Annotated in this window: 49 protein-coding genes (1 of these 49 cut by a window edge); 22 read left to right on the top strand and 27 right to left on the bottom strand. The window is 43.4% G+C overall.

Annotated features, from left to right (window positions below):
- The first annotated feature begins 444 nt into the window (after positions 1-444).
- Positions 445-1,182 carry an EAL domain-containing protein gene (locus ITG09_17565; GenBank protein UPR54761.1) on the top strand — a complete coding sequence of 246 codons (738 nt, stop codon included), beginning with the start codon at positions 445-447 and terminating at the stop codon, positions 1,180-1,182.
- A 144-nt stretch (positions 1,183-1,326) separates the two neighbouring features.
- Here ITG09_17565 and ITG09_17560 read toward each other — a convergent pair whose 3' ends face one another.
- The 3 genes from ITG09_17560 to ITG09_17550 are packed head-to-tail and all read right to left on the bottom strand — an operon-like array spanning position 1,327 to position 6,526.
- Positions 1,327-4,386: an efflux RND transporter permease subunit gene (locus tag ITG09_17560; GenBank protein UPR54760.1), complete on the bottom strand. Its 3,060-nt coding sequence runs from the start codon at positions 4,384-4,386 to the stop codon at positions 1,327-1,329.
- Positions 4,383-5,438 (bottom strand): efflux RND transporter periplasmic adaptor subunit, encoded by a 1,056-nt coding sequence (locus ITG09_17555; protein UPR54759.1) that lies wholly within the window; start codon positions 5,436-5,438, stop codon positions 4,383-4,385. Before ITG09_17555 ends, ITG09_17560 begins: the two co-directional genes overlap by 4 nt.
- Complete coding sequence (locus ITG09_17550; GenBank protein UPR54758.1) at positions 5,438-6,526, bottom strand: efflux RND transporter periplasmic adaptor subunit; 1,089 nt, start codon at positions 6,524-6,526, stop codon at positions 5,438-5,440. Before ITG09_17550 ends, ITG09_17555 begins: the two co-directional genes overlap by 1 nt.
- A 150-nt stretch (positions 6,527-6,676) precedes the next feature.
- On the opposite strand from ITG09_17550, the gene ITG09_17545 reads away from it, so the two are divergent.
- Positions 6,677-7,420 (top strand): TetR/AcrR family transcriptional regulator, encoded by a 744-nt coding sequence (locus tag ITG09_17545; protein ID UPR54757.1) that lies wholly within the window; start codon positions 6,677-6,679, stop codon positions 7,418-7,420.
- Between the two features lie 114 nt (positions 7,421-7,534).
- Here ITG09_17545 and ITG09_17540 read toward each other — a convergent pair whose 3' ends face one another.
- Both ITG09_17540 and ITG09_17535 read right to left on the bottom strand, forming a co-directional pair.
- Positions 7,535-8,806 (bottom strand): DEAD/DEAH box helicase, encoded by a 1,272-nt coding sequence (locus ITG09_17540; GenBank protein UPR54756.1) that lies wholly within the window; start codon positions 8,804-8,806, stop codon positions 7,535-7,537.
- Between the two features lie 57 nt (positions 8,807-8,863).
- Complete coding sequence (locus ITG09_17535; protein ID UPR54755.1) at positions 8,864-9,475, bottom strand: DUF479 domain-containing protein; 612 nt, start codon at positions 9,473-9,475, stop codon at positions 8,864-8,866.
- A gap of 780 nt (positions 9,476-10,255) precedes the next feature.
- Between ITG09_17535 and ITG09_17530 the strand changes: the two genes are divergently transcribed.
- Together ITG09_17530 and ITG09_17525 are read left to right on the top strand one after the other, a co-directional pair.
- On the top strand, positions 10,256-11,479 hold the full coding sequence (locus ITG09_17530) for an amino acid permease (GenBank protein ID UPR54754.1): 1,224 nt from the start codon (positions 10,256-10,258) through the stop codon (positions 11,477-11,479).
- Between the two features lie 148 nt (positions 11,480-11,627).
- Complete coding sequence (locus ITG09_17525; protein ID UPR54753.1) at positions 11,628-13,052, top strand: methyl-accepting chemotaxis protein; 1,425 nt, start codon at positions 11,628-11,630, stop codon at positions 13,050-13,052.
- Between the two features lie 402 nt (positions 13,053-13,454).
- On the opposite strand, the gene ITG09_17520 is transcribed toward ITG09_17525, so the two are convergent.
- The 3 genes from ITG09_17520 to ITG09_17510 form a co-directional block, all read right to left on the bottom strand.
- Positions 13,455-14,180, bottom strand: a complete 726-nt coding sequence (locus tag ITG09_17520; protein ID UPR54752.1) for an HAD-IA family hydrolase — start codon at positions 14,178-14,180, stop codon at positions 13,455-13,457.
- 303 nt (positions 14,181-14,483) lie between these two features.
- The gene (locus tag ITG09_17515) at positions 14,484-16,292 is read right to left on the bottom strand and encodes an HD domain-containing protein (GenBank protein UPR54751.1); all 1,809 of its coding nucleotides are present in this window, start codon (positions 16,290-16,292) and stop codon (positions 14,484-14,486) included.
- Between the two features lie 60 nt (positions 16,293-16,352).
- Entirely contained in the window at positions 16,353-16,847 is a 495-nt protein-coding gene (locus ITG09_17510) for a hypothetical protein (protein ID UPR54750.1), read from the bottom strand.
- A 248-nt stretch (positions 16,848-17,095) separates the two neighbouring features.
- Here ITG09_17510 and ITG09_17505 point away from each other — a divergent pair, with 248 nt between their 5' ends.
- The 4 genes from ITG09_17505 (at position 17,096) to ITG09_17490 (ending at position 23,175) form a co-directional block, all read left to right on the top strand.
- Positions 17,096-17,572, top strand: coding sequence for a CreA family protein (locus ITG09_17505; GenBank protein UPR54749.1), 477 nt, complete (start codon positions 17,096-17,098; stop codon positions 17,570-17,572).
- Positions 17,573-17,700: 128 nt separating this feature from the next.
- The gene (locus ITG09_17500) at positions 17,701-19,005 is read left to right on the top strand and encodes an inosine/guanosine kinase (GenBank protein UPR54748.1); all 1,305 of its coding nucleotides are present in this window, start codon (positions 17,701-17,703) and stop codon (positions 19,003-19,005) included.
- Between the two features lie 294 nt (positions 19,006-19,299).
- A complete protein-coding gene (locus ITG09_17495; protein UPR54747.1) occupies positions 19,300-21,048 on the top strand; it encodes a formate--tetrahydrofolate ligase in 1,749 nt (582 codons plus the stop codon).
- A 222-nt stretch (positions 21,049-21,270) separates the two neighbouring features.
- Positions 21,271-23,175 (top strand): diguanylate cyclase, encoded by a 1,905-nt coding sequence (locus ITG09_17490; GenBank protein ID UPR54746.1) that lies wholly within the window; start codon positions 21,271-21,273, stop codon positions 23,173-23,175.
- A gap of 60 nt (positions 23,176-23,235) precedes the next feature.
- Here ITG09_17490 and ITG09_17485 read toward each other — a convergent pair whose 3' ends face one another.
- Positions 23,236-23,841 (bottom strand): beta-phosphoglucomutase family hydrolase, encoded by a 606-nt coding sequence (locus ITG09_17485; protein ID UPR55200.1) that lies wholly within the window; start codon positions 23,839-23,841, stop codon positions 23,236-23,238.
- A gap of 87 nt (positions 23,842-23,928) precedes the next feature.
- On the opposite strand from ITG09_17485, the gene arfB reads away from it, so the two are divergent.
- Positions 23,929-24,339: an aminoacyl-tRNA hydrolase gene (gene arfB / locus ITG09_17480; GenBank protein ID UPR54745.1), complete on the top strand. Its 411-nt coding sequence runs from the start codon at positions 23,929-23,931 to the stop codon at positions 24,337-24,339.
- A gap of 92 nt (positions 24,340-24,431) precedes the next feature.
- On the opposite strand, the gene ITG09_17475 is transcribed toward arfB, so the two are convergent.
- A complete protein-coding gene (locus tag ITG09_17475; protein ID UPR54744.1) occupies positions 24,432-24,749 on the bottom strand; it encodes a helix-turn-helix transcriptional regulator in 318 nt (105 codons plus the stop codon).
- A 201-nt stretch (positions 24,750-24,950) separates the two neighbouring features.
- Between ITG09_17475 and ITG09_17470 the strand changes: the two genes are divergently transcribed.
- The gene (locus tag ITG09_17470) at positions 24,951-25,277 is read left to right on the top strand and encodes a hypothetical protein (protein UPR54743.1); all 327 of its coding nucleotides are present in this window, start codon (positions 24,951-24,953) and stop codon (positions 25,275-25,277) included.
- 118 nt (positions 25,278-25,395) lie between these two features.
- Here ITG09_17470 and ITG09_17465 read toward each other — a convergent pair whose 3' ends face one another.
- The 3 genes from ITG09_17465 to ITG09_17455 all read right to left on the bottom strand — a co-directional run bounded on the left by ITG09_17465 (position 25,396) and on the right by ITG09_17455 (position 28,904).
- On the bottom strand, positions 25,396-26,448 hold the full coding sequence (locus tag ITG09_17465; protein UPR54742.1) for a trypsin-like serine protease: 1,053 nt from the start codon (positions 26,446-26,448) through the stop codon (positions 25,396-25,398).
- Positions 26,449-26,699: 251 nt separating this feature from the next.
- A complete protein-coding gene (gcvT, locus tag ITG09_17460; GenBank protein ID UPR54741.1) occupies positions 26,700-27,833 on the bottom strand; it encodes a glycine cleavage system aminomethyltransferase GcvT in 1,134 nt (377 codons plus the stop codon).
- 447 nt (positions 27,834-28,280) lie between these two features.
- Positions 28,281-28,904 carry a helix-turn-helix transcriptional regulator gene (locus tag ITG09_17455; protein UPR54740.1) on the bottom strand — a complete coding sequence of 208 codons (624 nt, stop codon included), beginning with the start codon at positions 28,902-28,904 and terminating at the stop codon, positions 28,281-28,283.
- Between the two features lie 440 nt (positions 28,905-29,344).
- Between ITG09_17455 and ITG09_17450 the strand changes: the two genes are divergently transcribed.
- From ITG09_17450 to gcvP, 3 genes are all read left to right on the top strand, one after another.
- Positions 29,345-30,637 (top strand): serine hydroxymethyltransferase, encoded by a 1,293-nt coding sequence (locus ITG09_17450; GenBank protein UPR54739.1) that lies wholly within the window; start codon positions 29,345-29,347, stop codon positions 30,635-30,637.
- Positions 30,638-30,688: 51 nt separating this feature from the next.
- Positions 30,689-31,069 carry a glycine cleavage system protein GcvH gene (gene gcvH, locus ITG09_17445; GenBank protein UPR54738.1) on the top strand — a complete coding sequence of 127 codons (381 nt, stop codon included), beginning with the start codon at positions 30,689-30,691 and terminating at the stop codon, positions 31,067-31,069.
- A gap of 89 nt (positions 31,070-31,158) precedes the next feature.
- The gene (gcvP, locus tag ITG09_17440; GenBank protein ID UPR54737.1) at positions 31,159-34,038 is read left to right on the top strand and encodes an aminomethyl-transferring glycine dehydrogenase; all 2,880 of its coding nucleotides are present in this window, start codon (positions 31,159-31,161) and stop codon (positions 34,036-34,038) included.
- Positions 34,039-34,432: 394 nt separating this feature from the next.
- Here the strand turns inward: gcvP and ITG09_17435 are convergent, their stop codons facing one another.
- Positions 34,433-34,711 carry a hypothetical protein gene (locus ITG09_17435; GenBank protein ID UPR54736.1) on the bottom strand — a complete coding sequence of 93 codons (279 nt, stop codon included), beginning with the start codon at positions 34,709-34,711 and terminating at the stop codon, positions 34,433-34,435.
- A gap of 140 nt (positions 34,712-34,851) precedes the next feature.
- Positions 34,852-35,646 carry a hypothetical protein gene (locus ITG09_17430; GenBank protein UPR55199.1) on the bottom strand — a complete coding sequence of 265 codons (795 nt, stop codon included), beginning with the start codon at positions 35,644-35,646 and terminating at the stop codon, positions 34,852-34,854.
- 367 nt (positions 35,647-36,013) lie between these two features.
- Between ITG09_17430 and ITG09_17425 the strand changes: the two genes are divergently transcribed.
- Positions 36,014-37,396 (top strand): MATE family efflux transporter, encoded by a 1,383-nt coding sequence (locus ITG09_17425; protein UPR54735.1) that lies wholly within the window; start codon positions 36,014-36,016, stop codon positions 37,394-37,396.
- Positions 37,397-37,492: 96 nt separating this feature from the next.
- Here the strand turns inward: ITG09_17425 and ITG09_17420 are convergent, their stop codons facing one another.
- Both ITG09_17420 and ITG09_17415 read right to left on the bottom strand, forming a co-directional pair.
- Entirely contained in the window at positions 37,493-38,038 is a 546-nt protein-coding gene (locus ITG09_17420) for an MSHA biogenesis protein MshA (protein UPR54734.1), read from the bottom strand.
- A 320-nt stretch (positions 38,039-38,358) separates the two neighbouring features.
- The gene (locus tag ITG09_17415; protein ID UPR54733.1) at positions 38,359-39,243 is read right to left on the bottom strand and encodes a LysR family transcriptional regulator; all 885 of its coding nucleotides are present in this window, start codon (positions 39,241-39,243) and stop codon (positions 38,359-38,361) included.
- A gap of 153 nt (positions 39,244-39,396) precedes the next feature.
- Here ITG09_17415 and ITG09_17410 point away from each other — a divergent pair, with 153 nt between their 5' ends.
- On the top strand, positions 39,397-40,002 hold the full coding sequence (locus ITG09_17410) for a short chain dehydrogenase (protein ID UPR54732.1): 606 nt from the start codon (positions 39,397-39,399) through the stop codon (positions 40,000-40,002).
- Positions 40,003-40,077: 75 nt separating this feature from the next.
- On the opposite strand, the gene ITG09_17405 is transcribed toward ITG09_17410, so the two are convergent.
- The 7 genes from ITG09_17405 to ITG09_17375 all read right to left on the bottom strand — a co-directional run bounded on the left by ITG09_17405 (position 40,078) and on the right by ITG09_17375 (position 46,258).
- On the bottom strand, positions 40,078-40,704 hold the full coding sequence (locus tag ITG09_17405; protein UPR54731.1) for a LysE family translocator: 627 nt from the start codon (positions 40,702-40,704) through the stop codon (positions 40,078-40,080).
- 281 nt (positions 40,705-40,985) lie between these two features.
- On the bottom strand, positions 40,986-41,846 hold the full coding sequence (locus ITG09_17400; GenBank protein UPR54730.1) for a hypothetical protein: 861 nt from the start codon (positions 41,844-41,846) through the stop codon (positions 40,986-40,988).
- 359 nt (positions 41,847-42,205) lie between these two features.
- Positions 42,206-42,577 (bottom strand): hypothetical protein, encoded by a 372-nt coding sequence (locus ITG09_17395; GenBank protein ID UPR54729.1) that lies wholly within the window; start codon positions 42,575-42,577, stop codon positions 42,206-42,208.
- Between the two features lie 245 nt (positions 42,578-42,822).
- Positions 42,823-43,200: a VOC family protein gene (locus ITG09_17390; GenBank protein ID UPR55198.1), complete on the bottom strand. Its 378-nt coding sequence runs from the start codon at positions 43,198-43,200 to the stop codon at positions 42,823-42,825.
- A 124-nt stretch (positions 43,201-43,324) separates the two neighbouring features.
- Positions 43,325-43,693: a hypothetical protein gene (locus ITG09_17385; protein ID UPR54728.1), complete on the bottom strand. Its 369-nt coding sequence runs from the start codon at positions 43,691-43,693 to the stop codon at positions 43,325-43,327.
- Positions 43,694-43,956: 263 nt separating this feature from the next.
- A complete protein-coding gene (locus tag ITG09_17380; GenBank protein UPR54727.1) occupies positions 43,957-44,766 on the bottom strand; it encodes a hypothetical protein in 810 nt (269 codons plus the stop codon).
- Positions 44,767-44,926: 160 nt separating this feature from the next.
- Entirely contained in the window at positions 44,927-46,258 is a 1,332-nt protein-coding gene (locus ITG09_17375; GenBank protein ID UPR54726.1) for a D-serine ammonia-lyase, read from the bottom strand.
- 133 nt (positions 46,259-46,391) lie between these two features.
- On the opposite strand from ITG09_17375, the gene ITG09_17370 reads away from it, so the two are divergent.
- Positions 46,392-47,585 carry an MFS transporter gene (locus tag ITG09_17370; GenBank protein ID UPR54725.1) on the top strand — a complete coding sequence of 398 codons (1,194 nt, stop codon included), beginning with the start codon at positions 46,392-46,394 and terminating at the stop codon, positions 47,583-47,585.
- A 30-nt stretch (positions 47,586-47,615) separates the two neighbouring features.
- On the opposite strand, the gene ITG09_17365 is transcribed toward ITG09_17370, so the two are convergent.
- A complete protein-coding gene (locus ITG09_17365; GenBank protein UPR54724.1) occupies positions 47,616-48,413 on the bottom strand; it encodes a helix-turn-helix transcriptional regulator in 798 nt (265 codons plus the stop codon).
- Between the two features lie 23 nt (positions 48,414-48,436).
- The gene (locus tag ITG09_17360; GenBank protein ID UPR54723.1) at positions 48,437-48,970 is read right to left on the bottom strand and encodes a YbhB/YbcL family Raf kinase inhibitor-like protein; all 534 of its coding nucleotides are present in this window, start codon (positions 48,968-48,970) and stop codon (positions 48,437-48,439) included.
- 243 nt (positions 48,971-49,213) lie between these two features.
- Here ITG09_17360 and ITG09_17355 point away from each other — a divergent pair, with 243 nt between their 5' ends.
- From ITG09_17355 to ITG09_17335, 5 genes are all read left to right on the top strand, one after another.
- Entirely contained in the window at positions 49,214-50,623 is a 1,410-nt protein-coding gene (locus ITG09_17355; GenBank protein UPR54722.1) for a DUF3404 domain-containing protein, read from the top strand.
- Entirely contained in the window at positions 50,601-51,251 is a 651-nt protein-coding gene (locus ITG09_17350; protein UPR54721.1) for a response regulator transcription factor, read from the top strand. The genes ITG09_17355 and ITG09_17350 overlap by 23 nt, the downstream gene beginning before the upstream one ends.
- Positions 51,248-52,060: a DUF2861 family protein gene (locus ITG09_17345; GenBank protein ID UPR54720.1), complete on the top strand. Its 813-nt coding sequence runs from the start codon at positions 51,248-51,250 to the stop codon at positions 52,058-52,060. Before ITG09_17350 ends, ITG09_17345 begins: the two co-directional genes overlap by 4 nt.
- Positions 52,061-52,163: 103 nt before the next feature.
- Positions 52,164-54,539 carry a glycoside hydrolase gene (locus ITG09_17340; protein UPR54719.1) on the top strand — a complete coding sequence of 792 codons (2,376 nt, stop codon included), beginning with the start codon at positions 52,164-52,166 and terminating at the stop codon, positions 54,537-54,539.
- 325 nt (positions 54,540-54,864) lie between these two features.
- Positions 54,865-55,722, top strand: coding sequence for a polysaccharide lyase family 7 protein (locus ITG09_17335; GenBank protein UPR54718.1), 858 nt, complete (start codon positions 54,865-54,867; stop codon positions 55,720-55,722).
- A 161-nt stretch (positions 55,723-55,883) separates the two neighbouring features.
- On the opposite strand, the gene ITG09_17330 is transcribed toward ITG09_17335, so the two are convergent.
- Positions 55,884-56,795: a LysR family transcriptional regulator gene (locus ITG09_17330; protein UPR54717.1), complete on the bottom strand. Its 912-nt coding sequence runs from the start codon at positions 56,793-56,795 to the stop codon at positions 55,884-55,886.
- A gap of 128 nt (positions 56,796-56,923) precedes the next feature.
- Here ITG09_17330 and ITG09_17325 point away from each other — a divergent pair, with 128 nt between their 5' ends.
- Positions 56,924-57,671, top strand: partial view of an HlyD family secretion protein gene (locus tag ITG09_17325; GenBank protein UPR54716.1) — the 5' portion only. Its footprint extends 317 nt past the window's final position; only the first 748 of its 1,065 coding nucleotides appear in the window; it begins with the start codon at positions 56,924-56,926; its stop codon lies off the right edge, out of view.

The following is a 57,671-nucleotide window of genomic DNA, read 5'->3' as shown; positions in this document are numbered from 1 at the left end:
TCAATTCACTGTCTCGATTTTGAGAGATAGATATCACTTCTATGTAACCAGTTAAGTATCTTTATTTTCTAACTTTGACATTCACCCATAATCTAAGCCTTTAACCCTACTTTTCGCTGGTGTATCGCCGTTCTAGCTTTATATTGATTGGGAATGATATGTAAAACGTTACTCAGTCATTAAATTCACTGCAACTATCAAACTCAGTGAATGGTAAGTTAAATTAATAATTAATATCGTTTATCATGCTGATTTTTCGTTAATTATATTTATTTAAATATCTACCCTGCAAATGAGTTTTTATTAATTGACAATTTACTAACACCTGTCAATATTGTGACAGCCATGACGTATATTTTCGTCATCAAATAAACACCTTTATTAGCGACTATGATTTTATCTGACAGAAGTGAATTTATTAGCTGTATATCTGTGGATGCCGATATGCAGTTTATTGCGAAATACCAAGACCTAACACTTAGAAGCGTCTATCAACCTATATTTGACAGTTCAATGACTCAGATAGGCGTTGAGGCTTTGGTGCGTCTTTCGAATAGTAAAGGGGATATTGTTCGTCCTGATCACTTCTTCCATTCCGACACCACGTTGTGTAACGATAAGATCAATGTTGAGAGGCTAAGTCGCGCTATCCATATCCGTAACTTCGCACAATCGAACATTCGCCATTTACACCTTTTCCTAAACGTTCTTCCCAATGTTGGTGAGTTGTTTGCTGCAGAAAAAGTCAGCGACAGCTTGTTGGCTAAACGCCTTCATGAACTTAACCTTTCATGTGAACAAATCGTCATGGAGCTGGTAGAACTGAATGCAGAAAGTGAAGAACGCTTGAAAGATGCCGCGCACTCTCTTGCAGAGAACGGCTTTCAAATTGCTGTTGATGACTTTGGAACACAAGCGTCAACAGAACAACGCGTTCGTCATATCAATCCACATATCATCAAGATAGATCGCTCCGTGATGTTGGATTTTGAACAAGGCGACACAAGTGAAATGGAGTTGGTTCTCGACCTTGCCAATCAAATTGGTGCTAAGACCGTAATCGAAGGTATCGAAACCGAACAACAACTCGCAGCTATGCAAAGCTTAGGCTTCGATATGTATCAAGGGTATCACCTAGCGATGCCAGAACCGATTGAGTTAGATCTCCGCCTCGCAATCTAGAACTGTTCCCTATTCTTCCTGAAGCCGCTGACCTTTGGTTAGCGGATTTTTTTAGCGGCAATCTTGTAGATCAAATCACACCCATAAAAAAGCCCAGTCAAAATTGACTGGGCTGGCTTAAAAGAATCTGTTTTGTATCATTCCTTAATAACCCGCAGTGGACGGTTTGATTCTATATAGTATAGCGAACATCACTGGTACTACTATTAGCGTTAGTACTGTAGCAAAGCCTAAGCCTGCCATGATGGTTATCGCCATCGAGCCAAAAAATGCATCGAATACCAAAGGGATCATACCCAAGATAGTCGTTAGTGCTGCCATAGATACCGGTCGCACGCGACTGATCGCGCTGTCGACAACGGCTAAATATGGGTCTTTACCTGTTTGTAGCTCACTGTTTATCTGGTCAAGCAGTACGATACCGTTCTTCAAAATCATGCCACTTAAACTTAATAAGCCCAGGAACGCAGTGAAGCTGAATGGCATATTAGTACCTAGCAGACCAATCGACACACCAATGATAGAAAGTGGCACCGTAAACCAAATCACAAGTGGCTTACGAACCGAGTTAAACAGAAGCATAGTGATGATAAACATCAGTAAGTAACCCATTGGCAATGAACCAAATAGGGATTCTTGAGCATCTTTGGAACTCTCGTACTCACCGCCCCAACTAATGTTGTAACCTGCTGGTAAATCGAGTGCTTCAATCTTTGGTTTTACGCGAGCAAATAAGCTAGCTGGTGTTTCGTCACCTAATACATCGTGATCAGCCAGAACCGTTAACGTACGCTTTCTGTCACGACGTTGAATCAGCGGCTCAGACCATTGAAGCTCAACCCCATCGATCACTTGTTCAACGGGAATATAGGTTTGCAGTGATGGACTCCAGATTTTCACGTTGTTCAGTGATTCAAAATCAAAACGTTCGGCTTCGGGTAAACGCGCAACGATAGGTAACATATGAGTACCATCACGGAGTAACCCAATGTTGTAGCCACCAAATGCCATCTGAAGTGTTTCAGACAGATCCGTCTTTGAAATGCCAAGGCGACGAGCCTTTGATTCGTTAAACAGCGGCACTAGCTCTTTAGTGCGTTCACGCCAGTCGTGACGCACATTTCGAGAGCCAGGATCCGCCAACAAGATATCTTCTACCTCTACAGCAATGCTGCGAAGGATCTGCGGGTCTGCACCACTAATACGCGCTTCGATTTTTGAAGCTGGCGACGGACCAAACTCAATCAGTTTAAATTGGAATGTAGGTTGTTCAAATTTATTGGCCAAGTCCTTGTCTAGCCCTTCGAGGACGTTAAACATAGCGTCTCGGTCAGTGGTTCGTACCTGCAGTTGACTGTACGCTTCGTAGCTTTTTTCTGGTTGGTATGTCAGAGCGAAACGTTGCATGCCCTGCCCAACCGTTGTGGTTACAAACTCTACGTCGTCTTGCTGGCGAATGTAGTTTTCCACTTTTTCGGTTTGCTTGATCGTTTCACGCACATCGGTGCCTTCCGGCATCCACATATCTACGTAAAACATTGGCGTATTTGATGGCGGGAAGAATTGCTGCTTCACCATACCAAAACCGACCACAGAAACAGCTAATAGCGCAACCATACTTACAACAGTAAGCCATCTAAATCGAAGGGCTACTTTCAGGCACGCACCGAACACAACAAACAAAATACCTTTGTATGGGTCTTCGTTTTCATCAACCTTGTCTTCTTCTTTAAGCAACATCTCGGCAAGGAATGGCGTTAGTGTTAGTGCTGTTACCCAGCTCAAAAACAGTGAGAAACACAATACCCAGAACAGTGAGCCCATGAACTCGCCTGTTGCGTCTTTCGACAAGCCGATCGGCGCAAAGGCTGTGATAGCGATAATAGTCGCACCTAACAGTGGCCATTGTGTTTGCTTCACGATGTCTTTCGCTGCTTGAAGCTTGGTTTTGCCTTTCTTCAAGCCAACCAAAATACCTTCAACGACAACAATCGCGTTATCAACAAGCATACCCAGCGCGATGATCAATGCACCCAGCGAGATACGGTGCAGTTCAACATTGTTGTAGTCCATAAGAATGAACGTACCGAACACCGTCAGTAGTAGTACTAAACCGATGATCAAACCACTGCGTAAGCCCATCGCGAACAGAAGTACGACGATAACAATTGCCACCGCTTCAACTAGGCTGATCAAGAAATCAGCAACGGACTTGTCCACTTCTTGCGCTTGGTTGTAAAAGTAATTTAACTCAACACCAGCCGGCTTAATGCTTTCTAATCGATCAAGTTCCGCATCAAGCGCGTTACCGATTTCAACCACGTTTACGCCCGAAGTGAACGCAATGCCTAAGTTGATTGCTGGTTTGCCATTGTAAGTTAATACGTTACCTGGCTTTTCTTGGATTCCGCGAGTGACCTCAGCGACATCTTTCAAGCGAATTAGGTTACCCGTATCGCGACCATGAATAATTAAGTTTTCTAACTCTTCAACCGTGCTTAGCGTGCCATTAGGTTTGATGGTTAGGCTTTGACCGTTGAGCATTACCTCGCCTGCCGATACCACACTGTTTTGTTGTGCGAGCAATGAGGTCACTGTCGACATGTCTAGGTTTAACGCCGCTAAACGTTCAAGTGACATCTCAACGAACAATTGCTCTTGTTGGTCGCCTGCAATACTTACTTTGCCCACACCGTCGACCAATTCGATTTCACGTGTTAGATAATCAGCATACTGTTTGAGCTCGACGTAATCGTAACCATCCCCCGTCAGCATGATCATCACACCAAACACATCACCAAAATCATCGATGATCTGAACAGAGTTAACACCACTAGGTAACGTTGGCTGTAAGTCGTTAATCTTGCGACGCATTTCATCCCAGATTTGAGGTAGCTCATCCGGACCATAGTCCATCTTCATGCTTACCATAATTTGAGACATGCCATTCGACGAGGTTGACGTAATCTTGTCGATATAAGGCAGCTGTCGTATTTCTTTTTCAAGTGGATACGTCAACTCTTCTTCAACTTCCATTGACGTAGCGCCAGGGTAAGTTGAAATAATCATTGCATCTTTAATGGTAAAAGCTGGGTCTTCTAAACGGGATAGGTTGCCAAAAGACGTTACACCGCCAATGGCCAAAATGACTAGAAACAGCCAACTGATTACTTTGTTTTTTATTGAATATTCTGCGATGTTCATTCTGCTTTTCCTGACAATTGGATTCCGTCACGGAGTTTTCTTAGATTCGAATTTACGAGTCGATCACCTTGCTCAACGCCATGAGCGATTAATGCGCCTTGGCCACTGATCTTGTCGACTTCTACTTCGCTTTTGAATGCTTGTCCGTCTTCCATTTTCCATACATAGAACTGATTCGCTTCAGAGCCCGCTTCTAGCGTTGTCATTGGTAACTGGTAGCCTTGAACATCGCTCAGGCCCGCTTTCGCCATATCCACATTGACCGTAACGCTAGTGCCCGGAAGAATTTCACTTGCAGGCTGCTGCATCTGCATCCAAAACTCGTAAGTACGTGATTGTGGGTGCAGTTCACTGGTGTGTTCTAGATACGTCAGTGGATATTGGCCAGTATGGCCGCCAAAGGTCGCCTCAGGACGATAGCTATTTGAACGCATATCTGGGCTAATTGATGCCAAGATCGAATCTGATACTTGAATTCGCACATACACCTTGTCGTTCTGGTATACACTCAGAAGCGTTTCTCCAGGCGTCGTGTTTTCGAATCGTTGCTTATCGACAGTTGAAACTGTTCCTGAGAATGGCGCTAATAGCTCTGTGTAACTTAGCTTGCGTTTTGCCGCCGCCAAATTCGCCGATGCCAGCTTGTAGTTAGCCGTCAGTTGGTCGTGCTCTGACTGCGATAACATCTCGCTGCCAAACATCTCAGTACCGCGGGCTAGCTGTTTGCTCGCCAGTTTGAATTGAGATTTAGCATCAGTCAGATCTTGGACATACGTTGCGTTATCTAAGGTGGCTAATAACTGCCCTTTTTCAACGTTATCGCCCGCTTCTACTAATACTTGTTGAATCTCGCCTGCTAGCTTAAATGCCAAGGGAGTCAATTCAGCTGGCATCACCTGCCCATTAAAACTTCTGAACTGGTTAGTCAGCGGCGCGCTTACTTCAAAGGTAGAAACCAACAAAGGCGGTTGTTCACGGTGCACAGCTTCATTGTTACAGGCTTGCAGTAATAAAGCCGATACGACAACAACTGACAATTTTGAAAGGTTCATTAAATACCGCCCTCACGAAGCCAAGCTTTGACTTTTTGTCCGTCAGATAACACATCCACACCTGCTTCTACGATTAGGTCGCCAGTAGACAGGCCATCAATAACCTTGCCTTGCTCATCAAGAAGGACTTGTATTTTCGAAATCAAATGAGAGTCAGGGTTATAGCGCCATAGTTCACCACGGCCTGCGTCTTTGTTTAACCAAGCTGAATCGACAATACCAATGCCGTAATCGGATTTACTTTTCTGAACTTCAACTTGCGCTGTCATACCTGAAAGTAGATTGATGCCTTCCGGCTTTTCGATAGACACGACCGCTTGGTAGCTGTTGGTGTCTTCATCTGGTTGCGTTGAGATTTCTTTAAAGCGAGTTGGGATACGAATGCCACGGTGGCTGTCCATCACAACCCACATATTTGAGCTCGTTAGGTCTTGAATAGAACGGTCTTCAAGCTTTGATACTGGAATTGAAAACGTCACATCCATTTCACTGTGATTCAAGATATTCAGTACAGGCTGCTTTTCTGCGATCAATTGATATTGCTTTCCAAACACCATCGATACCACGCCATCGAATGGAGCAACTAAGGTAGTGTAGCCAAGGTTTGTTTTTGCTTGGTCCAACTCAACTTCAGCGGCAGTAAAGGTGTTCACGGCTTGGTCGTAGTAATCGGTACTCACGAGCTTCTTCGAATACAACTCAGACGCTTGCTTGTATTGGCTGTTCGCCAGATCAAATTTTGCTTGTGCTGCATCAACGGCAATACGGTAATCCGTCGCATCTAACACTGCTAGCACTTGCCCTTTCTTCACTTCTTGTCCCATGCGAACATCGAAGGTTTCGATATCTCCACCCACATTGAAAGAAAGCGCAGCGCGATCGGTCGCATCCACTTTTGCGATAAAACTATCAAGCTCAAGATCTGTCTGTTGAGGGATCTCAAACAATTTTACTGGCTTAACAACTTGAACGGTTTCTTCTGACTGAACCTTATTACATCCTGTCAAAGAGCCTGCAAGTAATAGTGCGGCAAACGCCACTCCAATCTGCTTACTCGTTTTGGTTTGAATAGAAAACTTGGATTGCATGATGCTTCTCCATTTAATTATTATGATTTATTACACAGATGGGCAGTATATTTAATATTAAATAATTCTCAAGCTTTACTTTCCACCTGTGCAGTATTTTTTATTTCAGTAAAAACAGTGTAGAATGTGGTAATCAGGTAAATGTATGAAATGAAGATGACTGAAAAGAAACAAGGCAGAAGAAGCGCGAAAGACGCTGAAGAGACGAGATTTTTGATCATGGGTGTTGCTGCGGATATGTTCTGTGAGCAAGGTTATGATAGTGTTTCACTTCGCAACATCAGTGAAAAAGCAGGCGTGTCGCATAGCCTTATCCGCCATCACTTTGGTAGCAAAGAAAAGATTTGGCACTCTATAAGCGATTGTTTGCACGAATATTTTCAGTCTTACATTACTAAGATCATGGAAGAACTTCCAAAAGATGTATCACCAAACGTGACTATCTATTTATTTAGCATGCGGCTTTTTACCAATATGATTCATTCACGTAAGCCAATGCAACTTATCGCTGATTCTGTTCGCCAAAAAGACAACTTGGTCGATTACTTTATCGACAATGTTGGTAATGTCGAAAAAGAAATCAATATGTTGGCAGAAGAATATAATGATGCCAACCCAGAAAACTTGATCAACATTTACGAAATTAAATGGCAAATGATCATGTATGCGCATGGAGCTGTCTGCCTAACCCCTTTCATGGAAAGCACATGGAATGAAGGTGACATGCAATCAACGCCTGAAGAAGCATTGTTAAAACATTGGCAATTGTTCAACACGCAAATGATCAACACGTTCAATATCAGTGATGAATGGGTATTGAATCCTAGTTCAATTGAAGAACTAATTTATGAAGTCCCATGTGAATGGAAGTGTAACCAGGAACATAAAGCTTAATCGGGTTCATACCCATTACGTGCTTGTTTGATACAAAAACGCGCCGTTACAGAACCAACTGTGACGGCGCGTTTTTATATGTATAGATCTTTAATCGAGTTCTTTTGGTCGGTATTAACGACGTGCTTTACCGCGATTTTGATGGATCTTAAGCTTTGCTTTCATCTTACGTTTTTCTGATGAACGACTTTTACTGCGACCACCGCGTTCAGGAGCGAGATCTTTGTCTAAGCTTGGTTCAAAGCCCTCTAGCCACTCTTGAGGCAGACGCGTATCCAGTAATCGTTCAATGTCGCCCAGTAGGTAGGCTTCATCTTGGCTCATCAATGAAATAGCAAGACCGCTATTACCTGCACGACCTGTACGACCAATACGGTGAACGTAATCTTCCGCTTTAAATGGCATATCGTAGTTAACAACTTGTTCTAGCTGTTGAATATCAATACCACGAGCTGCTACGTCGGTTGCGATCAACGCGCGAACTTTGCCTGACTTGAAATCGTCCAGTGCTTTTTGACGCGCACCCTGGCTCTTATCGCCATTGATTGATGCCGCTTTAATACCATCTAACTTAAGCTCTTTAACCAGAGCATCAGTGCCCTGCTTAGTTTTTGTGAACACCAACACTTGTTGCCAGTTTTTTGAGCCAATCAAATACGCTAATAATTCACTTTTACGCGACTTATCTACCGGGTAAACCATCTGTGTTACGGTTTCAGCAGTGCTGTTTTTTGGCGTAACTTGAATTTCACTCGGCTTTTGCATCATACGGTGTGCAATCGCTTTGATTTTGTTATCAAACGTTGCAGAGAAGAACAGGGTTTGACGTACTTCGTTCATGCGAGAAAGAATACGTTTGATGTCAGGCATGAAACCCATATCTAACATACGGTCAGCTTCATCCAGTACTAGTACTTCCGTTTGGCTCAACATGATGTTCTTGGTAAACATATGGTCAATAAGACGACCAGGCGTCGCGACAAGAATATCTGCGCCACCACGTAGGTTATCAGTTTGCACCTTCATACTAACCCCGCCGTAAGCGACAACCACTTTAATGTCGGTACCTTTCGCGTAACTGGTTACGTTATCAAACACCTGTTGTGCTAACTCACGCGTTGGCACTAATACAAGGGCGCGGACTAACTTAGGGTTTGGAATAACGTTATCTTTAGTCTCGATTAATCTTTGAATAATCGGCAAACCAAACGCGGCCGTTTTACCTGTACCCGTTTGAGCACCAGCCAGTACATCTTTGCCTTCTAATACCAATGGAATCGCTTGTTCTTGAACGCTGGTAGGAGCCGTGAAATTAAGCTCTGATAGCGTGGCAAGAAGATGCTCAGATAATCCTAGTTGGTTAAAAGATTTTGTAGATTCAGACATGGTATGATGCTCAAAGATTAAATAGGCGCGGATTGTAGCAAACCTGCATTACGCTGTTTACCTTTCCTTTTGATTTTTCTTCATTTGAAGCGCATTAAACTGCTTCGCTTCTTCTAAAACGTTGGGATAAAGCTCATTAAAGTGACACTGCAACGTATCATAGTGACGTTCGAGGTCATCGTAACATGCCTCGAGCATACCGAGCTTGGGCCTTCTCAACGCCATTCGCTGCAATACCACCTCTATAGATAACATGTCTTGATAGCTCTCTAACCATCTGTGTTCAGCCATTTTCTGATGAACTATAACGAAACTTTCTGGCCAGTGTGGCTCTTGATGTTCAAAGATCTGCTCATGGCTATCGAAACAAAAACGCTCTAATGTCTGCTGGGAAAACTGAGCCCAATGATTGGCTAAGCAGTGATCCCAAAATACATCGAGTGCGATAGGTGCAAAGCGTCGTGTTTGATCTGAGAAAAGCGATTTTGCAGAACGAGATACATCATGACGATCAGTATAGCTATCAACAAATCGATGAAGCCTAATGCCGTCAGAAAGGGAATCAGAATAGTGTTTATTAGGGTCGCCTTTAACAAAATCACCTAACAGGTTACCTGCTAAGTTGCTGTTACAATGCTTGGCGATGTGAAGGTGTGCGAGAAAGTTCATTGAACCTCATTAAAGTATCGAGAACTAAGTAACATGGTAAACGTACTCGTTTATCTTCGCGAACTTTAATGAGGATAGTTTTGGTATGACGTGTGAGCGAATAAGATTTGCTCAGTTTAGAATTGCTTGCTTTGAGAAGCTTTAGCTAAGAAAACTTTTAGCTTCAAAAACGTTTCAGTTGAAACGAGTTAAAGATTTAAAAAGCTTAGTTCGAAGACTTGAAAAGCTCTTCTGCTAGCTGTTTCACTGTCTGTTCATAGTCAGACAAATCAATGCCAATTTCCATAGCATCTAACAACTCTAGACTTTCGTCATTATAAGATTGGTCACTCATTGTGCCCCCTCTATTCCTTGATATGGACATGATGTCCTATTAACTAGTGCACCATCTTGGACTTATATTATGTCACTTTGATGAACGCACTCTACTCTACCCATTCCATATTCATAGCTAAAAGCTACTCGCGATCATTAACGCTTGTTTACGTTAAAGGGGTATACGCGAACGACATATGTACTGCCAGCTTACACCAAGTACAACAAATTACTCTACAAATTTTGAAGCCGATCATGGTCAAACGTTTGCTTTGGTCATTTGAATACTGTGACGCCCCAGTGTGTAAATATTAATTTACAGTGGATAATTTTAATTACAATAAGCATTGCATTTAGAATTAAACTCAATCAGAATACTTCAAAATCGAGATATTCTTTGGGTTTATGCGCTTAAGCTAGAAGAATTACAATGAAAACACACCCTAACGTAAAGAATTATATACAATGAATAAATCAAAGGTTTTTGGTAGTACTTTGATCATTGCAGGCACAACCATTGGTGCTGGCATGCTCGCTCTTCCACTTGCTTCTGCAGGTATTGGCTTTTCAACTTCACTTTTCTTGATGCTGGGTTTATGGGCATTGATGGCCTTTACGGCTCTATTAATGGTAGAGCTTCACCAATTCGCAGAATCTGACGCTACCCTACACACGTTAGCTCATACCATTTTAGGGACAAAAGGAAAGTGGATTGCGAGCTTCGCGGTGATGTTTCTTTTCTACGCTCTGTGTGCGGCATATATAGCGGGCGGCGGTGCGCAATTTAACCAACGAATTTCGGATATCGCGGGTATCGAACTCAATGGTCAAATCACCACGCTTCTATTTACTCTGTTGGTTGCCGGTGTTGTGACGATTGGTACGCACAGTGTTGATAAAGTTAACCGTGTTTTGTTTGGCTTAAAGCTAATTGCAATGGTGTTGGTACTTAGCTTCTTAGCGCCAAACATTACCTCTCAGTACCTAATGAGTATGCCATTGCAGCAAGGCCTGATTGTTGCGGCAATTCCTGTTGTGTTTACCTCTTTTGGTTTCCACGGCAGCATCCCATCAATCGTTCGATACCTAGATGGCGATGTTCGCTCTTTACGTAAAGTTATGATTATTGGCTCTGCATTGCCTTTGGTTATCTACGTTTTCTGGCAGAGTGTAACTTTAGGTGTGATTAGCCAAGAACAACTATTGTCAGATACAAGCTTGGGCGCGCTTTTAGTCTCACTATCGCAAACTGTTCATCAATCTAACCTAAGCGTGATCGTCGGTGTATTTGCGGACCTTGCACTGCTGACATCTTTTATTGGCGTGAGCTTGGGTTTATTTGAATTCATGGGCGACTCACTGGGCAAGAAACTAGGTAGCGCAAAACGTGTTAAGACAGCCGCTATCACCTTTTTGCCGCCACTGGGTTTTGCCTTGTTTTACCCACAAGGCTTCATCACGGCTTTGGGTTATGCTGCCATTGCACTTTCAGTGCTTGCGATTCTGTTACCAACAGTGATGGTCTATAAGGTTCGCTACACTGATTTCTCTGTAAAACCTCAATCTGCAGAAGCCAGTTACCAAGTATTAGGCGGTAGCAAAGCGCTGTTTTTAGCGGGAAGCATTGGCGTGTTTATCATTGCCATTCAAATTCTTATTTCAGTGGGGTTACTGCCTTCGTTAGGCTAATAAACCCATACAGAACTAACTTACTTGACTTAGATCTCATAAATGACATGTCACTATCATCAATTTTCACAATTAGTCGATTGAAGTCACATTTTTATTGAGGTCGGTTATTTAGAGTCCACGGTAAAGGATTTACCGTGGAGTTTTTATGAAAGAAGTACAATTTCGAACGATAGACAAACTGTTTATCAAAATGTCGATCAACGACAAGTTTTGGGTCATTTTTTTAATCTTCTTTGCCGCTTTGGCAAGCCTAGCTGGACTGAACTACGTCAACAAAATGGAACACATTGACGTAACAGCAAAACAGCAGGTCGAGTATCAACTGCGAGGCATTTTATCAGCTTCAGACTCCCCTGCTTCTGTTCGCTCTGTTAGCCAGCAAACTCGCGCACAACAAACCACTATTTCAAACAATGGTTCGGTGACTGCCACAGCACTCGCACAAGATGGCAACTATTACTCACTTACCGTTTCAACTAACGATATACAGAATCAAAAGCAGCAAGCACTGTACACTTTATTACTGAGCTTTTTGTGGTGTGTGCCTTTTGGTCTTTTCTGTTACTGGGTAGCGACTTTTCTGGGTGGTGCTCTTTGGGTTCTTTACTCAACGACTCAAAAGATTGGTGATGGTGACTTAACATCACGCCTTGGCTTCCACCCTGGCCGTGACGAGTTTGGCACGATTGGTTGTGCTCTTGACCGTTCAATGGACACGCTCAGTGAGTTAGTCAACAACGTAAACCACAGTGCAGCAACGCTAAGTGATACGTCAGCATCTTTCGAAACAGAAATGAAGCGCAGCGAAACACAAATTATGAGCCAAAACGCCTCTCTAGACTCTGTAGCGACAGCAATGGATCAGATGACAGCTTCGGCAAACGAAGTCTCTAACATTTCTGCACGCTCAACTGAACAAACAGAGCAAGACGCGCAGCAAATCAACGATAGTCACGCGAAGGTTCAACAGGCAATATCAGAAATCACCACCCTTTCTTCTTTGATTGAGCAAACCTCATCTTCTGTTACCAGCTTGAATGTAAACACAAGCCAAATTAACGAAGTCATCACGACAATCAACGCAATCTCAGAGCAAACTAACTTACTTGCTTTGAATGCTGCGATTGAAGCCGCTCGTGCGGGGGAACAAGGCCGTGGTTTCGCTGTTGTTGCTGATGAAGTAAGAACACTGGCAAGTCGCACTCAGTCGGCTACGGTAGAAATCCAAGCGATGATTGAGCGCTTGCAGCAAGAGAGTCAAAATATCGCGAAGATCACCGAACAAACAGTTGATCAAGCGCAAACCAGTAGCCAGCTGATTTCGGACATTGGTCACGACGTAAACTCTATTGCAGGTTCTGCTCAAGCACTGATGGATATGAGTATCCAAATCGCAACATCAGCCGATGAGCAAAGTAACGTTGCCAATACGATTGCAGCAGAACTTAACGATATTCGCAGCCAATCTGATGTGATTAAAGACGTGGCTCAAAACTCTTCAAATGGCGTATCTAAGTTAACAGAAGCGTCGGTTTCTCTGTCTCAGACGTTGGCACGATACCGTACTTAAGGCTCAACTGGCGTACTAGCGGCGTGAATTGAAAACAAACTAATGAGGACTCGTAATGGGTCCTTTTTTATTTGCGTTATTAACATTACAAAAACTATGGTCAATAACGATGACATTATCAATTACCATGAAGCAAGTCGCAAAGGAAAGATTAAGAAGCGTAAGAACTGTTTAATATTCGAGCTTAGGGGTAATCTAATTGAACGGGTCTTTTTCGCTTACCCTCTTGCTGCAGGTGACACATAATGAATAAAACAGAAGCACCAAACACCGACGACATTACATGCCCTTTGTGCCAACACGACGAGTATCTGCTTTCAGAAAGTGGAGAGAAGTTTACTTGTGCATCTTGTGGTTTCCACACCAAACAATTTAGTAAGGTAGTCAGCCTTCAACTAGGCTCTACCCCACCAAAGCTGCAGAATTCGATATACCACCATTTGAGCAGTGCTTGCCATTAATCCAAACTGAAATTTCTTCTAAACTGTAGATATCCTGAGCCGCGAATTCTGGTGAATCGGCTTCGGAATCTACGGTCGCTTCATCAATATTTGGACGCAATCGAAACGATTGGATACCCGCACGAACACCAGCCTCAATCCCCTTTAACGTATCATCCACGTAGATGCACTCATTCGGTAGAAAGCCCATATTCATTGCCGTGTACATAATCAGATCAGGTTCTGGCTTCCAGCTGTTAGCATCAAAAGCTGAGAACACTTTACCTTTGAAATCGTCGATCATGCCTGTCATCGCCAATGAAGATTCAACTCTAGATTTTGGTGCATTGGAAGCAATACAAAACTCGATGTCTTGTTGTTTGAGGAATTCAATAAGGTCGATAGCGCCGTCCATCGGCTTTAAATGACGCTGGAACAGTCCTTCTAGTTCAGCACGATATAACGGTTCAAGTGTATCAATTGAGATAGATAGCCCAAGACGTTCTTGTGTATCCATTAAGATGTCAGCCAACTTCCCACCTTGAAAGTGCGCATAGCAGTCGTTAACGTTTAACTCCGCCCCAAAGCCAGTGAAAACATTAACCAAAGCTTGGCAGCACAGCTTTTCACTATCGATAAGTGTTCCGTCACAATCGAAAATCACACATTTAGTCTGTTCTAACCGCATAGGTATCTCACTAAGATTGAATCCAAGTTTTATCCTATAGTGTTCTTTCAATGCGCGAGATGATTGAGGTAACAGTTTACAGACATCGGCTTATTTCTCTTCGCGAAATATGGGGTTGATCACTTTATCGCTCGGCATAAGCAACAGTTTTCATCAAATTAATTCAGATTCTACCAAACCAAACACTGCAAGGTTTACATAAGCGACTCAATTTCAGAAGAAAATATAAATCACCACTTCCTATCAGGATCGTGGTGAATCGATAAAAAACAAGGCTTATGGGCTACTCAGATAGAACGACAGTTAGCTAGCAACCGACTCTTCTAATACCTTAGCTTCAACTGAAGGTGCAGACGCATATTCTATAGTTCCAGTATCGGGATACGAATCTCGGATAGCGACAAACTCGGGTAAGTGTTTCAGTAGCAATTTAGTCAGCTGAGGATCAAACTGGTAGCCACACTCTCGCTCGAACAAATCGACCACCATCTCTAACGGCCACGGTTCTTTGTAGCAACGCGCACTAAGCAGCGCATCAAATACATCGGCTACGGCTGTTATACGAGCAAACAGGTGTATTTCATCACCCACTTTGCCATTCGGGTATCCTGCTCCATCCCAACGTTCATGATGTTCGTTGGCAATGATTGCCGCTAAGTTGGTAATATCACCCGCTCCGCTCTTCAATAAGTTATAGCCAGCCGTAGTATGAAGCTTCATCACCTCCCACTCTTGGTCGGTTAATTTCCCGGGTTTATCCAAGATCGATTCAGGGACAGAGATCTTACCCACATCGTGCATTGGGCTGATGATCTCAATCATCTCGACCTCGCGATGGCTCAAGCCACAATACTTAGCAAGCAACGCAGACAACTTCGCGACACGCTTAACGTGATTACCAGTTTCGCCAGAGCGGGTTTCAATCGCTTCTCCAAGAACATGAATCATATCCTTTTGGATATTCAAGGTTTGTTTCTGCAGTTTTAAGATTCGTTTGTTCTTATTGGCCAACTCTTTCTTTTGCCGCAGAGTGACAAATTGCATCAAGATGATCAGGCTTAAACCCGCAAACACCATCGACACCCCCAATAACAACTGGAAGTTTTTGCGAATAAAGGATGAAGGCTCGTTAATGAAAACCGCTTCGTCAGGTAGCACGTTTGCACTAATCCCGTATCGCTTCATTGCAGGGTAATTAAATACAAAACGCTTATTGTCTCCGGGAGTTAACGGCGTCATAAAACCAAGAGAAAGGTATTTATCCAACGCATCAACAGCCTCTTCACCCATGCTTTGTGAGTGATTAACGTATCCACCGAGCACATCACCCGAAATATAGAATTGCCACAAAGCAAACACCGGAGCAGCACTCGCTTTTGACAAAGTATCCGCAATCTCTTGGTAAGTGTGGTAAACCCCTTGCTTCAACTCGGTGTTGTAATGACTGAGCAATACCGCATCGTCCGCAGAGATCCCTTCCAAAAACTGGCTCGTATGCTCAAGCGAGAGATCGCGAATTTCTATGAGGTTAATATTTGGAAATTCAGCCATCATTCTGTTCATTTCTTTGTGAATTAGCTCAGACGTGACACTGTAATCATTTACAAAATAGAGATTCTTTAGATTAGGTCTTAATTTCGAGATCAGCTTAATATTAACGTCTATCTGATCGTTCTCGTAAAGCACGGTTGCTCTGTCAGACACCGCGTACATGTCGGTGCTGAAATCATTGATGCCGGCAGCAACGACAGGTGTGGAGCGATCAATCAAATTACGCAGAGACTCAAGGAAATTGGCCGCGTTATCGTCCGTCGCAATTACACCATCAAATTTATAACCTGCATATTTCGTACGTAAATAGTTCGCGAGAGAGTCGTAGTACTCTGGGCTGTGGACACGCTTTGAATCCAAATACTCGATTGAGAGTTTAACTTCGGTTTGAGACTGGCTGAACGCACTGTCTATCCCTTTTTGGAAGTCAGCAGTCCATTGATAAGAAGGTTCGTATGAGTGTAAAACTAGGATGCGTTTAATATCCCAGTCGTTAGCAAAGCTGAGTGAAGAATAAGCGCTAACACACAATACAGCGATTGATATCAATAGCTTGTACATACAATACCCTTGAAATAAGACGGGGTATTGTACTTAGATTAACGCTTTGTCAAAGAATCTTTAGTTCTCGATCCACACTTTATCGCAAGAAGCATGATCTTGTGCCCAAAAATCGTGTAACTGCTTAGCAAAGCTGTTGATACTTTGACCATTTCCAACAACGACATCCGAGATCAGTAGGGAGCCATCCGCTTCTGTGACGATAGCGCTCGCCACAACTTCCCCGTTTTGAGTACCAACATATAAGACATGATCGTCAGACAGCATAATTTGGCTCAAGAACTCAAGCATGTGTGCCCTTTCGGCTTCATTTTGGTAAACGCTTGCTTGGTTAAGCGAAAATAACACAGTCAATTTATGGAAATCGACTTTATGCAGTTCATCGATTTGAGAAGGAGTTTGATCTTGTGCTAGGAGTTGGTATGTCTTGGATGGGAGTTTGCTCTGATAAAGTTCACGGCCGAGGAGGCTCTCTTTTGCGGGGTAAGCAATATCGAGCTGGCTAAAGAGCCATTGGTTTTTCTTGTGTGCAATTTCAGGTATTTCGTTATTCATTCTTTTAGTACCTACGGTTAGTATCCCCAAATATCGCAGTTATTTGGAAGACATACGGTCGGCTGAGGTGCCGAGCTACAAGCAGAGAGCATACAGAGCATGACCAATGCCAACAAGTACTTTAAATGCTTCATATTTTTCATTATCCAACAACATCCTTTAAGAACTTAACGAAAAGCTCTACACTCGTATTCAAGCTTTCAATATCCTTATAGTAAACAGAACTATATAAATAAAAAGGACTTCTTATGAAAAAAGCCTTAATAGCAGCAGGTATCGTAACAATGTTAGCTGGCTGTTCGGACAACGAGGTTGGCGACGTCTCACTGGGTTTCTTCACAATGAAGGATATCAAGATGTCTTCATTGGATGACGATAAAATAGCGGGTGTTACCTGTCATATCGCATCAATCGAAGCAAATCTTAGCCTTTCTGATCCAAGTGATAGCTCTATCTCTTGTCGTCAAACAGGTGAAATTACACCAGAAATGATTGCTCAAATAGACAAGAGTAAGTCTGGTGAAGTGGTATTCAAGCAATCGAAAAGTATCTTCTTTAAAACAATGAAGGTTCGTCGTATCTACGATGCAGAGAATCAGTCGCTGCTTTATTTGTCTTATACCACCAAAGAAACGGAAGGCAGTTTCAAACATAGCCTTTCAACCGTTCCGCTTTGGGGTACAGAGGCTTACGTAGATCCAGCAACGCTTGTTCCAGCTCAATAGCCTTAATCGAAAGTAAACCGAATTACCTGTACAGACATTGTGCAGGTAATTCAAAATGTAATAAAAATGAAAGAAACAGGAACAAAATGTGATATCATGCGGCAAAATTTTTTCACTGTATTTTTCATATGAAGTTTCCTGGACAGCGTAAATCTAAGCACTACTTTCCAACTCACGCACGTGATCCGTTGGTCAACCAAATTCAACAAACACCTAAGCTACACCGCGCAACAGTTGTCGGTATAGGTCAAACGATTGTTGACATCGAAGCCCGTGTTGACAACGAGTTCCTAGAAAAATACGAGCTGAGTAAAGGTCACTCACTAGTATTGGAAGAAAGTAAAGCAGATGCGCTGTATGAAGAGTTAGTTGAGCGCGGTTTGATCACGCATCAATACCCTGGCGATACTATCGGCAACACACTGCACAACTATTCCGTACTTGCAGACAGCAAATCAGTCCTGCTTGGCGTTATGTCTAAGAAGATTGAAGTTGGCTCATTTGGTTATCGTTACCTTTGCCGTACTTCTTCTCGTATGAATCTAAACCACTTACAAACTGTTGATGGTCCAATTGGTCGTTGTTACACACTAATTACCGAAGATGGCGAACGTACGTTTGCGATCAACGAAGGACACATGAATCAACTTCTTCCAGAAAGCATTCCTGAAAAAGTGTTCGAGAAAGCGTCTGCATTGGTTGTGTCGTCATACCTAATGCGTGGTAAACCTGAAGATCCGATGCCAAAAGCGGTACAAAAAGCGATTGAATACGCGAAAGCACACAATGTGCCTGTTGTACTAACACTTGGTACTAAGTATGTGATCGAAGGTAACTCTGAATGGTGGCAAGAATACCTGAAAGAAAACGTAACCATCGTCGCGATGAACGAAGACGAGGGTGAAGCGCTAACGGGTGAAAAAGATCCTCTGCTAGCTGCTAACAAAGCACTTGAGTGGGTTGACCTAGTTCTATGTACTGCTGGCCCAATTGGCCTATACATGGCAGGTTACACTGACGAACCAGCAAAACGCGAAACCACACTACCATTATTACCGGGTAACATCCCTGAGTTCAACAAATATGAATTCAGCCGTGCGATGCGCAAGCAAGACTGTAAAGACCCAGTAAAAGTGTACTCTCACATTGGCCCTTACCTAGGTGGCCCACTTGAGATTAAGAACACCAATGGCGCTGGCGATGGTGCACTTTCAGCACTACTTCACGACATGGCAGCAAACAGCTACCACCACGTGAATGTGCCAAACTCAGAGAAACACGAGCACGCTTGTCTGACTTATTCTTCACTGTCTCAAATTTGTAAGTACGCAAACCGTGTAAGCTACGAAGTGTTGACTCAACACTCTCCTCGCCTTTCTCGTGCACTACCTGAACGCGAAGATAGCTTAGAAGAAACATACTGGGATCGTTAATCAACCACGTCTGGTTGTTGACTCATTGAGTTTGATGACCAACTAGATAACCTATTCCTTGAAGGGCTGCTATATGCAGCCCTTTTTGTATTCAACACCAATATAACTGCAGCGGAAGGTAATCAAATCGAATATTTTGCTCGTTTAAGATTTGATCTCGCGCAATGACTCTTTAGATCTGTTATCTTCCAGCACATAATTCGTGTGGTTTGCCTTTACTTGGCAAATTTATACAGTACTATCGCCACGCAAACGTTTACGTACCACCTTTCGGTTCTGATATAAGGATCAAATATGCTGTCTGATATTGATATTTGTCGCTCTACCCCCCTTAAAAACATCAGTGAGGTTGCCAAGCAAGCTGGGCTGCACCACAACGAACATCAGCCATTAGGGCAATTTAAGTCTAAAGTGTCTCTCACATCACTTGAACGCCTCACAAACCAACAAGATGGTAAATTAGTCGTGGTGACTGCTATCACACCCACGCCTCTTGGTGAAGGTAAAACCGTCACCACTATCGGATTAGCGCAAGGCCTCACAAAGATTAACCAATCGGCTATGGCCTGCATTCGCCAACCTTCTATGGGTCCGGTATTTGGTGTAAAAGGTGGTGCTGCAGGTGGCGGTTACTCTCAAGTAGCTCCTATGGAGCAATTAAATCTACATCTGACGGGCGACATTCATGCTGTTACGGCTGCTCACAACCTCGCCTCTGCCGCTATTGACGCTCGTTTGTATCATGAGCAACGTGAAGGGTTAGAAGCCTTTGAAGCGCGCTCAGGCTTAAAAGCATTGGATATTGACCCAACTAGAATCGTTTGGCGACGTGTACTTGATCATAATGACCGCGCATTACGCATGATCACGGTTGGCAAGAACGAAGCAGACAAAACAATTAATGGCTTTGAACGTGAGGATGGATTTGATATCTCAGCCGCTTCAGAGCTGATGGCTATCCTTGCTTTAGCTGATGACCTTCAAGATTTAAGAAAGCGCATCGGACGAGTGGTACTTGCTTACAACAACCAAGGCTTGCCATTAACCGCAGATGACTTCAACGTTGCAGGTGCAATGACCGTAACCATGAAGGATTCTATTGAACCGACATTAATGCAAACCCTTGAAGGCGTTCCTACCCTAATTCACGCTGGGCCATTCGCAAACATCGCACATGGTAACTCTTCAATTATCGCCGATAAGATAGCGTTAAAGCTGAGTGACTTTGTGGTAACCGAAGGCGGTTTCGGCTCTGACATGGGCTTTGAGAAAGCGTGTAACATCAAAGTGAAAGCCTCGAACAAGAAGCCGGATTGCGCCGTAGTGGTCGCAACATTACGTGGATTAAAAGCCAACTCTGGTTTATACGATTTGAGACCAGGAACTCCGTTACCAGATTCAATCTTTAATGATGACCAAGACGCGCTTGTTGCAGGGTTTGAGAACCTTAAATGGCACATCAACAACGTTAAGCAATACCAAGTGCCTGCAGTTGTTGCGATTAACCGATTCCCACAAGATTCAGCTCAAGAGCTAGATGCTTTGAAACAGATGATCACGGACTTCGACCCAAGCGTTAGCGTTGAGGTTAGCGAAGCATTTGGTCAAGGTGGCGAAGGGGCGACTCAACTGGCTCACGCTGTAGTAAAAGCTTGCCAAAAAGAGACTGAATTTAAGCCTTTGTATCACTCAGAGCAAAGCTTAGAAGAAAAGCTGATGGCAGTTGCTGAAGTTGGTTATGGCGCAGCAAGTATTTCGCTATCTCCGCTGGCTAAAAAACAACTGGCTGAATTCAAAGCGCATGGCTATAGCGACCTATCGGTTTGTTTGGCAAAAACGCCACTATCGATCTCGACAGAAGCGCACGTAAAAGGTGCTCCCACTCAATTTGACGTGCCTGTTAGAGAACTAAAATTGTGTGCTGGTGCTGGCTTTATTTATGCGTTGTGCGGCAATGTGATGACCATGCCAGGCTTACCTGACAAACCGGCGTTCATGTCGTTAGATATTGATAGTAATGGAAATATCGTCGGCCTAAGCTAGATAAACGGCAATTAATCGCGATTAATTTCGCCCAAGTTTCAGTTCTGCGTTCTATATGAGCAATCATTTCCTAACGAAGTGATTGCTCAACAATCAAGACCAAGTGCAAATAGTTGCACTAAAGTCGTAGTTATATGCGAATCTTGTCTTAACTTCTGGGTAAAGATCACATTAAAAACCTTATAAAATATATAGTATTGCGCTGATTCTTTGAGGGCAGTGATGAATACAAGTATAAAAAAACTAGTCAGCCAATTTATATGTACCATCTTTGCCTTAGGACTAGTCCCAGCCCTCTACATAAACTCTGAATTTGACAGGGTTGAAGCTCAGCACACGCTAAATATCAAACAGTCCAGCCAGAACCAGATCGAATACAGCTTTCACGAACTCGCCGTTATTGTTGAGCAAATCTCTAACTCTGTTCCTTCAATCGCCGACTCTCAAACACTCCTCCGAGCGATTCAAGAGCCTTCTATTATTCACAAAGAAACGCTACAAGATCTTTGGGTGATGCTAGCTCGTGGCCAAAAATACTATTCCCAGCTTCGTTATCTCGATCTCGCCGGTAACGAAGTGTTCCGCGTTAACTACAAAGACGGTCGCGCGACTGTCGTCCCTGACAACGAACTGCAGAACAAATCTTCTCGAGATTACTATGAGGTACTACAAAAATTAGAGATTGGCGATGTCAGTTCTAGAGGTATTGACCTTGAAGTGGAAAATGGAGAAATAGTCCACCCGTTGACGCCAGCACTTCGCATTATGACACCTGTCGCTAAAGGTGATCGAATTATTGGTTACTTCATTGCCAATCTAAACATGCTTGAGATATATAAACGCCTTCATTACCAAATTGGAGCCTCAGCAGCAGTCCCTGTCATTCTTAACAAAACCGGGCATGTGATCATGGGCCCTGACCCAGCTGAATCATTTGGGCATGTGATTGAGTCACGTTCAGACAAGACATACGCAAAGCTATATCCATCGCTTTGGAAAGACATTCAAGACAACTCTTCGTCTAGCTATTTTGATGGTAAGAATTGGTATTTTCATTCTGACATCAGCCCAAAGATAAAGCAGTTTGAAGGCCCTATTTACATGGTTCTTCATATCGAAAATCAGCAGTTCAGTAGTCAATACCGACAAGAAAAACAAGCGATTGTCGTTCAGGTCATCACCTTATCTTTCTTAATTTCGATGATCTCCGCCAGCTTCGTATTGTGGAACAGTAACCACAAGAAGAACAGTATCGATAGTCAACTGGCTAAAGCGGCAATGAATGGTATGTCCGCCTTGGTGATTACAGATAGAAATAACCGTATCATCAAGGTAAACCAAGAGTTCACCCGTGTTAGTGGATACAACTTAGAAGACGTAAAAGGCCGCCAACCTTCCATGTTTGCCTCTGGTCGCTACAATCAAGAGTTCTACATCAAAATGTGGAGCATAATCACTAAGACTGGGGTTTGGGAAGGCGAAGTAGTCAATCGCCGTAAAGACGGATCTTTGATCACGGAAATACTACGTATCCAAACCATCAAAGATTCAAATGATGTGATTCAATTTTATGTCGCTTCATTTGTGGATATCAGTAAACACAAAGAGCTAGAAAACAAACTGAGAAACCTGAGCGAAAAAGATGCCTTAGCTGGCTGTTGGAACCGTCGTAAGTTCGATCTTGAGCTACGAGATGAGTGCTCACGTGTGAATCGTTACCCTACTCGGGAACAGTCTTGCTTAGCGATCTTGGATATAGACCACTTCAAACGCATCAACGACAGGTTTGGTCACGATTATGGTGATCGCGTCATTCAAACCGTTGCTCAAGTATTACAACGTGAGTGCCGTGAAACTGATTTTGTGGCTCGTATTGGTGGTGAAGAGTTTGGGGTGATATTGCCTCATACCACAACTGAAGAAGCCGAATATGTGCTTAACAGATTGAGAATCGCAGTCAGTATTGAACTCGACAACGTGGTGACGGTCAGCGGAGGAATCACCAACCTGACCAACGATCCTGCTCTCAACTACAAGTGCGCCGATTTAGCACTTTATGAAGCCAAAGCAGCAGGTAGAAATAGTGTGTGCCTGTTCCTAGACAGCGAAATGAGCGAAATCGCCTAACAGAAAATCAATATTGTTCCGTTAGGCTACAGTTTGGCTTAACACACCAATTCTTTTCAATCAGCTAGGTACCGGGTAGAATTCTAACTTGTTTCCTTCTACTACCAGAATACAATCCATGTTCGAAGCATGAGCAGCCTGCTTTCCTAGGTTTGTATCTTCAAACACAACACATTGCTTTGGCTGCAATCCCATACCAAAACACGCATCTAAGAAAGTATCCGGATTTGGTTTGTGATTCTTAACGTCTGTTGCTGTCACTAGGATATCGAGCTTACTCAAAATGTCTGTCTTATCCAATAACTGTTCGGCACTTTTACGTTGACTGCCCGTTCCAACTGCAATCTTCTTATTACCCAGATGCTCTAACAACAGAGAGTGGGTACACGCGATAACGTCTCCTTTGTCTTCAATAGCCGCAAACGAGGCCATCTTAAACGTAGAAACCGCTTGTGGGTCGAGCGATAAACCGTATTTACTGTTCACCTCACCCGCTATCTTATAACTCGGCATTCCACCTAAACTATGCAGCCAAGACGCTTCAAAATGAAAGCCGAACTCTTCAGCCGTTTGCTGCCAAGCCTTTACATGTGCAGGCATTGTATCGATCAACGTACCGTCCATATCAAAGATTAATCCTTCATATGCCGTTAAATCTAATTTCATCACTACTACCACTCTTTAATAAAGTTACTGATACCATAACCAATATTCAGTATCATGACCCCATATTACCGTTCAAAATGGATGTTTATGTTACAAATATCTAACTCTGTTTCGATTCAAGACTGGGAACTCCAGTTAACCGCGATCAGAGCACAAGGAGCCGGCGGTCAAAACGTCAATAAAGTATCGAGTGCGATACATTTACGTTTTGATATCAAGCACTCCACCCTACCTGATTTCTATAAAGAAAAACTTCTCGCACACAAAGACAGCCGCATCACTAAAGATGGCGTGATTATCATTAAGGCGCAACAATATAGAACGCAAGAACAAAATCGAGATGATGCTTTGGTGCGTTTGAAAGAATTGATCTTGGAAGCGACAAAGGTTCAAAAAGTAAGACGAGCGACCAAGCCAACACGCGGCTCTCAGAAAAGACGTCTAGAAAGCAAGAAACAAAGAAGCACCACCAAACAGCTACGTGGCAGAGTGAACTGATGGCTCATGCCCTCAATGAACACATCGCCCTAAAAATAACTGGCAATTTAACGAAGGAATAGATCCATTGCGCTGTTTATTTGAAAGAACGACTACTGCTTCTTTTTGACCGATAAAATCAATTTGATCAAGAGCATACGCTCTTCGCTGGTTAGCAGACGACTAACCGCCGCTACATCTTCCGCTGTCGCTTGTGATGCGCCAACAATATCAAGTACCACATCCAAATCCGTCACTTTCAAGGTTCTGGTGATTGAGCGGTACTGTGACATTTTTATGTCCGCCTCACCGCGTTCAATCCGTTGATAGGTTTTTAAACTCATTCCGGCACTCGAGGCTAACTTTTCTTGAGACAAGTTGGCTTGCTTCCTACGCTCAATCAGCGCCGTTATTATGGGTTCTTGTGACATAAGTTCATCCTCAAAAGACAGTTATGTCCTAAATTCAGCAAGAAGCAGACCATATTGACTTATGAAGGTTTACATAAGCCATTAAAGGCATATTATTCGCTTGATAAAAAGCGTTATGTTTCATAAACCTTCACACTGATGTCAGTAGTGAACGTACAGGCTAGGTAACTTGAGTATTCAAGTGTTGGGAAATTAGAAAAATTGCAAATTGCAAATAAGAAAGACGTTATATTGGAAATTGCGAATCGCTATGAATTAGCATTTCCTTGCATTAAGCACGCATTAGAAACTGACAATGCCCGCTCCGAAATTATTGCAGTGCAACATAGGCTACTCACTTACAAAGAAGTATTGCTGCACGGAAGTATGTTAGAAGAGAAGGAATTAAAGCAGGCTTTTTCTGCATTGAACGAAAATGAAAAAGGCGTCGCACAAGGCGGGATTCAAAGTATCAACGACGCAGTCAAAGAGATGGATGAGATTATCGAAAGATACAGTAGAAAGGCGACTACTAAATTGTGCGTCTAATCTATTAATATCAACGAGTAGCGCCAAGCTCTCAACGGCTTAAAAAAACAAAACAAAAAACGGCCAGTCATTGTTGAATGACTGGCCGTTTGTTTAACTAACATGAGAAAGCATCAATCTAATGAGACATCGCTCTTCTAATCCCACCGAGTAACATCAACGCGCCTAGCAAGCTAAACGACACACTGCCTCCTGAGCCAGATGAGCTTCTACCAGCATAAGCAGTACGTTTCGCGTCTGTTGAAACAAACTTAGCAGTTTCAGTTCCAGCCATAACACTGTCGATCCAATCTTTATAGTCATAGATTTCTGTGAATACAGAAGTTATGGTGGAGGTGCCTCCACATGTACCTGGACCGAAGCTAGTGATTCCAACCTGCCTATAGCCAACACCATCTCTCCAGTAAACTGGACCACCTGAATCACCTTGGCATGTACCATTGAATAGTCCGGTAGATGAGCTGTAGTTACCGTTAAAGCAGATCTGTTTGTTAGTTAAAGCTGCATCATCAATAAAATTGGCTGTTGCACAAATCGCATTATCTACATAATTAAGATCTGCTTTTTGTAATAAGCTAGTGCCGTTAAATCCAGAACGTGTATCACCGTGACCCACAGCAGTAAACGTCTCTAAAGAACTACGATAGCCCTCAGAAGTTGGTCGTTTCACAATATCATTAACGGAATCTATGTTGAGCGCACTTTCAAGTTTTAAAATGGCTACGTCATTACGTAATAAATCGTTCAAGCTATTTGAATAATTACTAGGATAAAACACCTCAGAGACTCGAACCTTTTCAATGCTTCCATTTGGGAATTGAGAAGTATCTTGTAGTTGAGGGACGACAACCGTAAACAACTGACCTTCTTCATTACCGTAAATACAGTGCGCGGCGGTTAAGATATGCGTTGGATCTAAAATTGTCGCACCACAGTAAGGGCTTGTAGAGTAAACACCATCATAATCAATACGGTCGATGAACAAACTTGCCATTGAAGGAAACTCAGCCACAGAAGCGTCGCTACCATTCACAATATACGGTGTTACACCCAAACCAGGAGTGCTTTCGACCGTGTTTTCCGTTGCCATAACACTTGATGTGTAAATCAATGGCGCTAAAAGTCCTAAAACGACTTTACGAACCGAGCTCATTGTGTGGTTCACATTCATAGTTAACTCCTTGTAACCCCTGCTACTTATACACAAAAATGATAATTCAACACCATAACATGCCATAACTACCAGTATAGTAAGTATTTATAACGAAATGGTCACACATCTCACTATTTAAGCTGATTTTCAAACCAAGTTGAGTGAATTAAGTACGCCCCAAATAACAAAAAAGCCCATTGTCTTATTTCTCTATCCAGAGAAAACACAATAGGCTTTTTGTTAATGTGGACGAATTCTCTTAAAAGAGATTAGCCACGGTAGTAACGTTGAGGTACGAATGGCATTTTTTCTACTGTCATTGGTAGTTTCTTGCCACGAACTTCAGCGAATACTTCAGTACCGATAGCCGCTAGATCAGTGCGAACGTACGCCATTGATACAGGCTTGCCAGCGTTAGGACCCGCTGTACCGCTTGTTACAACGCCAATCTTGTTGTCTTCAGCATCGAACAACTCAGCGCCTTCACGAACTGGAGCTTTAGTTTGGCCTACTAGACCAACACGCTTACGTTGAACGTCTTTAGTCGCGATTTGCTCAAGGATGATATCAGCGCCTGGGAAACCGCCAGCACGTTCACCGTCAGTACGACGAACTTTTTGAATGCCCCATAGAAGGCTAGCTTCTACTGGAGTCGTTGTTGTATCTAGGTCGTGACCGTATAAACATAGACCACACTCAAGACGAAGAGAGTCACGAGCACCAAGGCCAATCCACTCAACTTCAGCTTCAGCAGTTAGCTTACGCGCTAGTGCTTCAGCGTGATCGTTAGGTACAGAGATCTCGTAGCCATCTTCACCCGTGTAACCACTGCGGCTCACGATGCATTCAACGCCATCGATATCTACTTTTTGAACATCCATAAACAGCATGTCTGCAACGCTTGGTTGGAAACGAGCTAGAACTTCCGATGCTTTAGGACCTTGAAGCGCTAATAGAGCGCGGTCATCAATCACTTCCATTTCTACGTCTGCAGGAAGATGTGCCGTTAGGTGATCAATATCTTGTGTCTTACAAGCTGCATTCACAACAACAAACAGGTGATCGCCAAGGTTAGCAACCATCAGGTCATCCATGATGCCACCCTGCTCGTTAGTAAAGAACGCGTAGCGCTGCTTACCAGAAGGAAGGTCGATAATATCTACAGGAACCAAAGATTCTAGGACAGCAGCTGCATTTGCACCATGTAGACGAAGTTGCCCCATGTGAGAAACATCAAAAAGACCGGCAGCATCACGAGTGTGTAAGTGCTCTTTCTTTACACCTAGTGGGTACTGAACTGGCATGTCGTAGCCAGCGAAAGGAACCATCTTTGCGCCTTCTTCAACGTGAAGTGCGTGCAGTGGTGTTTTTAGTAGGTCTTGATTAGCGTGTTCTTGAGTCATTTTATTCTCCATGAAGCGTTGCAGGCTTTCCAAATCGAATCTGCCGCTTATATCTCTATTTAGAGTCGCTTCTAACGCTAGGTCTCAGCATTAGAAACAGTAGATAGTAAAAAGTGATGTCTTTTATATAGGCTTATATAGTTAGCGTTATAAAAATTGATAGCTGTACAAAAGCTCTACAACTCACTTTTTAAGAATTCACTTCAGTAAACTTCAATCAACATGAGTAAACCGTGTTCACTATAGTAAACAAGCCTGAGTCAGTTTTACACCCTTAACAAGATTAAAACAGCTCAAAATGTGACATTTAACAATTTAAAAACAATTATTCGATACATACAAAAACGCGATATTGATGATTTTCACATCAATATCGCGTCATTTGGCAAACGTTAGAAACAAAAGCAAACGTTTGCATTCACTATAAGAAATTCTAATTTTGTTAACTTATTTTGCAGTCACCCACAAAATCAGCGCATCTTCTGCACTAGTAGAAATCAACATGTGGCCCATATTGGCATCGTAATACATACTATCGCCTTCACTCATAGGCACAGGTTCGTAGAATTCTGAGTAGAACATCACATCACCGGAGATAATCATTAAGAACTCTTCACCATCGTGACGAACCCAATCATTATATTCTTCGAAAGTACGCGCTCTTACGCGGCTTTTGAATGGCATCATCTTCTTGTTAGAGAGCTCTGTCGCAAGCAGTTCATGCTCATAAGTCGGTGTTGGATGAGGTTTACCCTGGCCTGCCTTAGTTAAGTCACGACGTCCTGTTGCGACTTTTTTTCTTGGTGGCTCAAAGAGTTGCGGCATATCAATTTGCAAACCCATCGCTAATTTTTGCATAGCCTGAAAGGTTGGCGAGATCTGTTCATTCTCGATTTTGCTGAGCGTAGAACGCGCCAAGCCAGTTCTTTGGCTTGCTTCTTCTAGCGTGATCCCAAGCTTGCCGCGGATATCTTTAATACGCTGGCCAAGCCTAAGTGGTTCTATATTCTGGTCTAACGTTTCTTTCGCCAGCGTTAAAGATGGGTACTCATCATAAATGTCTTCTGACATAGGTCCCTCATTATTTTCTTACTTCCTGTCTATTCATTTCATTGTTGCATGAAGCGCTTTGTTGATTAAAGAGCACACACAGAAATAAAGCGTGCTCCCTGTAGCAAAACGAGAAAAGTTGTTTCCTATTGGAAATTTTTGTTGAAAATTGATTTTATCGGAGCTATGTTATCGACTTGTTAGATGAAGAGATGCTACTTCAGCTTGTAGCAAATGATAGTTTTAACATTTGTAAGAGCTGTTTTTTACCCGAACTTTTGGGAACCAATTCGTGCTGCATTGACCCTACAACGATCGCTTAGACGCTGTAAGAGTACATTTAAAACGCAATTAACGTTTATCTGTACCTATATAGCGCAAACGATACCGATGCAGAAATCAACGTAAGACCTAATGGACTATAAAAACAATCACCATTAGCTTAATGAAAGGTCTCGACAATGAACGCTTACCAAAACCATAGCTTAGACAGTTTTTTCTCTACGAACCTATCTGCGACTGACGACGCAGTATTTGCTGGAATCCAAGCAGAGAACACTCGTCAAAACGAACAAATCGAACTTATTGCTTCTGAGAACATCGTTTCTAAAGCAGTAATGCAAGCTCAAGGCACCTGCCTAACCAACAAATACGCTGAAGGCTACCCAGGCCGTCGTTACTACGGTGGTTGTGAGCACGTAGATACAGTAGAAGCTATCGCAATCGAACGCGCTAAACAGCTGTTCAAATGTGAATACGTAAACGTACAGCCTCACTCTGGCGCTCAAGCAAACGGTGCAGTTAAACTTGCCCTACTTCAACCTGGCGACACTATCCTAGGTATGTCTCTAGATGCTGGTGGCCACCTTACACACGGCGCACGTCCTGCAATGTCTGGTAAGTGGTTCAACGCAGTACAATATGGTGTAGACCGCGAAACTCTTGAAATCGATTACGAGGCAGTTCGCGCTTTAGCTATCGAAAGCCAACCTAAAATGATTATTGCTGGTGGTAGTGCTATCCCACGCGTTATTGATTTCGCTAAGTTCCGTGAAATCGCTGACGAAGTTGGCGCAATCCTAATGGTCGATATGGCACACATCGCGGGCCTTATCGCGACAGGAGCTCACCCTAGCCCACTACCACACGCACACGTTGTTACTACAACAACGCACAAAACACTTCGTGGCCCACGCGGCGGTATGATTCTTACGAACCACGAAGACATCAACAAAAAGATCAACTCTGCAGTGTTCCCTGGCCTTCAAGGTGGCCCACTAATGCACGTTATCGCAGCTAAAGCAGTGGCGTTTGGCGAAGCACTTGGCCCAGAATTTAATACTTATATTGATTCAGTGATCGACAACGCAAAAGTTCTTGCTGAAGTGTTGCAAACTCGCGGTTGTGACATTGTGACTGGCGGAACAGACACGCACCTAATGCTGGTTGACCTTCGTCCTAAGGGCTTGAAAGGTAACGTAACTGAAGAAGCATTAGAGCGTGCAGGGATCACATGTAACAAAAATGGCATACCATTCGATACAGAGAAGCCTATGATTACTTCTGGCATTCGTTTAGGTACGCCAGCTGGAACCAGTCGTGGTTTTGGCACTGAAGAATTCAAACTTATCGGTGAATGGATCGGTGATGTACTTGATGGCTTAGTTGAAAGCCCTGAAGGCAATGCTGAAGTTGAGCAACGTGTACGCAAGCAAGTTAAAGAGCTTTGCAAGCGCTTCCCTCTTTACCGTTAAACCGTTTTTAAGATTTAAATTAAAACCTCATAAATTTTTGGAGAATAAGCAATGGACAATACACTAAAGTTTGCAGACAGCCACGAGTGGGTAAAAGACAACGGTGACGGTACTGTAACTATCGGTATTTCTGAGCACGCTCAAGAAATGCTAGGTGACGTTGTGTTTGTTGACCTGCCTGACACTGGAGACGAAATAGAAGCTGGCGAAAGCTTCTCTCTCGTTGAGTCAGTGAAAGCAGCTTCTGATATCTACGCACCAATCTCTGGCGAAATCGTAGAAATCAACGAAGAATTAGAAGATAGCCCAGAGTTAATTAACGAAGAATCTTATGAAGGTGGCTGGATTGTTAAAGTGAAGATGTCTGATGCGTCTGAACTAAACAACCTTAAAGATGCGGAAGAATACCTAAGCTCTATCGAAGAAGACTAATAGGTAACCTCATTACGATAAAGCTGCTCTTTTGAGCAGCTTAATTTTAGGGGCTAGCTCACGGCTCCAGAGAGAAAGTAGAACATATCATGACTGAATTACTTCAAAGCCAATTACTAAAAGACTTGGGTACGCAAAACGAGTTTGTTACTCGTCATAACGGCCCAAATAAAGCAGACCAGCAAAAAATGCTTGAAGCGATCAACGCGACTAGCCTAGACGCACTGATCGACGAAACGGTTCCTGCACAAATCCGTCTTGAAAAACCAATGACACTTGCTGCGCCACTGAGCGAAATGGACATGCTGACCTCTCTTAAAGAGATCGCTAACCTAAACCAAGTGAAACGTACTTTCATTGGCCAAGGCTACTACAACACATTCACTCCAAACGTTATTCTACGTAACGTTTTAGAGAACCCAGGCTGGTACACAGCTTACACACCATACCAACCAGAGATTTCTCAAGGTCGTCTTGAAGCTCTACTCAATTACCAACAAATGGTAATGGACCTAACAGGTATGGAAATCGCAAACGCATCACTTCTTGATGAAGCGACAGCGGCTGGCGAAGCAATGACATTGTGTAAGCGTGCTGGTAAAAGCAAGAGCAAAGTATTCTTCGTTGCTGACGATGTTCACCCTCAAACACTAGAAGTTGTTAAAACTCGTGCTGAGTACATCGGTTTTGAAGTAATGGTTGGCGCTCTTGAAACACTTCCAGAGCAAGACGTATTTGGTGCGTTAGTTCAATACCCTGGTACTACAGGCGAAGTTCGTGATCTAACAGACATCATTGCGAAAGCTCAAGCAAACAAAACGCTTGTAACCGTTGCTACTGACCTACTCGCTTCTGCTCTACTTAAGCCAGCTGGCGAAATGGGCGCAGACGTAGTAATCGGTTCAGCGCAACGTTTTGGCGTTCCTATGGGTTACGGCGGTCCACACGCTGCATTCATGGGTACTCGTGAAAAGCATAAGCGTACAATGCCAGGTCGTGTAATCGGTGTTTCTATCGATACTCACGGCAACCAAGCGCTACGTATGGCAATGCAGACTCGTGAGCAACACATCCGCCGCGAGAAAGCGACATCGAACATCTGTACAGCTCAAGCACTTCTAGCAAACATGGCGTCTTTCTACGCCGTTTACCATGGTGCAGAAGGCCTACGTACTATTGCTCGTCGTACACACCACATGACAGCTATCCTAGCGGCTGGCCTGACTAAAGCGGGTTACGAGCTAACAAACAACAGCTTCTTTGATACCATCACAATCAACTCTGAAGAGAAGACAGATGCACTGTACGCGAAAGCGCAAGCAGCAGACATCAACCTTCGCCTTCTTAAGGGTAAGATCGGTATCAGCTTAGATGAGACAACAACGATCGACGACGTGAACGCATTGTTCGCTATATTCGACGTGAAAGAAGACGTTCAAGCACTCTCTTCTGACATTGCATCAAATGAGTTTGCAGCAATTCCAGAAAACTGCCGTCGCGAATCAGAGTTCCTAACTCACCCAGTATTCAATACGCACCACAGCGAAACGCAAATGATGCGTTACCTAAAACAGCTTGAGAACAAAGACTTCTCACTAACGCACGGCATGATCCCACTGGGCAGCTGTACGATGAAGCTGAACGCTGCTGCTGAGATGATTCCAGTAACATGGCCTGAGTTTGGTTCAATTCACCCATTCGCACCTCTTGATCAAGCAGCGGGTTACACAGCGCTAGCGAAAGATCTTAAAGAGAAGCTATGTGAAATCACCGGTTACGACGATTTCTCACTACAGCCTAACTCTGGTGCATCGGGTGAATACGCAGGTCTAATCGCGATTCAACGTTACCACGCAAGCCGCGGTGAAGGTCACCGTAACGTTTGTCTGATTCCAAGCTCTGCGCACGGTACTAACCCTGCAACAGCATCAATGGTTTCAATGAAGGTAGTGGTTGTTAAGTGTGATGAAGATGGCAACATCGACATGACAGACCTAGCAGCGAAAATCGAGAAGCACAAAGAAAACCTATCAAGCATCATGATCACTTACCCTTCTACGCACGGCGTATACGAAGAGCAAGTGAAAGAAGTGTGTGAACAAGTACACGCAGCGGGCGGTCAGGTTTACCTAGACGGCGCGAACATGAACGCTCAAGTAGGCCTAACTTCACCTGGCTTCATCGGTTCAGACGTATCTCACTTGAACCTACACAAAACATTCTGTATCCCACACGGTGGTGGCGGTCCGGGTATGGGTCCTATCGGTGTTAAATCGCACCTAGCACCTTTCCTACCTGGTCACATCGAGAACGGTGTACAAGGTTCTGACTACGCGGTATCAGCGGCAGATCTCGGTAGTGCTTCAATTCTACCTATCTCTTGGGCTTACATCGCAATGATGGGCGAACCTGGCCTAACAGACGCAACGAAAGTAGCGATTCTGAACGCGAACTACGTGATGGAAAAACTACGTCCTCACTACCCTGTTCTTTACCGTGGCACTAACGGCCGCGTAGCGCACGAATGTATTATCGATATTCGTCCACTTAAAGAAGACACAGGCATCAGCGAAGAAGATATTGCTAAGCGTCTAATGGACTTCGGTTTCCACGCGCCTACGATGTCTTTCCCAGTAGCTGGCACATTAATGGTAGAGCCAACTGAATCAGAAGATTTAGAAGAGCTAGACCGTTTCTGTGAAGCGATGATCGCAATCCGTCACGAAATGGCAGCAGTGAAAGCCGGTGAATGGCCACTAGACAACAACCCTCTAGTGAACGCACCGCACACACAAGTTGACCTTTCTGGCGCAGAATGGGATCGCCCTTACTCTCGCGAACTGGCTTGCTTCCCATCGAAAGCAACCAAGAACTCGAAGTACTGGCCAACAGTTAACCGTGTAGACAACGTATACGGCGACCGTAACCTAATCTGTTCTTGCCCAAGCATCGATAACTACGAAGACTAATTCGTAGCGGCGCTAAGCAGCGAAACATAACAAAAGGCGAACCAAATGGTTCGCCTTTTTTTTGTCTGAAATCTGAGGCAAACAAATGCATTGACCTTACCGTAAGGGAAAGGTTTAAGGTGAAATGAATCCAACGATGAATGAGGAAACAATTATGGGATGTTGCAATAAAGCGCCAAAAGGTGGAGCCCCTCTTGGCTTGCTTCTAAAAGTCACGCTTGGGATTGGGCTTTTACTATTTCTGCTGGCGTTGTGGCAGTGAGAGGCTTATACGGCGATAGGTTTTAAGTCACTAATAGATGGATAGCGCCAAGTTGATACTGGCGCCATGATCGTTTGTTATAAGCCTGTTCCCAAAATCTGAAAGTCCCTTAATAAGTGCCTAAAGAAAGAACTACAAGCTATAAAACCTTTTGTGATCTTTACGGTAGCATTTAAAAGCCAAGACCCAAAAAGAAACCAAGGCAAACAACGCTAGCTTGTCGTACCTATGTAATAGCTTCCCAACTATGGCATCTTCTAAAGGTTTCATTACCCCTTGGAACTCAATATCAGCGATGTAGTATTTCCCAAGCAATAAAATTACAAAGTGAAAAACGACACCAAGAATCAATGCTAATTGAGTGCGTTTGGATAATGAAAGTACATATAAAAATTCATATACAACGTTCATTCTTACTTCCTATCTGTATTGGTATATTACGCAAAATTAAGGTGTAAATAACGCTGATACCTTACCTAAATCATTGTCCGATAAACACTAAACCCAACCCACAAATACCAAGTGTGGGGGAATCAATCTTAAATTGCTTGTTAGTTTTCAATTTCCACACGCGTCATTTCATTGAGTTTATCCTTTAATCTTTGCTCTCTGTTAGCCTTGAAATTCTCTAGTTTCAATTTGGAAAAACCGTCTGGGTTGATCTTACAATGATAATGATGGTGCTCCTTAAGCCTATTGTCTTTCTCTTTAGCCAACTCTGATTCTGTTTTGATCTTTCGACCAGTTAAAGATAACCATTTATCAGCACATTTATACCACGCTACAACTAGAGCAATAGCCGAAAAAAGAGGATGAGACCAACCAAGGAATGCAATCAGAGCTGGAATTAGTACAGCTGTAAATAGAGTAAGCCATTTAATGGCAGATATACCTAGAATACGTTGCTTCAAATCTTGCTCAGCTTCCTCGGAGTTTTTACTAGGAAGATCTTTGTAGGTTAATTTGAGCGTATCATTATCTGGCATTGATTCTGCTAGCTCACCCTCAAGAAAACCACCCCAGCGAAATGTTTCAGACGAAATGCCGCAAATATAACCAACACCCGTGATACTTGAGATTCTCTTGAAAGAGTTATTTTCATATGCGGGAATTACTTGCAATGGCACATTGAAGCGTTTGATCCAATATTCGAACTCTTTCTCCGATATTTCCTTACATTTTTCTAGGTTAAAGTCGTCAAGTAATCTGACCGATAATATTGCTGTACTATCGTCAATTTTGTCACTGACAAATTTTGGAGTGTAAGAAACGTAATAACCTTTACGCTTTTCTCGAACATTTTCAAATCTAACCCAAGGTTCCATACTTTTCCTGAAAACTAACAGCTATTAGATAGAAAAATCTGGATTTAAGCCCAGAATTTTCTATCTAGTTTCTTATGCCACCAATTGTACTAGCCTTTATCTTTCCATAACAATTACTTATATCGAAACATTAGTGATTAGCGCGGCAAATATAGAATTTAACCGCCTCGTATGACTCCCACGAAATCATAAACTTACGTGCGTGATAGCTGTGTTTTAACCATCAGAACCCTTCCCTATTTCAGAACTAATTGAACTCTATAAATCCAAAGCTTGACCCTATACGGTAAGGTGTTTATATTGTCGCCCGCCCAACGGGGCACATCCTAAAATACACACCGGCCATCCTGCCATCATTCGTGTATTTATATTGGTGTTGTGAACTTCCATGCTAACGAAACTTCGTCCTTTTACTCGTGAATCGGGTGCGCTTATGCATCTTTCGATTCCAATCATTTTGACTCAAATAGCTACCCAAGCGATGGGATTTGTCGATACGACAATGGCTGGCCAAGTAAGCCCTGCCGATCTCGCCGCTATTGCACTTGGCACCAGCCTTTGGATTCCCGTGTTGCTGCTACTGCGTGGTGTGATTATGGCGCTAACGCCTGTTGTTGCTTACCACCGCGGCGCACGCGACTTCCAAAGTATCTCTGTTGAATTCTTCCAGATGGTTTGGCTGGCATTAATAGCGAGTGTGCTCCTCATCGCTTATTTGGTGAGTGCGAAACCGATTTTAGAATGGATTGGTGTAGCCGCTGAGATCATTCCAATTGGCAGTGACTATGCGTTTGCCCTAGCCTTTGGTGTGCCGGGGATAGCCCTGTTCTACACCTTGAACGGCTTCTGTGAAGGTATGAACAACACCAAAGTGCCGATGATCATTTCGGTAATTGGTTTGCTGATTAATATTCCAGTCAACTACGTGCTTATTTACGGTAAGTTTGGCTTCCCTGAAATGGGCGCTGTAGGTTGTGGCTGGGCAACAAGTTTAGTGTATTGGCTGATGTCGGGAATGCTGTATTCCTACATTAAAGGCCATCATCACTACAAAACCATCATCAACTTTTCAGATGCAAAACCAAAAGCTAAAGAAATGCTTCACCTTCTAAGATTAGGTTTACCTATCGGGATGAACATCGCGGTGTGTGGCAGTATCTTTGCGGTAATCGCGTTGATGATTGGCCGTATCGGTGCAGAGAACGTGGCAGCCGCACAAATTGCACTTAACATCTCGAGCCTGACTTACGTGATTCCTATGAGTATCTCATTTGGCATTACGATTCGTGTTGGACATGCACTAGGCGAGAAAGACGAACTAGGCGCAATTGAACGCAGTAAAGTCGGTATCTTGGTTGCAGCGTTGATTTCATTGCTTTCAGTAGCGATGTTCCTGCTGTTCCCTGAGTGGATCATTAGGCTTTACACAACCGACCCTACAATAAGCGCGACAGCAGCAGTATTGTTGACCTTTACGGCGATGTACCAGTTTAGTGATGCATTGCAAACGTCTGCTAACGGCGCACTACGTGGCTATAAAGACACTAAGATCCCGATGATCTTAGCTATCGCTTCATACTGGGGCTTAGCACTACCACTGGGCATGGTGTTGGGCTTAACAGACCACATTGTTCCTGCAATGGGTGAAGAAGGCTTTTGGATTGGTATCCTAACGGGCTTGAGCGTTTCAGCGGCTCTGATGTTACTTCGTTTGCGATACGTGATTAAGAAGCGTGACTTGCCACCAGCAGATGCAGCAATAGCAAACTAAGATAGACCATTAAGCTAATACAAAAAAGCGCGTTATTGCTACTCGGCAATAACGCGCTTTTTTATTGAATTTCTATAAGTCAGTTAATGTATTTGGTTAACATTCGTCATTCACTACACGAACGGTGCATTCACAACCACCAGCAGGACATTCATTTCCGGTTACTCGCCCACCAAAAGAATCGTAAAGAACATAACAACCTTGGCGCGTCTCTAGATCCGCATCCGTTATGTTCGTGCTATCTAATTCAGCTTGGGTAAAATCGTAGTCATACCCGATCACAGTGTGTCGATTACCAAAATCAGAAGTTAAGCTGTCATCATCTGACAAAGTCATAAAGTCGATCATCGTCAATTTGTCGCCCGACTCTCCCCGGCTCTCTGGGCAAAGCGTTCCCCAATCAACCTCAACGCTACCGATACCAAAATCGATTACATAGTTACTCTGATCACCTGGATTTGATGCGTCAGGATCAAGCCCTGCGATAATAGCTTTAGAAGTCACCTGCGTGATCACGCCTTCCATCGCACCCGCAACACCTTCAAGTACTGCTTCTCTCGCTGACTCTTGAATATTGAGGAACCTCGGGGCAGCTGTAACGGCCAATACTCCAAGTATCACGATCACAATGATTAATTCCATTAAAGTAAATCCGTTTTTCTTCATAACACCCACATCAACTGACAACTACAGATACAATTACTGAATGAACTATCAATAACTATACATCTTGAACAGCACACTTAAAACTCAACCTGATTTTCTATAACCCAGTATATTTAAGTAATTTTATAACTTTAAATCTCTCATATTTACTGGAAGCATTGTCAAATAAGGCGTGAATGGGTTTTCTATCAGTAACACTGTAGGAAAAACTTGAGTTAGACACTGATTAAGTTTAACCCATTTCTTTGAGCCCACGCATGATTGAACAACCTACTTAAACGACGTCTTGATCCTGACTATTCAACTTCTAATAAGGAGGTGACCCACTTTTGTAGCGGATCATCGTTGTATCTTGGGTGCCACGCAGCTACCACATCGAAACTCTCTGGTGATTGCTCCATTGGAAGTGTGATTAGATTCAGCCCTTCTATCGCTCTGGATGGTAAGAACGCAATCGAGTCAGTGGTGTTTAGATACATGGGTACGATGGAGAAACACGGCGCGGATACAACGACATTGCGCTTTAAACCAAACTTGCCAAACCATTCGTCAATCGACCCTTTAAAGTTTGGGCGAGATGGTGAAGCTATGATCGTCGGATAACACGCGACCTCTTCCATCGACGGGGTGGTTTGTGCGATAGAGGAATGAGGTGAAGTGACGCAAACATGGTGCTCTTCAAACAGCTTAATGACCTTGTAGCTGTCTGGGATGTAATCAGGGAATGCGATAGCTAAATTGACCTTGCCGCTTTCCATTAACTCGTGCAGGTTATCGATTTCGAAGTCACGCACAATCAGCTTTAATTCCGGCGCTCGCTCCCTTAGCTTTGCTATCAAGCTCGGTAAAATAATCTGCTGGGTATAATCTGTCGCCGCAATCACAAACGTCCCTTTTGCTTTCTCTGGCACAAAGTTGCTTTTTGATAACAGTAAGTTGAAATCAATAAGCAGACGATCTACACCAACAGAAAGTTCTTGAGCAAATGTCGTTGGAACAAATCCATTGGTCTTTCTCACAAACAACCTGTCGTCGAACACTTCACGCAGTTTCTTTAAATGCTCACTGACGGCTTGCTGAGTCATCCCTAATTGGTTGGCAGCTTTAGACGCGTTTTCCTCACGTATTAGCGCTTGAAAAACCCTGAGTTGTTTTATGTCTAGTCGATCTAATTTGCTCACACTTACCTACTTCCGTGAAATTGGATTCTGTATGAGTGTAACACTGCACAAGCAAAACCAGTAACACTCACAATTAAGCTTTGTTTCTACTTGTTTAGTTATCTAGTTAAAGTTCTTCCATCGAAACGAAACACATACAGATCGGAGAACAACATGAAAACAATCATTCTAATTGGCGCACGTGGCAAGATGGGTCAAGCAGCACTAATGGGCTTAGGCAATCACAACGTAATCACAGCGGGTCGCTCTGGCGATGTCGACCATATTGTTGATATCACCGACCCAAAGTCGATTGAAGCGCTTTACAAGAACGTGGGACACTTTGATGCGGTTGTGAACACAGTCGGCCTTTGTGAATACAACACCTTTGCAGATATGACAGAAGAACAGTGGATGACCACGGTAATGAGCAAAATGATGGGACAAATTAATCTTGTTCGTATCGGCCAAAAGTACATTGCTGATGGTGGTTCATTTACATTGATTAGCGGTATTTTGAATGTTAAACCAATCCCTTTCGCTATTGCAGATGCGACCACCAGCGGCGCGATTGACACCTTCGTAAAGTGTGTCGCTTATGAGATGCCAAGAAACACCCGCATCAATGTCATCAACCCTACCGTGCTCGCTGAAGCGTGGGATGTGTATGGTGAAATGATGCCAGGTTTTGAACCCGTACCAAGCAAATTAGTCGGCAAAGCGTTCGAGCGTTCGGTCGATGGCTTTCTTACTGGTGAAGTGATTTTCGTAGACGCTTAGATTTACAAACAAAACGCGCAGCTATAACGAAAAAGGCGAACCATTTGGTTCGCCTTCTTGTTTAAAGAGTCGTATTTATCGATTTATCGCCAAATATGAGCCAGCAACAATCATTATTCCACCAGCACTTTGATTTAACCTTTTATGTGCGCGTGGCGTTTTTAGCAAACCTGCCATTCTGCCCGCACCTACGGCGATAAGCATCAAACCTGACATTAGAGCAACAGATGCTAAAGCGGAAACCAAGACGATATCTTGTGAACGTAAAACAGTCAGATCAATAAAAGTCGGCAAGAACGAAATATAAAACAAAATCACTTTAGGGTTTGATGCTGAAATCAAAAAGCCTTGCGCGAAACTGGCAAGTTCGGATTTCTGACTCTGTTTGGCCGCGAGCTCCGCTGAACCTTGCACTTCAGGTAGGCTCTTAAACATCTTGTAGCCAAGGTAAATCAAATAGGCTGCACCAACGTAGCGAATCACCTCAAACGCAAACGACCAGTTTTCAGCAAGCGTCGCTAGACCAAAACATGCAAGCGTAAGATAAATAAGATCACTGCATATCATTCCTAACGAAAGAGTGACGCACTTTCGCCACCCTTGAACCATAGCACGAGCTAAAATGGCAAATACGCCAGGCCCCGGAGTAATACCAAATATAAACATGGCAATAAAGAATGTAATCGCACTTTCTAATGACATTGGACTGTCCTTTTCTATAACCCAACATAATTGGTCATGAACGTATCATGGAGCTTCGATTCTGGTAAAGAACGTTTTTGACTAAATACGATTTACACAACCCGTGTTTTGAATAAGTGTCACACGTAATTTCCCCTCTAAGCATGACCTTAAAGTTAAACCTACGTGTTTTTCGTTAAGACATAAAAAAGGCGAACCTAGTGGCTCGCCTTTGCAAAATATTGATTACAACTCAACTCAACTCAACTCAACTCAACTCAACTCAACTCAACTCAACAAGATTAGTTCGCGATTGGTGATAACAACTCTGGGTTTACAACTATGTTTCTCACACCATGTGCGTGATCTTCGTTGAAATCGTTTCCTTCACACCAGTTGCCAACCGTTGCGATATTCACTTTTGCTACTTGAGGTCTCACGCTCCATGTTACTTGGAAAGGCGAACCTTGCTCATTGTAACCAGGACCTGTTGTAGAGCCTGCGTATTGAATCGCTGAACCCGTATCTTGTGGGATGTTTGGTGCTTGATGTAAGCCGTTCACCTTTGAATGTTTAGCGAGTGCTTCAAAGTCGAGTGCTTTGTCATCATTAACTAAGACTAAAACTTGGGTTTCTACACGCAGTTGCGGATTGGTAATCGCATCGTTAAAGCAAGCGCCCAACGTTTCACCCGGTTCAACTTGTGCTGTCGAGTACACATAATGCACTTCAATGGTGTCACCCGAATGCAAAGAACCATGATCGCTTGGACAAACCTTGCCCTCAAATGGTTTCAGCTCAGCAGAACTCAGCTTGCCCGTGTATTTAAAGCCACTCTGAAATCCCTTACCATCACCGTTGCCAGCGTATTGAGTAAACTCGCCGCCTTTATGCTCAGCATTTTTATGGAAGTGGATATTACATAAGTTCATCGCTGTTGAATCAGGGGCATCCGAGAACAACCTGGTATTTGTTCCTTCAAATGAACCCAAATCTCGCGGGGCTTGCGGTCCAAAACCTTGTCCTTGGGTATTTTCAGAAAGCTTCGCTCTTTGTTCTGCGATAACACCATCTGATACAGACTCATGATTCGCATCTGATGCAATTGCATGAGCTGACAACATCACCATCGCGACACTTAAAACCACACTCTTATTCTTCATTCTTCTTCCCTAGAATATTGATAACTAAACCTAAACCGAAATTAACAGCAAACATCTTACTATGCTCTCAAGTGAATATAAGACTTGTCTTTGTAAGATTAGATTTCATTACTTGCTTTGGGATAAGTATTAGAACCCTTGATGCATATAACAAGTCAAACAAGGTAAATTCGGCGACTCCCTTCCAGAACTAATAATTTCCTATTTTCGTTCACCGTCGCCTGACTCAAACGCTCAGATAAATGAACACGATTATTAAGAAGAACGATGGCCAGATTTAGAAGATCAAAAAAGGCGAACCACTTGGCTCGCCTTCACGTTTGATTCTATCTAATAGGTTGGCTTTATTGGTTAACGGTTTAACCATTACCGGTGGCAAATATCCCAAACGTCATAACGTTCAATGCATCTGTCACGCCCTCTAGTGATTTAATCACGGTCTTAGTTGGTTGGTTATGACGAATAAAATAGCTTCCGATGCCTTTTTCCCCGCCTGTCTCTGCTTGGGTTTCATTTGTCTCTGTCGTTGCGACTTGAGAAGGTTCCACTGATTCTGGCTCTGTATTAGCGTGATCTATCGTGTCTTTATTTGAATCAAGGTTTGAGTTTGATTCATGATCAGTTATTGGTTGATTATTAACGATTGATTCATGGGGAGATTCAACGCTGGTCTTCGTATTTGTGTCCTTTGAAGTCTCGAGATGACTCTCTCCCTCTACGCTTTTCGACATAGCGTCTTCGTTGCTCAATGTCTCGTCGTCCAGCTATTGATTACTCGTTGAAGAACAAGCTGTTAAGAAAAACAGACTAACGATGAATATGAGTAAGTTTCTCATCATAGTGATAAAGCACGAATTAATAAAACATTGTTCGATTGTATTTTATTTGGCTGACGACATCCAGTGATATGCGGAGTAGACGTGAAAAGTTGTGTTCTTGAAGAGTAAAGAAATGCGTACGGATTTAGTGCTTTAGCTTAATAATTGGAGAGCTCAATTAGGTTGCCATCAGGATCTCGAATATAAACAGAGACAACGTTTCCCATTGCACCTGTTCGCGGTACGGGTCCCTCTTCTATCACGACTCCTTGCGCTTTGATATGTTCGACAACTTCAGCAATTGGTGTATTGGTAATAAAGCAGAGGTCTGCACTACCGACCTGCACACGCCTTGCTTTTGGCTCGAACTCGCTGCCGCTGAGGTGTAAATTGATCTTCTGCGTCCCAAATGACAACGCTAACCTGCCCTCACCAAATTCGATGGGCGTCATTCCAAGCACTCGTTGGTAAAAGTCTAGCGTAACTTGTAAATCACTCACGGTTAATACCAAATGATCCAATTGACTGATTTCCATCATTACCTTCCTGTAACTAAGAGTGATAAGGGCTTATTGTCGGAGACTAGGCATAAATAGGTGAACAATGTCATTCGGCAACCTACATAACTCATAACAGAAATGTAGGTTGGAATTACTTAAATTAGCCTTGGTTCTTACTGAGCGTGTAGGAAATTAAACTATCATCACCTACCTTGAATACCCAAACATGCTCGCCATCTACAAAACCAAATTGATTGGTTGATTTAATCGGCTTCAATTTCGCAATAAACTCCGATAACTCAGGCTCGTTGATGATGAAGCTTCCTTCTGAAGTATTCGCATCCAGATCATTATTCACTTCAATCTTCACGGTAGATTTAGGCAGAATCTCGGGTAACCATCCCCTATCGAATAAGTGCTCTTGCTTGGCTTGCGCGTAAGTCGAGTACTCATCGCTGACTACCTCTGAACAGCCCGACATTAAGGCTAAAGCCGAAAACAATGCAGGGAGTAAAACGTTAATTTTCATTTAGTCACCATAATTTTGATGCTGGCGTTTGAGATCATACTTTGCCATACAATCTCATTTTCATTTACAAAATCAATTTTATAAATCAATCGTAATCAGCATTCAAATTAATTGACTTTATTTACATCCAAGCTAGCTATTGAATATAAAATCTTGATTGTTAAAGAGTCGTTATTTCCTTGCCATATCGTAGATATTACTACCGGCAAATAAAAACGAACCACGCACCAAGAAAATAGTTTTAAGTTTAACAGGTTATAGTTCTAATCTTCACCCAAGCACAATGCTGTGATTCGGTCACACATGGCTTGGTTGATTGTAAAGTGGGTTTTGAGGAACGCTAGTTGGGCAAGTGCCGATTCAGCGGTGCGCTCGTAACCTTGGGTAAAGGTTGGCAGCAATTGGGCAAACTTAGGGAAGCGCGCCTCTAGCCTTCTGTCAGACATAAATTCATCGACAAATTCAGGTTGTGGGCTTTCAGTTTGATCCGCAAGATCGATCAAACGATCAAGCGCGTAAGATTGAACAAATCGACTCCCAGAAAGCTTTTCACCGCGGTTATAACGAGACATACCCACATAAAGGTTGGTGAGTGCCTCACCGAGGACCCATTCTTGAGAATTACTTTCTGCCGCATCCTTCGTTGGTGGAACACAACACTGCGTATCAAATTCAGGTTGTTGCCAAACAATGCGCCCTTCAGCAAATGGGATATGCGCTAACTCGTGGGGTTCGAATACAGCAAACTCACAGAATATCCCATCGGCATAAAGTACTTTATAACCATCGACCGTATTTCTTACCGCGTAGTCGATTGGGTTGATATCAGATAACCAATGCAAACTGTCTAGGAAATACTGCTTGTGCCCCGGCTGCACTATCGCGAAAAAATCCACATCTGAATACTGATCCAGTCGTTCTGTTTCAATACCGACTGAACCTAACCCCAATAGAGCATGAGCTTTACCTGACGCTTTTAAAGACTCGCCAATCGCATCTAAACGTTGTAGTAATTGTTCTGGTGTGTTTGGCTTTGGTGTTTGTATTGCTTTCAGCACTTTATCTGTTTGCATCTCTATATCCCATCAAGTTGAATGCCACTCAACCTAACTGATAGTTAGAACACCTATGAAGCCTAATTTATAAAATATGTGTTTGGGATAACGATCTGCGCAACTTATTGCTTCGTTTAAACTCATAAATCATCCACCAGCGTCCGACTTTCTATCTGATTTAGACCGAAGACTTAGCTAAATACGCCGCCATTTCTTGCTCTGGCACCATGCCGCCACCAGTCGCCCAAACAAGATGAGTCGCGTTAGCTAACGTAGAATTATCAATTTGTAGGCGATCAAGATATTCTCTATTCTGCTCAACATGAATCACGCCCGTCATACCTGCTAGCGCAGAAGGCTCTAACTTAATACCTTCGGCTTGATTCAATTCACTTAGCAACTGATACATGCGTTCGTCGGTCAACGTGTAATAGCCATCTAATAAGCGTTCCATCGCTCGCCCAACAAAACCGGAAGCACGGCCGACTGCAAGCCCGTCTGCTGCGGTCAAGTTATCAATACCCAGATCTTGAACTGCAATCTCATCATGCAAACCCGTATGAACACCGAGCAACATGCAAGGTGAATGAGTCGGTTCAGCAAAAATACAATGGACGTGGTCACCAAAAGCCATCTTCAAGCCAAATGCGACACCACCGGGTCCACCACCTACTCCACATGGCAAGTAAACAAATAACGGGTGTTCTTTATCTACCGAAATGTGTTGTTGCTCAAATTGCTGTTTGAGCCTTTGTCCTGCCACCGAATAACCAAGGAACAGGGTTTGCGAGTTTTCATCATCAATGAAAAAGCATCGCGGATCTTGTTCTGCCTCTTTACGTCCTTGTTCCACTGCAACGCCATAATCTTCTTCATATTCAACAACGTTAACGCCATGCTCACGAAGTTTGCTTTTCTTCCAAGCTCTCGCATCTGCCGACATATGAACGGACACTGTAAAACCTAGCTTGGCACTCATGATGCCGATCGACATGCCTAGGTTACCCGTTGAACCTACTGCAATGCTGTATTGTTGGAAGAAGTTACGAAACTCAGGTTCGAGCAACTTGCTGTAGTCATCGCTCTCACACAGTAACCCCGCTTCAATCGCAAGCTTCTCGGCATGCGTTAGTACTTCATAGATACCACCGCGAGCTTTGATTGAACCTGAAATCGGTAAATGGCTGTCTTTCTTCATCATCAAACGCCCTTTTATTGGCTGCTGATAATGAGCTTCTAATGCTAACTTCATTGCAGGGATATCGATAAGCTCAGACTCAATGATGCCATTGGTCGCTTGAGTTTCAGGAAACGCCTTGGCTAGATAAGGGGCAAACCTTTGTAACCTCAAACTCGCATCATGAATATCTTGTTCGCCTAATCCCACATAAGGTAAACCCCGCTCCAGAGTCGTCACATTTGGGTTAAACCAAACCACTTCTTCCAATGCAATCAATTGTTGAAGCAATGGGAAATCTGAGATGAGTTTATCGATATTCAATACAGTCATGGATTACCTTCTTTGGTAAAGCGTGCGCGACGCTGGTTCAGTCATTAGTAAACCTATTTAAACGGTATTTGTGTAATCATTCAATGACCTGTAGGCTAGCCTGTCTTCTCATAAGCAAACAGTAGAACAACCTATGAGCGCCTCTCTTCGTAATAGCATTTTCGTCATGTTAGGGATTCTATTCCTAGCACTTAACCTTCGTGGGCCTTTTACGAGCTTGGCTCCTGTGCTTTCTCAGGTTATGGAAGGCCTCAACCTTACGTCGTCGGCTGCTGGCTTCTTAACAGCTTTGCCACTGTTAACTTTTGCCTTATTTTCACCATTAGTCACCAAGATATCTGAACGAATTGGTCTAGAACCAAGCTTGCTCTTAGGCTTAGTTTTGATCACTACGGGTATTACACTGCGCTCTTTTGGAGCAATTCCGACTTTATACATCGGCACAGTGATGATTGGACTTGGTATCGCGATTGGTAACGTGTTGCTGCCTGTTGTAGTGAAAATTAGCTTCCCTACTCGTATTGCGACAGTCACTTCTTTGTACATCTTTACGATGGGCATCGGTTCGACGTTAGGCTCAAGTTTGATGGTGCCGTTTTCAAATCTAACCTTATTCACGATTACGGGTTGGCAATTAGCACTGTTAATGAACCTAATATTCCCAATATTAGCTTTGATGATTTGGTTGCCTAAGATCAGAAAGCGTTCTTCTTCAGCAACCAATAACAAGCATCAAGAAAAGCCTATTCCGATGAAGAAGATGATCAAGAGTGGCGTTGCATGGCAAGTGACACTAGCTCTTGGGCTTAACTCATTTACCTTCTATTCTTTGGCAGGCTGGCTTCCACAGATCTTGAACGACCTTGGCTACAGCGAAATCGATGCGGGTTACATCTACGGATTTCTACAATTTTCAACTATGGTTCCGGGATTGCTGTTGCTGCCGTTCTTAGGTAAAAGCGATAACCAACAATGGCTCATTACGCTTTGTACTTCTAGTGTATTTATTGGATTGATTGGGCTGCTGTATTTTCCTGAGTTTGCGATATTTTGGGTGGGACTCTTTGGATTAGCCAACTGCTCTACGTTTATTATCGCGCTCTCTTTTGTTGGCCTGAGAACATCGAATAGCAGCCAAGCCGCATCGCTGTCGGGTATGGCGCAAGGAATTGGTTATGCTTTAGCAGCAACAGGCCCAACGCTGGTGGGTAAGCTTCATGCTCAAACCGATTCTTGGAGTGTTCCCATTCTGCTGATCGCATCTGTTGCTTTTGCGTGCACGATTTTTGCGGCATTGGCAGCACGAGATAAGAAAGTGAGCGTTTAGGACAAACAGAATGGTTATGGCGTCGCGACTTTATTTGTTCGCTATTCTATTGCTGACGACGGTTTTGATGTATTCACTTGGCGACAAACCAAATTTGCCTTTAAAGCGCTGACTAAAGCGCCCTTCCGATTGGTAACCGCAAGACTGAGCCAACACAGCAACATTCTGCTGTCCGTTTTGCATCAGATAAAGCGCATGACTCAACCGAACTTCTGCCAGTACCTCACGATATTGCATGCCTTCAAGTTTCAATTTACGGATAAGCGTGGCGCGGCTCATCGCAAAGCGTTCCGCTACCGACTCTAGCGGATGCTTCTCATCAGGTGAATGTGAAAGGTAATGACTGAGCTTTTGGCTAAACGAGACGTTGGCACTGGCAAACAATCGATGCAACACCCCTTTTTCGGCTAATTGCTGATATAAGCCCTGTAACCAAAACTGCTGGGTCTCTTTACTCATGCTCTGTCTATCAAAGGAAAACAGGGCATTGAGTGAGTCTTGTAAGCTACGATCCGCTTGTACTGTAGGCAACCCCAGATCATTAGAACGTTCCTCACTTAAATCAAGCATCCCTTGAGAAGGTTGGAATTGAAAGCTAAATACTCGCGATAAGAAACGTCCTTTGTGGGGCATGTTCTCAAAGCTTAATGACGCTGATGCCTCACACAACAGCAGCTCAGAATGTGAGAGTTCTGCGGCTGAATCTTTCCAAAACAGGCGCTTACTGCCTGTAATGATCTGAATGATACTAGGGGATAGAATTCTCACATTACGCAGTTTTTGTAACTGCTCTGCACGAAAGATCGTTACTTGATATTGATGACTCATCTCATCCCCTTGTTTACTTATTATCAACGTGTATAAGTTGCAGTCAGTTTCGCTTTGTCTAAAGCCATGCTGTTCAACGTAAATCCAACCACAGCCGACGGCGTGTTTTCGTCGAGGTTGAGCTTATCCGTTGGCAATGCCCAAACCGTGAATTGATAGCGGTGCATACCATCTTTTTCTGGAGGACAAGCGCCCCCGTAGCCAACTGTACCGTAATCAATGCGACCTTCTTTGCCACCCACTTTAGAGATATCGACATCACGAGGTAGCTCGCTCACTGTTGCTGGAATACCAAACGCGACCCAGTGCCAAAAACCACTTTCAGTCGGAGCATCTGGATCATAAGCCGTGATTGCAAAGCTTTTGGTTCCTGCTGGCGCATCGTTCCACATCAATTGTGGTGATAGGTTATCGCCGTCACAACCCCAACTTGAGTATTCAAACGTCTTCGCCATTGGGTGACCTTCTTGAATATCGTTGCTGATTAATTCGAACGCCTGAGCAGAGCCTGCAGCCAAAATACTGATTGCCAATACGGATTTGATGATGAGTTTCATGATGGTTCCTCTTATTAGGTATGAGCCCAGTATAATCCCTGCCACCAGCTCAATAATGACAATAAGTACACAATCATCTAGTTTAATACGATCGAATGATACTTACTGTATTTTCAATTTATTATTTTAAAACATGACCCACTCGACAATTTGTTGTTAAAGGAACACTTGTTGACATTCAGGTTACAAATCATGTCCAAAACTCTTTAGACTCGCCCCACGACTTTTAACGAGAATGATTGGATGCGCAGGTTTACCTTAGCCCTTTGCTTGACCTTTTGGCTCCCAACTCTAGCCAATGCCCAAAGTTTGCAAGACAAGTGGCAAACCCTGTATCAACTGAGCTGGCAATCATCCCCAATCCTAGTATCTCAACAAGAGTTAGCTCAGTATCCAAAAGTTCTGCTTCATGAACGGAGCCGTTATCCCGATTTCAACCAATTCAGTTGGGGCGACATCGCCGCGTTAGCGTCAATACAAGATCACTGCCGAACGATTGAAAGCTATAACCCTTCATTACATGACGCCATCGAATTTGAACTCGCTCTGTGTCAGCAACAAACATTGGATTCGATTTGGTTTGCAGCACACACCAAACGACACCCTGCCGGTGGTAGCTTTGCTGATCGTTATTTGGCAGCTTACCCTGACGTAAGCGAGCAAATACGCGCATTTTTGAGTATTACCAACCCTCAGCACCCTTTATATAGCAAGCTAGAAACGCTAACCGCTCAAGGCAGAGAAGCACTGCTTAATGGGTACCGCGCTTGGCAACAAGATGATGTGCTTTGGTTAAGTGGCGAACAAGGCTGGAAAGCGATTCCATCGGAAGTTTGGCAACCTATCGCAGAGCAGCAAGAGGTTTCTTTGACGGGTGAAACCTGTACTTTTCGTTACAGCAACGTGTGCTTAAGCGAGCCTAGCAATGACAACCTGATCATGAAAACCTTGATATTTTCATTACTGTTAACGTTGCTTTCCGGCCTCGCTAGAGCCTTGTACCTAAGAACAAAACAACGAAAAGAGAGGCAGTTCGTTTTACAGCTTCTTACTCATGAACTGCGCACGCCCATTACTAGCCTTGGCTTAACCGTCGAAATGTTTAGAAATCGCTACGACGACTTTTCTGATGACACTCAAAGTGCGGTTTGGCGTTTAATATCTGACTATCAAAGGCTTTCTCAGCTCACCGAAAACAGCAAAGTGTACCTAAGTTCAGATCAGTCAGAGCCTTTGTTGAAGCAAAACGCATCATTAGAAGAGTGGCTCGATCATGTATGTGAAAAGCACAATATTTCTTATCAATGTGAAGCGCGTGAAGTTGAACTGAACCTTCCCTATTACTGGCTAACCATCTGTTTGGACAATCTGATCAAGAATGCCAAACAACACGGTAAAGGTGATGTTTTGGTAAAGGTCGAACTTGGAGACAAGCTGACGATTGAGGTGCAAGACGAGGGACTCTTCCCTTCTTTAATCCAACGCCTTATGTCTCGAGTAACGCCAAGCACTGCACACAAACAAGATAACATGGGCATTGGCCTGACTATTGTCGAGCACTTGATAAAACAAGCGAATGGCCGACTCATTATTCTACGTAACCCAACCCGATGTATTTTGGAAATTACTTATGAACACCCTACTGCTGATTGAAGACGACCAACTTCTTGGACAAGGCCTCGTCAGCTTCTTTGAATCCAATGGTTACCAATGCCTCTGGGCGAAGGATTCAGAGATTGCCAGTAAGCAATGGTTTCGAGCCGATCTTGTGATACTGGATCGACAGCTTGAAGATGGTGACAGCTTGCAACACCTTCCAAACTGGTTGCTGCTCAAAGCGCTTCCTGTAATTGTGCTGACCGCTAAAGTAGAAGTTCAACAACGTGTTGAAGGCTTAATGGCGGGTGCCAAAGATTACGTGACTAAGCCATTTTCTAACGATGAATTACTTGCTCGAGTCATTACTCAGCTTCGTCCGTTAGGTGTGAGCCTCTTAAATTACGCAAATATCCAAATCAACTTGTCGGAACGGATCGCTTATCTGGATGAAAGCCCAGTCACGTTGAAACCTAAGGAGTTTCAACTATTGGTACTGTTTGTTCAGAACCAAGGGCGTGTGTTTCACCGAGATGAATTACTTAACAAGATTTGGGGTTACCAAGCCTTCCCAAGCACCAGAACCGTGGACAATCACATACTGCGATTGCGTCAGAAGTTGCCGACGCTCCACCTAGAAACACATCGAGGCGTTGGTTATCGTTTGGCAGGAGAATCCCAATGAAACTAAGCTCGCTAATAGCACTATTTTGCGCAGCGCCCTTTGCGTGTCATGCGGCTTGGTTTGCTGATACGCCACTGGAACACACCTATCAATCACTGCTTGATAACCAACCACAAGTCGCGTGGCAGGAGCTACAAATCGCGCTGAATCAACAAACACTTGATAGTGAGCTTTGGCAGCCCGTCAAACAAGAGATATTGAGCCAAACTCAATGTGGAACCTCACTAAAACAAAGTGCTGAGCCGAAATACCACATTCAAGTCAGCTTCATTCGACGCTATGGCTTGTCATCGCACGGTTATCAAATCAAAGTCTCTGCCGAGCAACTCAACAAAGGCTTAGAAACCCAACCTCTTTCTTTGGTATCGCCTAAAGGCAAAGTCCTTCTTGATGGACAACTCGCTTCCAATAATGAGTATCACGAGATCGAAACCAATGAAATGTTCATCAAACCCGAATCTGGTGTTTACCAACTAAAGATAGGCTCAAACCACTACCCTATTATTGTCACTTTAAATGACAGCAATCGATGGCTGACGCTCGAGAGTAAACTCAGCGAACCACATATTGTGCTCTCGCCTCCAAAGGTGATCGACAACTGCCCTGACGCTAATGTGAGTTGGCAATGGTTTGATGAAAACTACAACCTGCTGGGTTACAAAGTACCAATCAAAACAGCGCAAGCACCCGTTCCCACAGAAAGCCCACTTGAAACCAAAGCTAAGCACTTAAGTGCGTCGGTTGAAATGTTTGAATACCAAGGGGCTATTGAAGTCCAATATGTGCAACGCGTCGCCGTGCCTTTCTAATGGCATGCTACTAAAGCCAAACAGAAAATAGAGACATATAGGTGACAAAACACTAGCGTTACATGGGTGTAATAACCGTACTTATCCTTTACGGAATCTAAATATGCTCAGCGTACGTCACCCACTCAATCTTTCTACTTGTGCCATTGTGGCTTTAACAACCTCTTGTCTGTTTTCATCCAACTCACAAGCGAGCCAAATAACGCTAACCAGTAATAGCAGCGTTAGCGGCAGCAGTATTCGCGACAACGCTAACGCCACTACCAGCAATACCGTCTCTATATCATCGAATACTCTAGAGATAGATTGGAATAACTTAAGCGTTAACAGCGGTGCTCTCACCGTTGATAACAAACCACAGAAAGCGACTAATCTGGTCATTGGCTTTTCCGATAAAGCTGACTCAGTAAAAATCGCCACTTGGACCTTAGTACCCAGCGGGATAAACATTGAGGCCGAGCTTAATCAAGACCAGCTCACTTTTCAGTTCAGCTTGCCTTCGAATATACAGGTGAAGCGAAACGAACCCATTGAGTTAGCGTGGTTTGATCTTGCAGAACAACAAACTCAGACGCTATTTCTTCCGTTTAGTGAAGGCATGCGCGTACCTACAAATAACAAGCTTTGGGCAAGCTATCTCGTCGCTAATTATTCTGGGGGCAACACCACTCAAGACTTAAAGATGCCTTTTTGGACGGTGCAGCAAAACAATCATTTCATTAGCTATCAGATGGTTAATGCGACCAACAATCAACTGCTTTTTTCAGATGCATCCTCTGATAGCACATCTAATCCAAAGACCAAAATTGACATGAAGGCATCACACCAATTTACGATGCTCAACCAATCACAGCCTTTTATTGTTCGTATCACCCTTGGATACTCGTGGTTAGATGGAGCGAAACGCTACCGCGATTGGCGCATCGAAAATGACCTTTCTGAGACACTGGTTGCTAAACAAAAGCGTAATCCAGAGGTGAATAAGCTGATCGGCGCCAGTCACGTTTACCTATTTGGCAAAGACCCATTAAGCATCCAAGATGTGAGTGACTGGTGGGGATTGAAAACATGGTATTTAGAGGGCTCTAAACTCAGCATTTCTGCGGAAGCGAAAAGAGAGCTGTCGTCACTCTCCAAGGGTAAAGATTGGTTCAGTCAGTACCACAAACAAGTGCTGCTAGACTCTATTAGCCAATCATTGCAGGTCTTATTTCCTGTTGGGAAGCCGACACTCGAAAACAACACGATTAAAGCGCAATACAAGGCAGCACAGAACAAGAAGAACTGGTTGCTAGAGCATGCTTCCCCTTACCTAAACTCGCCAGACACTTGGGGACAAGCGTTGTCTTCAGACATGGTCGCTAATCTAAATAAGGCAGGTTTAAACAAACTGTGGCTCGGATTCGATAATTGGATGCCAGCATTCTATCAACCTAACGCTGTTACTCTGGCAAAACAATCCGGATATCTGGTCGGTACTTACGATTCCTACAACACAGCCATTCCTGCGAAGCTAAACGACAATTGGCTAACCGCTCAATTACCAGAACCGATGCGTAAAAGTTGTGCCATTGAATTGGCTGATGGCAGCCTAAAAAGAGGGTTTCGAGATAACGGATTCTATCTAAATCCGAACTGCCATTTAGAATACGTAAAGCAGCGCGCCCAAGACATTATGAGATTCGGTAACTTCAACAGCTTATTCTTAGATGTTGATGCGACGGCAATGGCTCGTGAAGATTACAACGACAATACCAGTGAGTCGGACATGCTTTTTGCCTTCAATAACCGAATGCAGTGGTTAAGTGAGCAACCAAATTTGGTGTTGGGTTCTGAAGATGGCAATAGTCTGACAACAAAAGGCATCGCGTTTGCACACGGCTTAGAAACGGTTGGTTTTGGTTGGACAGATAAAGATATGAAAGAGAACCGAAACTCGCCTTATTACTTGGGCCGTTGGTACCCTGATCATAAACCGGACTTCTTCTTCAAGCCTGTAAAGGTTAAAGAGCCATACAAGTCGCTACTGTTTTCGCCTCAATATCGAATTCCGCTATATCAAGCCGTATTCCATGATGAAGTAATTAACACGCACCACTGGCATTCAGACAGCCTTAAGTTCACTAATGTACAAGCAGATCGTGACTTAACCGCAATGCTGTACAACACGCCACCGATGGTTCACTTGACCAGAAATGAAGCTTTATCCAGTTCAAGCCCGAGGATCAAAGCACTAAAACATTATCAAGATGGCTTTGAACCGATGCACGAGCAGTTATGGGATGAACAATTAGTCGATTTCTTCTGGTTAGACAAAAACGGAGATGTTCAACAAACCGAATTCAGTGACGGGACTAAGATCATAGCAAACTTTTCAGATCAAGCCTTTCACCAGAGAGGCCTTGAAGTAGCGCCGCTCTCTATCAAAGCCATATTGAGCAACGGACAAGCCTTAGAGTGGAACTCGGAGCCTAATTAGTATGAGCGTGTTGTTTTAAAGCCTATTCGAATTCACTATCACGGAGTAGCAGTTAACACTATCAACGAACTTGGTATTTCCGAGATTAGTTTTGATAGCTAGGTTACGTAAAATCAAAAAGTGTCCTTCTTCTGCTTGTAATAACAAGCAAAAATCCACCTTTTGACATCCAGGCTTCAATCCCAATCGAGACCAAATTCTCTCTCTTTTTGTGCAAGAAAATTGGGTATCGACCACAATTTCAAACACATCTGTTTTCACATAAACCACAAAAGTGATATTCATGTCATTATTGACTGATAATAATACAAAAGAGATATATTTGATGAATAAGACCCTACTCGCTTGCTGTGCACTTCTTGCTTTTTCTTCTTCGGCAACGGCTAATGTTCAGTTTTCGAACCCAGAAGGAGCTTTAGGCGAACCTTCTAATTACTCTCAATACCAAAATGTTCTGTCAGTGTCTGAACTTCAAATTTCAGATCCTAACGGAAAGAAAGGCAACAAAGACTATTTTGCGCTCGATAATAACTACGATGGCATAGTAAACAACAACTTCTATGTCGACAAACAAAGTGAAGCGCTAGTCTTTACGATGAAGAATGACCACCTGCGTAACGAGCTACGCGTTCAGGAAAATTTTCGCACAGACTTAGCAAATGAAACATACACATTGAGTTCGGAAGTTGAGATTATAAACCCTGAGGAGTCGATGAAGAACTCAGATTCTAAGCAAGACGAGATTACTTTTCTACAGGTTCACAACAAAGGCCTAGATAACATCGGTACTCACAATGTCCCTCACCCCTTGCTGCGCGTTGTATGGAAACGTGACAATAATGGTATTGAAGGGCATTTCTGGGCAATCGTTAAGAACAACGCAGTAATTTGTAAAGGATCGTTCGGTAAGAAAAACAAAGATAAGGAAATGTGCAAATCAGACGTAGCATATTCTCAGTTCGATTTAGGCAAAGCGCCAGAAGGCAAACCAACAGCATTTGACCTAATCGTTGGTGATAAAAAACTCATTGTTGACGTAGACGGTGAACGTAAAGTTGAGCAAGATATTGATTACTGGCGCCACCTATTAAGCTACTTCAAAGCTGGCGTATATAACCAATTTACAAATGGACAAAGTGAAGCTCACTTCTACAAGCTAGAGTACACAGAGAAAAAGAGCTAATTTAAAATTTAGCTTACAACCACATTGAGTCATCAGAAACAGAACAACGGACTTGTTAGAAAGTTCGTTTTTCTGTGGGTGCTGTTGAGCATTGTTAATGAGTAGACCCGAACAGCAGTTAAGCAGCCGATTACTTTTGTTGCTTCCAATATAATATGCCTTTATTCAGTTCTTTCATTAACTCTATTTTGAAAGGCGGTTAATAGGTAGTCGATAAAAACTTTCTTGCGCTTTGGCATCAACTGCCTGTCTGCATATACCAAACTCACGGACACCTCAGGCATGTCATACTCAGGCAATAGTCGTAATAACTTCCCTGTCTGAAAGTGGTCTCGACAGATGAACTCCGGTAAAACGGCTATCCCTAACCCATCAACACAAGCAGTAAGGCAAGCTGTAATCGTGTTTACCCTCAACTGACACGGCAACTCTATCAAAATCGATTCTCCATCCTCCAACTGCAAATGCCATTTAGGCAAGCGTGCTGCTTTGTTCACGACTTCAATCAGCCTAAATGGTGGTTTTAGATCTGCAGGAGTTTTGATATCACCAAATTGCTCTAAATATTCGGGGCTCGCTACCAGCGCACGTTTGGATGTTGTGAGATATCGAGAAACCAAGCTTGAATCCACCAGCTCACCAATTTGCGCGTATAGATCAATACCCTCTGCAATGATGTCGACTTCTCTATTGGTCAATTCCAAATTCAAAGTCACATTTGGGTGTTCTTTCAAGAAACTGTGAATGTATTGCGCTAACACTTGATGCCCAAGCTCGACAGGAAGTACCACATTGAGAGGGCCTCTGATCAAGTCTTGATTAGCAGAAACCTCAAGTTCAGCTTGATTCATGATCTCATGCATCTGCAAGCTCGATTGGTAAAAACGCTCGCCCTCAGGAGTTAACACTAAACTTCGTGTCGAACGAGTGATCAACCTCACACCTAAATGCTGTTCTAGCTCTGCCAATTTTCGACTTACAGTCGACTTAGTCATGTTGAGCGCTTCAGCGGCATGCGTAAAACTGCCACAATCAACCACTTGTGTAAAAACCGTAACTGCATTTAAGTCCATCCTACCTCCCCAAGCTCACTATTAGTAAGATTATTGCAACAGTGTTTCCTTTTTTTCCTATCTTATCAATTAATGACATTCATTTACAATTCGTTACATCTAAATGAAAACAAAATGAGAAAAATGAAATGGCAGAGAACAACAACGCTTCGCAATCAGTAAGCACAAAAAAACGTAAAAAAGCTCCGCTTATTGCCACTGCGATCATGCTGTCATTGGGTTTAGCAGGCGCGGGATATTGGTACGGTTATGGTCAGTACTTTGAATCAACCGATAATGCCTACCTTCAAGGCGACATTACTAACATTAGCCCTAAAGTCTCAGGCTATATTGTGAAGTCTTACGTGAGTGACAACCAATCGGTAAAAGCTGGTGATTTGTTGGTGCAAATTGATGACCGTGATTACCAATCGGCTCTTGCTCAGGCCAATGCCCATTTATCTGTCGTTCAATCAGACGTGAAAAACCTTGTAGCACAACAGACGTTACAACGTAGCAAGATTAATCAAGCAGAGAGCCGCGTCGATTCTGCACAAGCTGAATACGAACGTGCGACTCAACAAGTGGTTCGTTCTCGTAGCCTATTAAAACGCAATTACGCCTCTCAAGATGAAGTCGACAGCATGGTGGCACAACAAAAAGTGACCCAAGCCGATTTGGAAGAAGCAAAAGCTAATCTCGTTGCGACCAATGATCAGTTAATTGTAATTGCGAGTGAGAAAGAGCAAGCCAATGCATCCGTGACAGAAGCTCAAGCCCAAAGAGATCAAGCCCAACTTAACCTCGATTACACCAAGGTTTACGCGCCAGCAGATGGCGTAATTGGTAAACGCAGTGTGCGTGAAGGCTTATTGATTCAAGCCGGAGCTCCGCTCA

Source organism: Vibrio cyclitrophicus (assembly GCA_023206055.1).
Lineage (GTDB): Bacteria > Pseudomonadota > Gammaproteobacteria > Enterobacterales > Vibrionaceae > Vibrio > Vibrio cyclitrophicus_A.
The sequence above is the reverse complement of the archived record's forward strand: the minus strand, read 5'-3'. Positions and strand labels throughout refer to the sequence as shown.

Excerpts from the sequence above, each read along its gene's own strand:
- ITG09_17565 (UPR54761.1), top strand. The coding sequence starts at position 445 with ATGCAGTTTATTGCGAAATACCAAGACCTAACACTTAGAAGCGTCTAT.
- ITG09_17560 (UPR54760.1), bottom strand. The coding sequence starts at position 4,386 with ATGAACATCGCAGAATATTCAATAAAAAACAAAGTAATCAGTTGGCTG.
- ITG09_17555 (UPR54759.1), bottom strand. The coding sequence starts at position 5,438 with ATGAACCTTTCAAAATTGTCAGTTGTTGTCGTATCGGCTTTATTACTG.
- ITG09_17550 (UPR54758.1), bottom strand. The coding sequence starts at position 6,526 with ATGCAATCCAAGTTTTCTATTCAAACCAAAACGAGTAAGCAGATTGGA.
- ITG09_17545 (UPR54757.1), top strand. The coding sequence starts at position 6,677 with ATGAAGATGACTGAAAAGAAACAAGGCAGAAGAAGCGCGAAAGACGCT.
- ITG09_17540 (UPR54756.1), bottom strand. The coding sequence starts at position 8,806 with ATGTCTGAATCTACAAAATCTTTTAACCAACTAGGATTATCTGAGCAT.
- ITG09_17535 (UPR54755.1), bottom strand. The coding sequence starts at position 9,475 with ATGAACTTTCTCGCACACCTTCACATCGCCAAGCATTGTAACAGCAAC.
- ITG09_17530 (UPR54754.1), top strand. The coding sequence starts at position 10,256 with ATGAATAAATCAAAGGTTTTTGGTAGTACTTTGATCATTGCAGGCACA.
- ITG09_17525 (UPR54753.1), top strand. The coding sequence starts at position 11,628 with ATGAAAGAAGTACAATTTCGAACGATAGACAAACTGTTTATCAAAATG.
- ITG09_17520 (UPR54752.1), bottom strand. The coding sequence starts at position 14,180 with ATGCGGTTAGAACAGACTAAATGTGTGATTTTCGATTGTGACGGAACA.
- ITG09_17515 (UPR54751.1), bottom strand. The coding sequence starts at position 16,292 with ATGTACAAGCTATTGATATCAATCGCTGTATTGTGTGTTAGCGCTTAT.
- ITG09_17510 (UPR54750.1), bottom strand. The coding sequence starts at position 16,847 with ATGAATAACGAAATACCTGAAATTGCACACAAGAAAAACCAATGGCTC.
- ITG09_17505 (UPR54749.1), top strand. The coding sequence starts at position 17,096 with ATGAAAAAAGCCTTAATAGCAGCAGGTATCGTAACAATGTTAGCTGGC.
- ITG09_17500 (UPR54748.1), top strand. The coding sequence starts at position 17,701 with ATGAAGTTTCCTGGACAGCGTAAATCTAAGCACTACTTTCCAACTCAC.
- ITG09_17495 (UPR54747.1), top strand. The coding sequence starts at position 19,300 with ATGCTGTCTGATATTGATATTTGTCGCTCTACCCCCCTTAAAAACATC.
- ITG09_17490 (UPR54746.1), top strand. The coding sequence starts at position 21,271 with ATGAATACAAGTATAAAAAAACTAGTCAGCCAATTTATATGTACCATC.
- ITG09_17485 (UPR55200.1), bottom strand. The coding sequence starts at position 23,841 with ATGAAATTAGATTTAACGGCATATGAAGGATTAATCTTTGATATGGAC.
- arfB (UPR54745.1), top strand. The coding sequence starts at position 23,929 with ATGTTACAAATATCTAACTCTGTTTCGATTCAAGACTGGGAACTCCAG.
- ITG09_17475 (UPR54744.1), bottom strand. The coding sequence starts at position 24,749 with ATGTCACAAGAACCCATAATAACGGCGCTGATTGAGCGTAGGAAGCAA.
- ITG09_17465 (UPR54742.1), bottom strand. The coding sequence starts at position 26,448 with ATGAATGTGAACCACACAATGAGCTCGGTTCGTAAAGTCGTTTTAGGA.
- gcvT (UPR54741.1), bottom strand. The coding sequence starts at position 27,833 with ATGACTCAAGAACACGCTAATCAAGACCTACTAAAAACACCACTGCAC.
- ITG09_17455 (UPR54740.1), bottom strand. The coding sequence starts at position 28,904 with ATGTCAGAAGACATTTATGATGAGTACCCATCTTTAACGCTGGCGAAA.
- ITG09_17450 (UPR54739.1), top strand. The coding sequence starts at position 29,345 with ATGAACGCTTACCAAAACCATAGCTTAGACAGTTTTTTCTCTACGAAC.
- gcvH (UPR54738.1), top strand. The coding sequence starts at position 30,689 with ATGGACAATACACTAAAGTTTGCAGACAGCCACGAGTGGGTAAAAGAC.
- gcvP (UPR54737.1), top strand. The coding sequence starts at position 31,159 with ATGACTGAATTACTTCAAAGCCAATTACTAAAAGACTTGGGTACGCAA.
- ITG09_17435 (UPR54736.1), bottom strand. The coding sequence starts at position 34,711 with ATGAACGTTGTATATGAATTTTTATATGTACTTTCATTATCCAAACGC.
- ITG09_17425 (UPR54735.1), top strand. The coding sequence starts at position 36,014 with ATGCTAACGAAACTTCGTCCTTTTACTCGTGAATCGGGTGCGCTTATG.
- ITG09_17420 (UPR54734.1), bottom strand. The coding sequence starts at position 38,038 with ATGGAATTAATCATTGTGATCGTGATACTTGGAGTATTGGCCGTTACA.
- ITG09_17410 (UPR54732.1), top strand. The coding sequence starts at position 39,397 with ATGAAAACAATCATTCTAATTGGCGCACGTGGCAAGATGGGTCAAGCA.
- ITG09_17405 (UPR54731.1), bottom strand. The coding sequence starts at position 40,704 with ATGTCATTAGAAAGTGCGATTACATTCTTTATTGCCATGTTTATATTT.
- ITG09_17400 (UPR54730.1), bottom strand. The coding sequence starts at position 41,846 with ATGAAGAATAAGAGTGTGGTTTTAAGTGTCGCGATGGTGATGTTGTCA.
- ITG09_17395 (UPR54729.1), bottom strand. The coding sequence starts at position 42,577 with ATGTCGAAAAGCGTAGAGGGAGAGAGTCATCTCGAGACTTCAAAGGAC.
- ITG09_17390 (UPR55198.1), bottom strand. The coding sequence starts at position 43,200 with ATGGAAATCAGTCAATTGGATCATTTGGTATTAACCGTGAGTGATTTA.
- ITG09_17385 (UPR54728.1), bottom strand. The coding sequence starts at position 43,693 with ATGAAAATTAACGTTTTACTCCCTGCATTGTTTTCGGCTTTAGCCTTA.
- ITG09_17380 (UPR54727.1), bottom strand. The coding sequence starts at position 44,766 with ATGCAAACAGATAAAGTGCTGAAAGCAATACAAACACCAAAGCCAAAC.
- ITG09_17375 (UPR54726.1), bottom strand. The coding sequence starts at position 46,258 with ATGACTGTATTGAATATCGATAAACTCATCTCAGATTTCCCATTGCTT.
- ITG09_17370 (UPR54725.1), top strand. The coding sequence starts at position 46,392 with ATGAGCGCCTCTCTTCGTAATAGCATTTTCGTCATGTTAGGGATTCTA.
- ITG09_17365 (UPR54724.1), bottom strand. The coding sequence starts at position 48,413 with ATGAGTCATCAATATCAAGTAACGATCTTTCGTGCAGAGCAGTTACAA.
- ITG09_17360 (UPR54723.1), bottom strand. The coding sequence starts at position 48,970 with ATGAAACTCATCATCAAATCCGTATTGGCAATCAGTATTTTGGCTGCA.
- ITG09_17355 (UPR54722.1), top strand. The coding sequence starts at position 49,214 with ATGCGCAGGTTTACCTTAGCCCTTTGCTTGACCTTTTGGCTCCCAACT.
- ITG09_17350 (UPR54721.1), top strand. The coding sequence starts at position 50,601 with ATGAACACCCTACTGCTGATTGAAGACGACCAACTTCTTGGACAAGGC.
- ITG09_17345 (UPR54720.1), top strand. The coding sequence starts at position 51,248 with ATGAAACTAAGCTCGCTAATAGCACTATTTTGCGCAGCGCCCTTTGCG.
- ITG09_17340 (UPR54719.1), top strand. The coding sequence starts at position 52,164 with ATGCTCAGCGTACGTCACCCACTCAATCTTTCTACTTGTGCCATTGTG.
- ITG09_17335 (UPR54718.1), top strand. The coding sequence starts at position 54,865 with ATGAATAAGACCCTACTCGCTTGCTGTGCACTTCTTGCTTTTTCTTCT.
- ITG09_17330 (UPR54717.1), bottom strand. The coding sequence starts at position 56,795 with ATGGACTTAAATGCAGTTACGGTTTTTACACAAGTGGTTGATTGTGGC.